Annotated in this window: 57 protein-coding genes, 4 tRNA genes and 1 pseudogene (1 of these 62 running past the window's edge); 38 read left to right on the top strand and 24 right to left on the bottom strand. The window is 36.9% G+C overall.

Features of this window, described 5'->3' with window-relative positions; all coding sequences use genetic code 11:
* The 4 genes from I2E21_RS06725 to I2E21_RS06710 all read right to left on the bottom strand — a co-directional run.
* Positions 1–660: the 5' portion of a hypothetical protein gene (locus I2E21_RS06725; RefSeq protein WP_195410792.1), read on the bottom strand. The gene continues 279 nt to the left of window position 1, outside the view; only the first 660 of its 939 coding nucleotides appear in the window; it begins with the start codon at positions 658–660; the stop codon falls past the left edge of the window.
* A gap of 86 nt (positions 661–746) precedes the next feature.
* The gene (locus I2E21_RS06720; RefSeq protein ID WP_195410791.1) at positions 747–1,172 is read right to left on the bottom strand and encodes a hypothetical protein; all 426 of its coding nucleotides are present in this window, start codon (positions 1,170–1,172) and stop codon (positions 747–749) included.
* A gap of 76 nt (positions 1,173–1,248) precedes the next feature.
* Positions 1,249–2,097, bottom strand: coding sequence for a hypothetical protein (locus tag I2E21_RS06715; RefSeq protein ID WP_195410790.1), 849 nt, complete (start codon positions 2,095–2,097; stop codon positions 1,249–1,251).
* Between the two features lie 315 nt (positions 2,098–2,412).
* Positions 2,413–2,940 (bottom strand): hypothetical protein, encoded by a 528-nt coding sequence (locus tag I2E21_RS06710; RefSeq protein WP_195410789.1) that lies wholly within the window; start codon positions 2,938–2,940, stop codon positions 2,413–2,415.
* A gap of 152 nt (positions 2,941–3,092) precedes the next feature.
* On the opposite strand from I2E21_RS06710, the gene I2E21_RS06705 reads away from it, so the two are divergent.
* Positions 3,093–3,755, top strand: a complete 663-nt coding sequence (locus I2E21_RS06705) for a hypothetical protein (RefSeq protein WP_195410788.1) — start codon at positions 3,093–3,095, stop codon at positions 3,753–3,755.
* A gap of 288 nt (positions 3,756–4,043) precedes the next feature.
* Here I2E21_RS06705 and I2E21_RS06700 read toward each other — a convergent pair whose 3' ends face one another.
* From I2E21_RS06700 to I2E21_RS06680, 5 genes are all read right to left on the bottom strand, one after another.
* On the bottom strand, positions 4,044–4,631 hold the full coding sequence (locus I2E21_RS06700) for a dockerin type I domain-containing protein (RefSeq protein WP_177379012.1): 588 nt from the start codon (positions 4,629–4,631) through the stop codon (positions 4,044–4,046).
* 85 nt (positions 4,632–4,716) lie between these two features.
* The gene (locus I2E21_RS06695; RefSeq protein WP_195410787.1) at positions 4,717–5,967 is read right to left on the bottom strand and encodes a ParB/RepB/Spo0J family partition protein; all 1,251 of its coding nucleotides are present in this window, start codon (positions 5,965–5,967) and stop codon (positions 4,717–4,719) included.
* Entirely contained in the window at positions 5,960–6,760 is an 801-nt protein-coding gene (locus I2E21_RS06690; protein WP_195410786.1) for a ParA family protein, read from the bottom strand. The genes I2E21_RS06695 and I2E21_RS06690 overlap by 8 nt, the downstream gene beginning before the upstream one ends.
* A gap of 103 nt (positions 6,761–6,863) precedes the next feature.
* Complete coding sequence (locus I2E21_RS06685) at positions 6,864–7,889, bottom strand: ArdC-like ssDNA-binding domain-containing protein (RefSeq protein ID WP_195410785.1); 1,026 nt, start codon at positions 7,887–7,889, stop codon at positions 6,864–6,866.
* Positions 7,890–7,901: 12 nt separating this feature from the next.
* Positions 7,902–8,123, bottom strand: a complete 222-nt coding sequence (locus tag I2E21_RS06680) for a hypothetical protein (protein WP_195410784.1) — start codon at positions 8,121–8,123, stop codon at positions 7,902–7,904.
* A gap of 115 nt (positions 8,124–8,238) precedes the next feature.
* Here I2E21_RS06680 and I2E21_RS06675 point away from each other — a divergent pair, with 115 nt between their 5' ends.
* From I2E21_RS06675 to I2E21_RS06665, 3 genes are all read left to right on the top strand, one after another.
* The gene (locus I2E21_RS06675; RefSeq protein ID WP_195410783.1) at positions 8,239–9,156 is read left to right on the top strand and encodes a tyrosine-type recombinase/integrase; all 918 of its coding nucleotides are present in this window, start codon (positions 8,239–8,241) and stop codon (positions 9,154–9,156) included.
* Positions 9,132–9,194: transfer RNA gene (locus tag I2E21_RS06670), tRNA-Ser, on the top strand. Before I2E21_RS06675 ends, I2E21_RS06670 begins: the two co-directional genes overlap by 25 nt.
* A gap of 129 nt (positions 9,195–9,323) precedes the next feature.
* Positions 9,324–9,398, top strand: a tRNA-Gln gene (locus I2E21_RS06665).
* Between the two features lie 463 nt (positions 9,399–9,861).
* Here I2E21_RS06665 and I2E21_RS06660 read toward each other — a convergent pair.
* From I2E21_RS06660 to I2E21_RS06650, 3 genes and pseudogenes are all read right to left on the bottom strand, one after another.
* Positions 9,862–10,458, bottom strand: a pseudogene (locus tag I2E21_RS06660) (IS256 family transposase); the annotation flags it as partial.
* Positions 10,459–10,723: 265 nt separating this feature from the next.
* Complete coding sequence (locus I2E21_RS06655) at positions 10,724–12,022, bottom strand: GHKL domain-containing protein (protein WP_195410782.1); 1,299 nt, start codon at positions 12,020–12,022, stop codon at positions 10,724–10,726.
* On the bottom strand, positions 12,019–12,738 hold the full coding sequence (locus I2E21_RS06650) for a LytTR family DNA-binding domain-containing protein (RefSeq protein WP_022234588.1): 720 nt from the start codon (positions 12,736–12,738) through the stop codon (positions 12,019–12,021). Before I2E21_RS06650 ends, I2E21_RS06655 begins: the two co-directional genes overlap by 4 nt.
* Before the next feature lie 296 nt (positions 12,739–13,034).
* Here I2E21_RS06650 and I2E21_RS06645 point away from each other — a divergent pair, with 296 nt between their 5' ends.
* Complete coding sequence (locus I2E21_RS06645; protein ID WP_195410781.1) at positions 13,035–13,583, top strand: T6SS immunity protein Tdi1 domain-containing protein; 549 nt, start codon at positions 13,035–13,037, stop codon at positions 13,581–13,583.
* A 755-nt stretch (positions 13,584–14,338) separates the two neighbouring features.
* On the opposite strand, the gene I2E21_RS06640 is transcribed toward I2E21_RS06645, so the two are convergent.
* Complete coding sequence (locus I2E21_RS06640) at positions 14,339–15,631, bottom strand: UDP-N-acetylglucosamine 1-carboxyvinyltransferase (RefSeq protein WP_186936338.1); 1,293 nt, start codon at positions 15,629–15,631, stop codon at positions 14,339–14,341.
* Between the two features lie 599 nt (positions 15,632–16,230).
* Between I2E21_RS06640 and I2E21_RS06635 the strand changes: the two genes are divergently transcribed.
* Entirely contained in the window at positions 16,231–16,548 is a 318-nt protein-coding gene (locus I2E21_RS06635) for a metalloregulator ArsR/SmtB family transcription factor (protein ID WP_022234585.1), read from the top strand.
* Positions 16,549–16,562: 14 nt separating this feature from the next.
* A complete protein-coding gene (locus I2E21_RS06630; protein WP_195410780.1) occupies positions 16,563–18,917 on the top strand; it encodes a heavy metal translocating P-type ATPase in 2,355 nt (784 codons plus the stop codon).
* Positions 18,918–19,150: 233 nt separating this feature from the next.
* On the opposite strand, the gene I2E21_RS06625 is transcribed toward I2E21_RS06630, so the two are convergent.
* From I2E21_RS06625 to I2E21_RS06615, 3 genes are read right to left on the bottom strand one after another with little or no spacing between them, the layout of a single operon-like run.
* The gene (locus I2E21_RS06625) at positions 19,151–19,795 is read right to left on the bottom strand and encodes a redox-sensing transcriptional repressor Rex (RefSeq protein WP_186936336.1); all 645 of its coding nucleotides are present in this window, start codon (positions 19,793–19,795) and stop codon (positions 19,151–19,153) included.
* Positions 19,796–19,834: 39 nt separating this feature from the next.
* Complete coding sequence (locus I2E21_RS06620) at positions 19,835–21,046, bottom strand: NADP-dependent isocitrate dehydrogenase (protein ID WP_186936335.1); 1,212 nt, start codon at positions 21,044–21,046, stop codon at positions 19,835–19,837.
* Positions 21,046–22,977: an aconitate hydratase gene (locus I2E21_RS06615; RefSeq protein WP_195410779.1), complete on the bottom strand. Its 1,932-nt coding sequence runs from the start codon at positions 22,975–22,977 to the stop codon at positions 21,046–21,048. The genes I2E21_RS06620 and I2E21_RS06615 overlap by 1 nt, the downstream gene beginning before the upstream one ends.
* A gap of 277 nt (positions 22,978–23,254) precedes the next feature.
* Here I2E21_RS06615 and typA point away from each other — a divergent pair, with 277 nt between their 5' ends.
* The 3 genes from typA (at position 23,255) to I2E21_RS06600 (ending at position 27,838) form a co-directional block, all read left to right on the top strand.
* Entirely contained in the window at positions 23,255–25,078 is a 1,824-nt protein-coding gene (gene typA, locus I2E21_RS06610) for a translational GTPase TypA (protein ID WP_195410778.1), read from the top strand.
* Complete coding sequence (locus I2E21_RS06605) at positions 25,078–25,956, top strand: 3'-5' exonuclease (protein ID WP_195410777.1); 879 nt, start codon at positions 25,078–25,080, stop codon at positions 25,954–25,956. Before typA ends, I2E21_RS06605 begins: the two co-directional genes overlap by 1 nt.
* Before the next feature lie 229 nt (positions 25,957–26,185).
* Complete coding sequence (locus I2E21_RS06600; protein WP_195410776.1) at positions 26,186–27,838, top strand: trypsin-like peptidase domain-containing protein; 1,653 nt, start codon at positions 26,186–26,188, stop codon at positions 27,836–27,838.
* A gap of 258 nt (positions 27,839–28,096) precedes the next feature.
* On the opposite strand, the gene I2E21_RS06595 is transcribed toward I2E21_RS06600, so the two are convergent.
* Positions 28,097–28,600 (bottom strand): hypothetical protein, encoded by a 504-nt coding sequence (locus I2E21_RS06595; RefSeq protein WP_195410775.1) that lies wholly within the window; start codon positions 28,598–28,600, stop codon positions 28,097–28,099.
* Positions 28,601–29,100: 500 nt separating this feature from the next.
* Positions 29,101–29,185 (bottom strand) — tRNA-Leu (locus I2E21_RS06590).
* Positions 29,186–29,397: 212 nt separating this feature from the next.
* On the opposite strand from I2E21_RS06590, the gene I2E21_RS06585 reads away from it, so the two are divergent.
* The 15 genes from I2E21_RS06585 (at position 29,398) to I2E21_RS06515 (ending at position 41,172) form a co-directional block, all read left to right on the top strand.
* The gene (locus I2E21_RS06585) at positions 29,398–30,144 is read left to right on the top strand and encodes a dockerin type I repeat-containing protein (RefSeq protein WP_195410774.1); all 747 of its coding nucleotides are present in this window, start codon (positions 29,398–29,400) and stop codon (positions 30,142–30,144) included.
* A gap of 151 nt (positions 30,145–30,295) precedes the next feature.
* A complete protein-coding gene (locus tag I2E21_RS06580) occupies positions 30,296–30,733 on the top strand; it encodes a LytTR family DNA-binding domain-containing protein (RefSeq protein WP_186936329.1) in 438 nt (145 codons plus the stop codon).
* Between the two features lie 13 nt (positions 30,734–30,746).
* Complete coding sequence (locus I2E21_RS06575) at positions 30,747–31,196, top strand: DUF3021 domain-containing protein (RefSeq protein ID WP_186936328.1); 450 nt, start codon at positions 30,747–30,749, stop codon at positions 31,194–31,196.
* Complete coding sequence (locus tag I2E21_RS06570) at positions 31,174–32,091, top strand: ATP-binding cassette domain-containing protein (protein WP_195410773.1); 918 nt, start codon at positions 31,174–31,176, stop codon at positions 32,089–32,091. The genes I2E21_RS06575 and I2E21_RS06570 overlap by 23 nt, the downstream gene beginning before the upstream one ends.
* The gene (locus tag I2E21_RS06565) at positions 32,091–32,960 is read left to right on the top strand and encodes an ABC transporter permease (protein ID WP_195410772.1); all 870 of its coding nucleotides are present in this window, start codon (positions 32,091–32,093) and stop codon (positions 32,958–32,960) included. Before I2E21_RS06570 ends, I2E21_RS06565 begins: the two co-directional genes overlap by 1 nt.
* Positions 32,961–33,110: 150 nt before the next feature.
* Positions 33,111–34,382, top strand: coding sequence for a pitrilysin family protein (locus tag I2E21_RS06560; protein WP_207735313.1), 1,272 nt, complete (start codon positions 33,111–33,113; stop codon positions 34,380–34,382).
* 22 nt (positions 34,383–34,404) lie between these two features.
* Positions 34,405–35,688 carry a pitrilysin family protein gene (locus tag I2E21_RS06555; protein ID WP_195410770.1) on the top strand — a complete coding sequence of 428 codons (1,284 nt, stop codon included), beginning with the start codon at positions 34,405–34,407 and terminating at the stop codon, positions 35,686–35,688.
* Complete coding sequence (lgt, locus tag I2E21_RS06550) at positions 35,688–36,554, top strand: prolipoprotein diacylglyceryl transferase (RefSeq protein ID WP_195410769.1); 867 nt, start codon at positions 35,688–35,690, stop codon at positions 36,552–36,554. Before I2E21_RS06555 ends, lgt begins: the two co-directional genes overlap by 1 nt.
* Positions 36,496–37,347 (top strand): bifunctional methylenetetrahydrofolate dehydrogenase/methenyltetrahydrofolate cyclohydrolase FolD, encoded by an 852-nt coding sequence (gene folD / locus I2E21_RS06545; protein WP_195410768.1) that lies wholly within the window; start codon positions 36,496–36,498, stop codon positions 37,345–37,347. Before lgt ends, folD begins: the two co-directional genes overlap by 59 nt.
* 119 nt (positions 37,348–37,466) lie before the next feature.
* Positions 37,467–37,775 (top strand): 50S ribosomal protein L21, encoded by a 309-nt coding sequence (gene rplU, locus I2E21_RS06540; RefSeq protein WP_186936322.1) that lies wholly within the window; start codon positions 37,467–37,469, stop codon positions 37,773–37,775.
* 2 nt (positions 37,776–37,777) lie between these two features.
* On the top strand, positions 37,778–38,095 hold the full coding sequence (locus I2E21_RS06535; protein ID WP_022234724.1) for a ribosomal-processing cysteine protease Prp: 318 nt from the start codon (positions 37,778–37,780) through the stop codon (positions 38,093–38,095).
* 4 nt (positions 38,096–38,099) lie between these two features.
* Positions 38,100–38,384, top strand: coding sequence for a 50S ribosomal protein L27 (gene rpmA, locus I2E21_RS06530; protein ID WP_022234725.1), 285 nt, complete (start codon positions 38,100–38,102; stop codon positions 38,382–38,384).
* A gap of 210 nt (positions 38,385–38,594) precedes the next feature.
* Complete coding sequence (obgE, locus tag I2E21_RS06525; RefSeq protein ID WP_195410767.1) at positions 38,595–39,866, top strand: GTPase ObgE; 1,272 nt, start codon at positions 38,595–38,597, stop codon at positions 39,864–39,866.
* Positions 39,867–39,878: 12 nt separating this feature from the next.
* The gene (locus tag I2E21_RS06520; protein ID WP_022234727.1) at positions 39,879–40,304 is read left to right on the top strand and encodes a ribonuclease III domain-containing protein; all 426 of its coding nucleotides are present in this window, start codon (positions 39,879–39,881) and stop codon (positions 40,302–40,304) included.
* Positions 40,294–41,172: a YitT family protein gene (locus I2E21_RS06515; RefSeq protein ID WP_249376447.1), complete on the top strand. Its 879-nt coding sequence runs from the start codon at positions 40,294–40,296 to the stop codon at positions 41,170–41,172. Before I2E21_RS06520 ends, I2E21_RS06515 begins: the two co-directional genes overlap by 11 nt.
* Before the next feature lie 39 nt (positions 41,173–41,211).
* On the opposite strand, the gene I2E21_RS06510 is transcribed toward I2E21_RS06515, so the two are convergent.
* Both I2E21_RS06510 and I2E21_RS06505 read right to left on the bottom strand, forming a co-directional pair.
* Complete coding sequence (locus I2E21_RS06510) at positions 41,212–41,367, bottom strand: hypothetical protein (RefSeq protein ID WP_195410766.1); 156 nt, start codon at positions 41,365–41,367, stop codon at positions 41,212–41,214.
* Between the two features lie 143 nt (positions 41,368–41,510).
* A tRNA-Leu gene (locus tag I2E21_RS06505) sits at positions 41,511–41,597 on the bottom strand.
* A 231-nt stretch (positions 41,598–41,828) separates the two neighbouring features.
* Between I2E21_RS06505 and purC the strand changes: the two genes are divergently transcribed.
* The 6 genes from purC to I2E21_RS06475 all read left to right on the top strand — a co-directional run bounded on the left by purC (position 41,829) and on the right by I2E21_RS06475 (position 49,034).
* Entirely contained in the window at positions 41,829–42,536 is a 708-nt protein-coding gene (gene purC, locus I2E21_RS06500; protein ID WP_186936318.1) for a phosphoribosylaminoimidazolesuccinocarboxamide synthase, read from the top strand.
* A gap of 75 nt (positions 42,537–42,611) precedes the next feature.
* A complete protein-coding gene (purF, locus tag I2E21_RS06495; RefSeq protein WP_195410765.1) occupies positions 42,612–44,069 on the top strand; it encodes an amidophosphoribosyltransferase in 1,458 nt (485 codons plus the stop codon).
* Positions 44,070–44,099: 30 nt separating this feature from the next.
* Positions 44,100–45,536, top strand: coding sequence for an adenylosuccinate lyase (gene purB, locus I2E21_RS06490; RefSeq protein ID WP_195410764.1), 1,437 nt, complete (start codon positions 44,100–44,102; stop codon positions 45,534–45,536).
* Positions 45,537–45,582: 46 nt separating this feature from the next.
* Positions 45,583–46,860, top strand: coding sequence for an adenylosuccinate synthase (locus I2E21_RS06485; protein ID WP_195410763.1), 1,278 nt, complete (start codon positions 45,583–45,585; stop codon positions 46,858–46,860).
* A gap of 18 nt (positions 46,861–46,878) precedes the next feature.
* Complete coding sequence (guaA, locus tag I2E21_RS06480; protein ID WP_195410762.1) at positions 46,879–48,426, top strand: glutamine-hydrolyzing GMP synthase; 1,548 nt, start codon at positions 46,879–46,881, stop codon at positions 48,424–48,426.
* 203 nt (positions 48,427–48,629) lie between these two features.
* Complete coding sequence (locus I2E21_RS06475) at positions 48,630–49,034, top strand: hypothetical protein (RefSeq protein WP_195410761.1); 405 nt, start codon at positions 48,630–48,632, stop codon at positions 49,032–49,034.
* Between the two features lie 63 nt (positions 49,035–49,097).
* On the opposite strand, the gene I2E21_RS06470 is transcribed toward I2E21_RS06475, so the two are convergent.
* The 3 genes from I2E21_RS06470 to I2E21_RS06460 are packed head-to-tail and all read right to left on the bottom strand — an operon-like array spanning position 49,098 to position 51,176.
* A complete protein-coding gene (locus I2E21_RS06470; protein ID WP_195410760.1) occupies positions 49,098–50,060 on the bottom strand; it encodes a TlpA disulfide reductase family protein in 963 nt (320 codons plus the stop codon).
* A gap of 5 nt (positions 50,061–50,065) precedes the next feature.
* Entirely contained in the window at positions 50,066–51,019 is a 954-nt protein-coding gene (locus tag I2E21_RS06465; RefSeq protein ID WP_195410759.1) for a 4Fe-4S binding protein, read from the bottom strand.
* Positions 51,012–51,176 (bottom strand): CD1871A family CXXC motif-containing protein, encoded by a 165-nt coding sequence (locus I2E21_RS06460; protein ID WP_195410758.1) that lies wholly within the window; start codon positions 51,174–51,176, stop codon positions 51,012–51,014. Before I2E21_RS06460 ends, I2E21_RS06465 begins: the two co-directional genes overlap by 8 nt.
* 141 nt (positions 51,177–51,317) lie before the next feature.
* On the opposite strand from I2E21_RS06460, the gene I2E21_RS06455 reads away from it, so the two are divergent.
* From I2E21_RS06455 to I2E21_RS06445, 3 genes are all read left to right on the top strand, one after another.
* Positions 51,318–51,992 (top strand): response regulator transcription factor, encoded by a 675-nt coding sequence (locus I2E21_RS06455; protein ID WP_195410757.1) that lies wholly within the window; start codon positions 51,318–51,320, stop codon positions 51,990–51,992.
* Complete coding sequence (locus tag I2E21_RS06450; RefSeq protein ID WP_022234049.1) at positions 51,989–53,128, top strand: HAMP domain-containing sensor histidine kinase; 1,140 nt, start codon at positions 51,989–51,991, stop codon at positions 53,126–53,128. Before I2E21_RS06455 ends, I2E21_RS06450 begins: the two co-directional genes overlap by 4 nt.
* A 132-nt stretch (positions 53,129–53,260) precedes the next feature.
* Positions 53,261–53,713 (top strand): DUF3795 domain-containing protein, encoded by a 453-nt coding sequence (locus tag I2E21_RS06445; RefSeq protein WP_195410756.1) that lies wholly within the window; start codon positions 53,261–53,263, stop codon positions 53,711–53,713.
* A 342-nt stretch (positions 53,714–54,055) separates the two neighbouring features.
* Here I2E21_RS06445 and I2E21_RS06440 read toward each other — a convergent pair whose 3' ends face one another.
* Positions 54,056–54,781 carry a DNA/RNA non-specific endonuclease gene (locus I2E21_RS06440; RefSeq protein ID WP_195410755.1) on the bottom strand — a complete coding sequence of 242 codons (726 nt, stop codon included), beginning with the start codon at positions 54,779–54,781 and terminating at the stop codon, positions 54,056–54,058.
* Between the two features lie 192 nt (positions 54,782–54,973).
* Here I2E21_RS06440 and I2E21_RS12455 point away from each other — a divergent pair, with 192 nt between their 5' ends.
* The 4 genes from I2E21_RS12455 to I2E21_RS06420 all read left to right on the top strand — a co-directional run bounded on the left by I2E21_RS12455 (position 54,974) and on the right by I2E21_RS06420 (position 57,582).
* The gene (locus I2E21_RS12455; protein ID WP_195410754.1) at positions 54,974–55,105 is read left to right on the top strand and encodes a helix-turn-helix transcriptional regulator; all 132 of its coding nucleotides are present in this window, start codon (positions 54,974–54,976) and stop codon (positions 55,103–55,105) included.
* A 3-nt stretch (positions 55,106–55,108) separates the two neighbouring features.
* On the top strand, positions 55,109–55,411 hold the full coding sequence (locus I2E21_RS06430) for a hypothetical protein (RefSeq protein ID WP_195410753.1): 303 nt from the start codon (positions 55,109–55,111) through the stop codon (positions 55,409–55,411).
* A gap of 15 nt (positions 55,412–55,426) precedes the next feature.
* Positions 55,427–56,098 carry a hypothetical protein gene (locus tag I2E21_RS06425; RefSeq protein WP_147329138.1) on the top strand — a complete coding sequence of 224 codons (672 nt, stop codon included), beginning with the start codon at positions 55,427–55,429 and terminating at the stop codon, positions 56,096–56,098.
* 278 nt (positions 56,099–56,376) lie between these two features.
* On the top strand, positions 56,377–57,582 hold the full coding sequence (locus I2E21_RS06420) for an ISL3 family transposase (protein WP_195410752.1): 1,206 nt from the start codon (positions 56,377–56,379) through the stop codon (positions 57,580–57,582).
* Positions 57,583–57,671 lie beyond the last annotated feature (89 nt).

The raw sequence follows: 57,671 nt of genomic DNA, 5'->3' as shown, positions 1-57,671 counted from the left end.
CTCTGCATCGTACCAAGTTTTTCCCTCGTGCGGGTCTTTTGTTGCAGGCTGTGTAGCCGGTGCAGGCTTACTTGAAGATGATGAGCCGGAGCCGCTTGACGGCTTGCTCTGACTTGAGTTGCTTGATGAACCGCCTGACGGTTTACTCTGACTTGATGAACCGCTTGAGCCTGAATTGCTTGCAGGCTTGTTTGTGCTGCCTGATGAGCCGTTGCTCTTGCTTGTCTGACCGTTGCCGCCATTGTTATTATTGTTGTTAGTCTGATTGCTGTTGCCGTTGCTGTTATTGTTGCTCTGACCGCCGTTGTTCTGCTTGTTGTCGGTCTTTGCTGCATTCTGTGCATTAACTTCCGTAGCTTTTTCCGACTTCTCCGCAGGCTGTGTCTGCTTAACCTCAACAACCTTAGTTGCTTCTTCAATATGTGTATTGCCCTGACTGTCCGTCACAACCTGTGTAACAGTCTGAACAGATGTAGCGATTACCTCATCAGCCGTTGCAACAGGCTGTTTATTTCCGCAAGCGGTCAGCATAGCAATAATGACCGCCGCCACCGTTACTGCCGCAACCGCAACAATACCAATAGCCTTTTTCTTATTCGTTTTTTTCTCTGCTGATTCATTCGTATTTGTAATGTTTGTGTTCATTTCCTGTGTAGTCATACTTCTGACCCCTTTCGTATATGTCTTTATATCTTAATTTTACAATTCACATTTTTGTTTGTCAATAATTTGTTTATTAATAATTTTTATCTATCTTTGTTTTCAATCCATAGCGTTCTTATTTGAATGGGGAGAGATACAAGTATTGCAACAAAAAATATTGGAATTGATTCACTTATAGATAAATACATAGCAAATGTCATCAATAACAGTGTTGGAAAAGTGTATGTTCCATCTTGTAATCTTTTAACACTATTATAAAATATCAAAAAGGCTGATAAAAATATAATAGATAACCATAAGTGCAAGTCTAAGTCCATCAGTATATAATAGAAGAATTGACATACGCAAGAGAAAGCAATAGTTTCCGAACTGATTTTTTTGTTTTTGTTTTTTACTGTAATCCATAAAATTTTGATAATACATATCACTATAATTAAATTTGCTATAATTAAAAGGTATGGAGCTACAGAACTAAAAAGTATTTTATATATTATTTCTCTTTCTTGCATATAGCTAATCTCCTTATTTCATATAATAAAAAAACAGTCAAGTTTTTATACTTAACTGCTTAAATGTGATATAAAATTATTTTGTTAAACGCAATCCTGAAATTTTAATATATCCAATTTCATCTGTTATATATCTGTCATCGGCAAATACGGTAAAACAAATTTCTTTTATTTCTTTCCATGAATCCCGGGAAGACATTTTTGCTAATGGTATAATGTGATGCTTGTTTTCAAGCGGAAAGTCGATAAATTGACTTTGCTGTACATTCTTTATTTGAAATTGCACTAATTTAATACTTTGAGAAGTATCAAGTGAAAATTCTAAATTATAATTTTCATCGTAGTAATTTTCTAAATTTATAAAAGGGGTAAAAGAAAGTAAAATCATTGCAAATTGGCATCCGGGCAATTGCTTTACTTTTTCGGGCATTGTAATCTTTGCTTTAATAACAGGGCCGTTACTTTCGTTTTCTATATTACAAATATCTCTTGTTACATCATACGATTTTACAATTTGTATTGGACAATATTCATTAAATCTATCGGTAAGATAAAATGTACTGTTATTTGTTTCTTTGGGCTTTTGTGAGTTATTATAATTATTAATAACATCACCTTCAATATTACCGAATACATTACCGTTTACAACACCTATATTTTGAGAAACAGTTGGCTTTATGTATTTAGCAAATTCTAATTCTTTTTGGATTTCTTCGTCAATATTAATATATTCTTTAAGTAATCCTTCGGATTTCAAATATACATCAGGTGTATTATTTATATATTTACATATTTTATCAAGTGATTTATCGTCCAGTATCCAATTTGATAATTTGTTTTTGAGAAAGTCTTTTGTAACAGAAGTTCCCTTCTTTATTAAATCCCAAACTGCACTGCTTACAATTCCGGAAGTTAGTTCATTCATAGTATCCCTCTTTTTATTAATGTGTTGTCATATTGACTTTTAAATTTTTATAATATATAATGTAGTTACAGAGGAAACCGTTTAAAGCGGTTAGCCGAAATTGTTTAATTAATTATAAAAATAATCGTTCAACAAGTTTTAGCGGGCTGTTGGGCGATTATTTTTTTATGTATTTAATGATCTCAAGAAGTTCTACTAACAAAATAATCAGTAATACTAACTCGGTCATACATATCACCCCCCTTATTCGGGAGTGCTAACCGCCTTATATCCTCTGCAACTACTCCATAAAGCCTTTAGGCTGAATGGCAGGTATTACATATGTTGTGTAAAATTATTGTTAAAATGTTGTGCTTGATTTAATTCTGACTGCAATTCAAGTATTTGTTTCTGTTGCTCAACAGATAGTGTTTGCAATCGTTCAACTTCTTTCATTAAGTTGTTGATAGATTCCACATAATTTTTTATGCTGCGTTGCTCATCAGTTAGATTTTCATATTTATATTTACTCCTTTCAATTTCTTTAATAAGCATTTTATCGACATTATTTAATAAACTGTAAATTTGGTTATCATTATTTTCTAATGATTTTTGTGCCTTTTCTATGTTTTGTTGTGTATCTTTATTTTCGCTACGAACTAAGTCCTTAACTTTTTCGTTGTCAGTACTTAAATCTTTTTGGCCTTCTTTTATTGATTTATGTTCATTAGATAACTCCTTGTTGCTTTTTACTGATTTAACTATATCAATGATAACTCCGGTTAAAAGTACAAGGCAACTGCAAAAAACAACCCAATCCATCATATTGCCCCAATTTATCGATTCATCTATATTAAAGTGCATATATTTCACCTCTATTCTACAATTAACATTTTTGTTTGTCAATCACATTATTTCTATTAAACAATGTGATTGACAAAGTTTTCTGACTTTTTTACATTAATAATTTGCATGTGATATAATATGTATATCAAAAAATTAAGGAGATGTTATTTTTGAAAATTAATGAATTAAACGAGTATGCTTATGAACATTTTTTCGAAATTGATGATTTAAAGAAATCTTATTATAAGTACACTCAGTTACACCAAGTAGTCGAAAGGTGCCAACATATTGAAAAAATCGACAAAAGGAAAATCAACAGATTAATTAAGGAGTTTAAATGTATATGCAAAAAATTAATTAAGCGTGATGAAAATTTTGATATTGAAGAGTACACATTATATATGCAGGCATTAGTTACCATTAATGTGAAAATTCAGAAAATATTATCCGATTGGAGATACCGAAAAAATAAAGAAATATCTGATATTGAAAAAGAATACAAAAAGGTTAATAATTACTTATCTTATGCTAATTCGTCTTTTGATGTTATTTTGAATAATCATACGACACTTTTTATTTTGCTTTCATTTGCTGCGTTTGTGTTTGGTGGATTAATTTTCTATATTGCAATTCGAAGCATTTTAGGAACACTATTAAATTTGTTGCTTTTAGTTATAGCGTTTCTGATATACTTTTTTTATAACAAAAGTATAATGCGTAGCTTTAATATCGACTATATAAATAGAACAATAAGTAAAAATACATATATAAAATCATCCAAAATAAAGAAAGCTAATAGAAACTTAAAATACATTTTAAATTTCAAGAAATAAAAATATCATACCTGTGATTTCAACTGCAAACCAGGTAACCGACATTAATATTCCGTATTTGTCTATATATTTTATTTTCCTGTAAATTTTAACAGTGTTGTAAAGTGAAATTGCTATAAAAATCGGTGAAATAATTATTATAATAAGTAATAGTATAATCATAAATTTCCTTTCATTTATATAATAAATTATGTTTAGTACAAACACTGCAGTTCCGCACTAACTGCAGTGTTTCTTCATTTTAATAAAAGGAGAAGGGGTATGTAAGGTGCGGTTTATTCTTTAATTTCACTTAAACTGAATTGACTTGAATTTTGGACAATTATAAAATGAATTGCTCCACTTGAGGTTTTTATTATAAGCATAAACAGTTGTAAGTTTGCTGCAATTATTGAAAGCTTTATCGTTAAGCTTTCCGATATTTTGAGGCAAAGTTACTGTTGCGATTTTTGAATTGTTTGAAAATGTATTAGAACCGATTTCGGTAACTACATAGTTGTATCCGGGGAGAAATCCCGGTACTGTTACATTTGTATCATTGCCAAAATATGATTGAGAAATCAACTTTGAATTACTGCTCATTTGAAATATAAAATCACCATACACAATGATTGATTTTGAAAGATACTGTTGCAATAAAGATATATCGTTAATGTCTAATTTTCCGTTGCGGTCAAAATCAGCATATGCCGAGTAAAATTTCATATCTTTATATCCTGCGAGATATTGCTGAATTAATGATACATCTACAATATTAATTATGCCGTCAAGGTTTACATCACCAATTTTCGGTGCTGCGTTTACCGGTGATGATAATAATGCTGTTGATAAGCTAAGTACTGCTAATGAAGCACAAATTATTCTTTTGATTTTCATATTTACCTCCTTGTGGGTGTTGGGCTGTTCCAAATGTTTTGAAACAGCCCTGTATTTCTATCATCGGGGAACGATGAGAAGAAAACTATGTATTTGATATAAGTTCAACGAGTTTTTCTTTTGGAAAGAATTTTCTTAAATATCTGCGTATAAACTCATCAAGTTCATTGTAAGCAACTGTATATTTATTATTGTTAAGATAAAATTCAAGCTGCTTTTTAAGAAACTTTAATTTGTATTCGCAATTTTGATATTCCTGATATGGAACATAATTTTGCGTATTACCGCTTGCAGAAAAATTCTTAAATCGTTGACTAAACATATTAACTGATTCGGCAGTGGTAGGAAATGCAGTTGCATAATATTTTAATACCGAGCTTGTACAGTTTAAAACTGTAGCCGATAAGGTCATAATCAGTTCGTTCGGTAACTGCTCTTTTTCCTTTAAGTGTCCCACCGTGGGACACTTGCGGTTGCTTGTTTCAGGATTAATTACCTTTTCAGATGAATTATTAACTTTTTCTTTCTCTGCTTCAAGAGGTTCAATTCCAATATTTTCTTCTTCAATATCAGCTTCTTCAAATAATACCGGCACATCAACTTTTGGATAAAAGATTTCTTGCAGATTGTCAGGTTCAAGTCTTATTCTTCTTGCAATGTCTTTATCAATCTTTTGGCAAACCGAGGCATTATTAAGAATAAAATTAAGCAATGAGATCTGTTGTTCCTCTGAAAGGAATGAAAGTTCATATCCTGCGCCTACTGTAATTGCTCCGCTGTCAACTTTGTTAAGTAAAGGTTTAATGAGATATGTAAGTCTGATGTGTCGATGAACAGCTTTTCTGTTTGTGTTGTTTTGCTCTGCTATAGCTGATACGGTAGATTTACTGCCAAGTTTTTTTAATAGTTCGGATTGTTCCGCATAACTGAAAGCAAGTTCGGAGGGAAGGTAGTCAGTGTTACGGTCATTATTAGTGGCCAATAAGATTAGTCTTTGCTTGTCCGGGTCGGTTTCGTTTTTTATTATTGCTTTAACAGATTTTTGCCCATTCAGTAGGCATGCTCTTTTTCTGTGTCTGCCTGCAAGTAAAACATATCTGCCTTCTTTTTTTGACTTCACAACAGTAACAGGGTCAATCTGTCCTATATGTTTCATACTTTCTGCTATGTTTTCAATTTTGTCTTGATGTATGCTTTGTGGCTGATCGTCTATTTCATCAATCAGAGATATGTCAATTTCTACAACTTGATTTTCCGTGCTTCCGCCGAGCAATTCAGAGTATGCCTGCTCCGGGGTTTTTAATATTTGCTTTTTGGGTTTAAAAAAATCAGGCATTTTCACATTCCTCCATAATCCTATGTGCAGCTTCTATATACTGAGCACCTACAACTGATTTGCAGTCTGAAACGCTGCTACGATGAAAACCTACTGAGTTTTTTGTTTCTGTTCTATATGATATATATGTATTAAAAACAAGATCGTTATAACTTTCTTTAAGTGCGTTGTAAATTGTAGCGGAATGTCTTGTATTAGTCTGATACATAGTAACAAGCATTCCAAGAAGATATTTACGAATATCGGTATCTTTCTTAATTCGCATAAAACTGTCAAGCATTTGTTCTACGCCCTCATAACTGAGTAAATCTGCCTGAACAGGAATAAGCAGCTTATCACAAGCGTTGAGAACATTTGTAACAAGCAAATCAAGAGCAGTTTGACAATCAAATATAATGTAATCGTAATTTTCGTTAAAGTAGTCATTTTCAAAAATTCTTGAAATTACAGTTGAACTGTTATCATCTGCAGCAATAATTCCAAGCATACCGGCAAGCAAGTTAATTGACGGTATAAAGTCAAAGTTTTCTTTTTCACAATAACGAATACAATTTTTAAAATTTACATTTTGTTTTGTAACTGTGCTGAAAATAATATCGGATGTTGTAGGCTTGCCATCGGCTTCCCAATTAAGCCAGTTTGATAAATGGTGCTGTGGGTCGCAATCAACAAGTAATACTCTGCGATCATTAACAGCAAGTGCTGCTCCGAGATTTAATACAGTTGTAGTTTTTCCTACTCCACCTTTTTGATTTGATACTGCAATTTTTATTGCTTTGTTATTTTCTTTCATTTTTCGTTCCCCCGATTAAATGATAAATTTTTTACTAAGTGTCCCACCGTGGGACACTTGTTTGTTTGAGTAATAAAAAAGACTGCCAAAAACGCAGTCATAATTACATCATCATAGCCATTCCCATATCGGGCATTGCTATTTGATTTGGTAAAATGGGTTGTGTCACCTGTGCAGCCTGAACATTTTTAATTGATTGTGTAAGTTCAGGTTTTAGACTATTGTTGATATTATCCGCAACTGATTTATATGCTCTGTGAGAGTGATCAAGTGATTTTGTAATGTCAGCCGAAGAGATATTTTTGTCTGCACACATTGTTTTGTATTGATCGGCAAGATGTCTTTGCCTGCTCTCAGGTATTTGCAAGCCAAAGTATGACTGCAACATTACCGATGTTGCGTCAGCTTCAAATTCCATTTGAGCTTCACTTTTAATTTGAGTTTTATCAAGCTCTTTATGTAAAATAGCGTGTGCGGTTTCGTGTGTAAGTACTGATAATTTTGTTGAATCGTCAAACATACCGCTAAGCGAAATTGAATTGCTTGCAGGATCAAAGAAGCCTCGCAGTGATACTGAATTAAATTGATTTTCGTGTACTTTACAATTCAACTCTTTTTCGCAATATGTTTTCATAAGTTCGTATAGCTGTTTATGCTGTTCTGATGTGTAACCAAGATCGAAATATTTAGGATAATCTTCTTTAGGACAATTTGTTTGTGCTATGTCAAAAACAGTACCGACTTTAAAATGTATTCGTTGCTCTGCCTCAATTCTATGTTGCTTGTAAGCCTCTTTCTGTTCTTTTGTAGCTTTACTGAGAGGAACAGGGCTGCCGTCAATATTAAGGTATGTCTTTATAGTTGGCACAAGTATTTTCATTCCGTGTTCGCCACGCTTAACCGAATAACCCATATCCTGATATGCTTTATAGCTGTTACAAAACATTGCACCCGGATTTTGCTGATAAATAAGCATTGTGTTTCTTGAACTGTAGTTATAAAAACGAGTTGAAAATTGCAAGTATTCAATCATATTCTGCGGATTATCTTTAAAGTTCTTAGCAAGTTCAATGACCTTTTGTTTCATTTCTTCTTTTGTCTGTTCTGATTTTGCCGGATCGTAAGCCAAATTCAACACCTCTCAATCTGCATATTGATTTATAATCCCTTTTTGTACATCATACGGCAATTCTGCAATACTTGTTAAATCTTTTGGAGAAATAGTTTCTCCTATTTCAATAAGATTTTCGGGTATTTCACAGAAAAATAATTTACCGTCCTCACGCTTGACAATAAGTTTATCTTCATAATATCCGACAACCTCGTTGTCTGTGTATGGTTCTTCAAAACTTAATATACTCATAGCTGCCTCCTGTTTTTTATATAAAAAAGACCTCATAAACAAAGTTGTTGAATATTGACCATATTATTACAATATGTTACAATATTGTTACCTGATTGCTTACGAGGTGTATTTTATGACTTTATGTGCTGCTTATCAGCAGTTCTTGAAAGAAAAAATTTCTGAAGGTGTAACTGAACAAACTTTAAAATATTATAAATATAATTTACCGAAGTTCATTGAATGGTGTGTAGATAACAAAATAGAAAATGTCGAAGATGTTTATACTCATTTATTTGAAGATTACAAACTCTATTTAATTGAAAATAAAAACGGTACTAAAAAAATATCACTGCAAACTTATACAAGAGCAGTGAAAACATTTTTATTATGGTTAAATGAAAATGAGTTCATTCAAAACGTGGGTAAGTTGAAACTTATTAAAGCTGAAATTGCCAATATAGTTCCTTTGTCAGATGTAGAAGTAAAAATACTTCTCAATAATTTTGATAACTCATACTTTGGTATTCGCAATAAATTAATGGTAATGTTTATGCTTGATTCAGGTCTGAGAAGAGGAGAAGTAGTAAGTCTTGAATCAAAAAACATATTTATGCATAACAACACTATGTTAGTGCAAGGTAAAGGAGAAAAAGAGCGATTAGTACCTTTTGGTGAAGAAACTAAGCGATATATTAATCGTTATTCACACATGAGAAACGAATATGAAAAACGCTTTTTCCAAAAAGAAGATGGTACACCGATTACCGATAATACAATCAAGATGTATTTTCAAGATTTAAAAGAAAGTACAGGAATTATCAGATTGCACCCTCACTTACTTCGCCACACTTTTGCGACTAACTATATCCTTTATGGCGGTGATGTTGAAGAACTGCGAATATTGCTCGGACACACAAGTTTACAAATGACAATGAAATATGTGCATTTAGCTACACAACAAAGAATACTAAATCAGCGTTATCATAGTCATATTGATAAATTATTTTGTCAATATGATAATAAATTGGCTCAATATAGTGGTAGCTTTTAATCAAGGTGTCCGGAGTTCGAATCTCCGATGGGTCACCATAAAGCCGCAAGGTACAATGCCTTTGCGGCTTTACTTATATAAATGTAAAAGACACTGTCGGTAATTTGCACAAACAACTTTTTTAAGCTCGCTAATCAGAATAAGCGTTTTACACAAAAATTATATATTGGGCTGTCGCCAAGCGGTAAGGCAACGGACTTTGACTCCGTCATGCGTGGGTTCGAATCCCGCCAGCCCAGCCAAAAGCACTGATTTTTTATAGTCAGTGCTTTTCTTTTTTGCTTGCCAAAAAGTCAAGGTGTCTAAGTCAAGGTGTCTAAATGGCTGTCAAATCTATTATTAACTAATTGCATTTGTGCAGCCAAATGAATATATATTTGAGTGATTGAGATAGAACTATGACCGAGTAGAACGCACTTTTGGCTTAGAATTAAAATAAACAGTAAAAGTATTGAGATAGAACTATGACCGAGTAGAACCCTGAGGACTTCAAGATTACCGCCCTGGATGAGCTTGTAAAATAAAGTGTGTAAGTTAAAAAATAGCTTGCACACTTTTTCAATTTCGGGAAAGTGTGTTACAATGAAAGAAAGGAAAAAGGAATGAACGAAATGGCAAAAAGAGAGAAAGCACACGGGGCGAGAACCTCGCAAAGCAAATTATGGGACATTATAATCCGAAAAGCGTTGCAGATATGCAGGACGCCTTGCCCCACTTGTCCTTGAACAAAATCAGGTTGTTCATAGCTTCTTCCTCGCTGATTGCTTGATATACTTTCTTGAGGTCAACCATCAGCTCCTTGATGTGTTTGTAGCTGACAAACCTTGTGCTTGAGCGTATCTGATGAATGATGCAACGCTGGATTTGTGCGTTCGGAAAAGCCGCTTCAATAGCTTGTCTGAAACCTGTCAGACCGTCAACGCAGAACAGAAATACATCTTTAATTCCACGGGTTTTGAGCTTGTTCAACACATTCAGCCAGAATTTACTGCTCTCATTTTCGCCAATCCATATGCCGAGAATATCTTTCTGGCCGTCGAGATTGATGCCTAAAACTACATATGCAGCCTTCGTGATATACTGATGATTTTCCTTGATTTTGTAATGAATTGCATCCATAAAAACGAACGGATATACTGCTTCAAGAGGTCGATTTTGTCATGCAGTCACATCGGGCATAATCTTCTCGCTGATTTTGCTGACAAGCTTGGGAGAGATTTCTACATCATACAGATTTTTGATTTGTTCGGAAATATCATACTGGCTCATTCCGCAGGCATAAAGTGAGAGAATTTTCTCATCATTTCTGCCGGTGCTTTTGCCATTAAAAAAACTTCCTTTCAAGCTTTAATTTTTCTATTTCCATTATTGCTTGAAAGGAAGCTTATTATTCACTTTTACACAAACTTTTCGGCGGTATCCAAACGAATCGGCTACGGTTACGTGATGATGATTTCTTCTTTACCTTGATTCGCTATCTTTCTATTCCTTCTGTCCGTTCACCATCCCGCAAAAAATCGTGATGAACCACTTTTTTTATCAGTCATCGCTTTTTTGTGTTATTGTTTTATTTAATTTTCAAAACAACTGCGAGAGTGAATTTCATATTTTCAGGGTCAAAATTATGACTTACATTACCATTGTATTGTTTTGCTATTCGTTCTATACTTTTTATTCCGTAGCCGTGAATAAATTTATTGCTTTTGGTTGTTTGCAATTTGCCGTCCTTAAGATTAGGAGCAGTTGTGCAGTAATTCCATATGTTGATTACAATATAGTTTGTATTCGTTTGCTTAACTGTAAGCTCAATTTTTTTGTTATCGGCATTTTGCGTTGCCTCGAGAGCGTTTTCAAGAATATTATCAAGTAATGATGTTATATCGTTATTTGAAATGCAAGAAAAATCTATATCTCGAATATCGCAGTAGAAGTCAATCTCTTTATCTTTGCAAGCACTGACATATCTGTTTATGATTGCATTTATAAGTTTGTTATCGCTGTATTTCTTTAAGTATTTAATCTGATAATCTTCATACAGACTGTCAATGTATTTATTTATGCTTTCAAAGTCTTTTTCGTTTGAAAGTTCTTTTATTGAAAGCAAGTGGCGTTTTATATCGTGAATTAAAATATTAGAATTTTCGTATTGATTTTGCAAAATAGAGTAATATTCGGTATCAATTTCTGATTTTTGCTTTTGCAGCTTTAGCGCCGTGTTTTCGTATTGAGTTTTCAATACGTCTTCGTGTACAAGAAAAACAACTATATTTGAATACATTAAAAGCAGAGCGCCTACCGCAAACAAAACATATGTAAATTCGTCAAGTTTATAGTTAAGCGAAATGTATGACATACCGCATATGATAAGTATTGACGCCATCGGCAGAAAGAAAAGCATATTTGTTTTATTTAGCTTCAAATTTTCTTTATTTTCTTTGACAGAAATTTTAGATACAAAGTATGCAATAAAAAAGAAAAATAACTGCGAGCTGCCGCTTAATAAGAAAAATATCATACCGTTCTCAGTGATTCCTTTAATATCAATATTAAAAGTTACCATTACAAGGAACAGCAGAGTCATTTTTGTTATGAGAGTTATAGATGTGAGAAGAATTGAAGTAAATATTGCTTGAAAAACATTTGTGTTAAAGCAAAAAATACACAGCAACAGATTGCAAGCTAAAAATGCTACAATATTTGAATATTCCACACCTATCGTATTTATTATAAATTGCAGTGCAGCAGACAATGAAAAACATAAAAATAAACCCATATTGCTCATTTTCTGAGCAAATTTGCCGGAAATAAATATGTAAGAAATGATTGCCTCAAATACCGTTACCATCGCATAGCTGAAAATTATCATACAATACCTCCCGCAAAATCAAAAAAGGCTTTTTTAAATTCTGCGTATTTTCTTTGCGAAATGCAATGCTCCATAAGATTCTCATTGGCCCCCTGAAATGTAATTGAACTTTTATCAAAGTTAATTACATTCTGTAAGTTTACGATATAGCTTTTATGCGATTGGACAAAGCAGTTAGGCTGATTGATTATTTCGTACCATTCGGCAGGTTTCTTATTGGTTTCGTATGATTTGTATTTAGTAACGATAAGTGAACCGTGTTTTCTGTTTTCAATATAGAGAATATCCCTTGTTTTTACGGTGAAAATTTCGTCATATTTTTCTATTATAATACTTTTACTGATTTTCTTGTAATAGTCAACGGCTTCAAGAAAATTTCTGTTAAACCTTTCAGTGTCAATCGGCTTTGAAAGATATCTGAAAACCTGAATTTTCATTGCACTGTCAAGGTAAGCCGGATATGAGGTAAGAATCATAATAATAATGTCGGGGTTTAATTGTTTTAATCTTTCCGATACCTCAAGTCCGTTTACGGCAGGCATTTGAACATCGACTATAGCGATGTCGTAAGAATGTTTTTCTTTAAATATAAAATCACCGCAGGTACGCATATCTATATTAAATTCAATTTTATAGTTTTTTTGAAGATTACTTATAAGTGACCGTACTTTTTCGAGTATTGATTTATCATCATCACAAAGCAGAATATTAAGCACCGAAATTCCCCCTTTAGAAGATATTATACAACATAATTTTTAATTTGTCATATAAAAAACATCACTTTTGACTTTTTTTAATGCGTTTTTGCCCAAACTGTAACAAATGAAAATCCTTGTGCTATAATAAAATCAGTAAATAAAGGAAAAACAAGTACATTTAGAAGTTTTGTATTTAGCAGTTTTGATTATGGCACTTCACAGCTACTTCATACATCTGCGATATGATGTGTGAAGTAAAGCGGTGCTGTGCAACGGTACGGAGGTTTGTATAAAATAAAAAGGGAGAAATACTCTTGAATACAGTTGCATTACAGGATTTTCAATCATATGCAAAAGTTAATGACAATGTTATTAACAAATTCAAGAATAAAATTCCTGAAAATTTGCTTAAAATTTGGCAAAATTACGGATTAGACACTTCTATGAACGGATATATTAAAGTGATTAATCCCGATGATTATCAAAGTATAATTGATAATACATACTTTCCGTATAAAGACGCAGTTCCCATTTTTGTAACTGCCTTTGGTGACATAATTACCTTGGAAAGCGGCGAGTATATAAGTATAATGTATCTTCGCTACGGAAAATGTGAACTGATGCTCAAAGATTTTGATTTCTTTTTAAAAAGACTTGCAGACAAGAGCTTTTTAAACGAATTTTTTTCTTTGAATCAGTATTATAAAGCTGTTAACGAACATGGAAATTTGTTGTATATAGAGTGTTTTGGTTATATGCCTTTATTAGCGCTCGGTGGGGACGAAGACACCGATAATCTGAAAAAATTTCAGATACTGGAGCACATAGCGTTGATAAATTCATATTTCCTCATACTGATGTAAATCCGTTCTGCCTGACATCTTGAGATTTATAAAAATTGAGTAATCGGCAATATTGATGTTTAAAGAGAGAGGGAACAAGATGTTAGGCAACGAGATTTAATTTTAAATTTGATAGTATCTTATATGTTTTAGTGGTATCTGCAGTTAATGAGGATACTGCTTTTTTTATTTATATTGTTATAAAATTTATAGGCTCTATGTCAATAGTTGGGGTAAATTATGGTTTAACGGTATGATTTACCAAACAATTATAAAAGTTTGGTCGACCTTTTCAAAGGTCGTGGGTGTGGGCAAAGCCCACAAATACTTTCCGCTTACGCAATCTAACAATAGCCAAACAGCTCGCTGTTCGGCGGCTTGAACACAACGGCGTTAGCCTTTAAAAATGCGATAGCAACAAGAAAAGAAATTCGTTATTTCATTAATAAAATATAGTTTTTTTAGTGGCTGTCGCCTGTTTTAACAAACTTGGTTTTAGCACGCAAACAGCGTGGCTGTTTGCGCCTGATAAATTGTTATATCGGAAGATTTTTATGGGCGCTGCCCAAACCCGCAATTTTTGAAAAAATTGAGTAAACTTTTTTGTTTTTGGGAGGATAATTTAGCTTTAGCTAAATTTCAATGCCCGACCGACACTCCGCTAAACCATAATTTACACAAACGATTAGTATTGAATTTTGATAAATAATCTAATTTATTATGAAAAAACCGCTTGAGCTATAAAACTCAAGCGGTTAAATCTTTATATTTAATTATTAAGCACGAAGTTCGTCTTCGTTATCGCCTGCATAATAAACTTTTTTGATGTCAGCACCCAATGCTCTGAATTTTTCAATTACATCTTCATAGCCACGCTCAATGTACTGGATACTTGAAATTTCAGTAACACCGTTAATTTCAAGTGCCGCAATAATCATTGCTGCACCGGCTCTTAGATCGGTAGCTTTTACAGGAGCTGCTGTAAGCGGAGATCCGCCCTCAATAATTGCAAGTCTGCCCTCAACAGAAATGTGTGCACCCATTCTAACAAGCTCACTTACATACTGATAACGATTATCCCATACATTTTCATTTATAATGCTTGTACCCGGTACACTTACAAGAAGTGCGGCAAATTGCGGCTGACAGTCAGTAGGGAAACCGGGATGTGGCATAGTCTTAATATTACAACGCTTTAAAGGATTCTTTGTAGCGTCAATTTTGATAGCCTCATCGTATTCGGTAATTACAACACCCATTTCACGGAGTTTAGCTGTAATTGATTCAAGGTGCTTTGGAGTAATGTTATTTACTGTAATGCAACCTCTTGTAGCAGCTGCCGCACACATATATGTGCCTGCCTCAATCTGATCCGGAATAATCGAATATGTTATGCCGTGGAGATATTTTACGCCACGGATTTTAATAACATCTGTACCTGCGCCTCTTACATCTGCGCCCATTGAATTAAGAAAGTTAGCGAGGTCAACAATATGCGGTTCTCTTGCGGCATTTTCAATGATAGTCATACCCTCGGCTTTAGATGCCGCAAGCATAATATTCATTGTAGCGCCTACAGATACTACATCAAGGTAAATATGCTCACCGTGAAGATTATCAGCATCTGCCTCAATAATTGCGCCGTCAACAAGCTGTGTTACTGCGCCCATAGCTTCAAAGCCTTTTAAATGCTGATCAATCGGACGAACACCGAAGTTACAACCACCAGGTAAAGCAACCTGAGCTTTACCGCATCTGCCAAGAAGAGCACCGAGAAGGTAATAAGATGCTCTCATACCTCTTACAAGTTCTGTTGTTGCAGAGTGAGTTGAAATATGAGTCGGGTCTATATAAAGTGATGATTTATTAATTCTTCTTACCTGTGCACCCATCTGCTGAAGAATTCTGCTTATAAGTGAAACATCGCTGATGTTAGGTATATTTTCAATCTGACAAGGCTCGTCACAAAGGATTACTGCCGGGATAATTGCTACTGCGGCGTTTTTTGCACCGCTTATATTTACTTCACCAAAAAGCGGCTTACCGCCGTTTACTACAAACTTTTCCAAACCGTTACACTCCAATTCCATATACTGTACATTCACAATAACGAATATGTGAGTTTACATAATCTAAATCTAAATAAAAGTGCGTGCCAAAAAACAGCAACATTGATTGCTGTAAAAATGAGTATCTGCCATATTACTCAACTGATAATAGTATATCCACAAATATATTACATTTTCTTAAAACACACATTTTGCAGCATTACAACAAGGTAACACTAACATTCCTATACAGAAAATGATACTACAAAATTGTAGTAAAGTCAACGCATATTTGGAATTGTAACATATTTTTATCTAAAATGTACTCAAATTAAATAAATGAAATCAAGTTTATTCTTATTATGACTAAGCAAGATTACATACTTGTAATTATTCTTATAAAAAATAATACTGCTGTCATAATTGCAATACGGAATTAAAATCTTGCAATATTTTTCAGGATATAATTGCATATATAATGTAGGAAATTCTGAAAAATATTTAAATATTTACCAAATAATTTTTTTAATTGTATTGACAATTACTTTTTTATGTGCTATACTCAAGTTAACATATGAACATATAAACATATGAACAGATTAATAAACGGAGATAGGAATATGGCAGAACTAAATGAAAAGAAAGAAAAAGAAATTCCTGATTTGGAAGTGCTGTTTGATTTAGCGGATCTTTTTAAAGTATTCGGCGATTCGACAAGAATCAGAATAATGTTTGCAATTTCCGATAATGAGATGTCGGTGCTTAGTATTGCAGAGGCTTTAAATATGGAGCAAAGCACTATTTCTCATCAGTTGAGAGTATTAAGACAAAACAAACTTGTTAGGGTCAGAAGAGAGGGGAAGCAAATTTATTATACTCTTGATGACGACCATGTTAAAAAAATTATTGAAATGGGACTTGATCATGTTCTCGAGTAAGGAGGGTGTTTTTTATGAAATATAATTTTACACTTGAAAATCTTAACTGTGCGCATTGTGCGGGAAAGATAGAGAATAAATTAGCCGAAACAGACGGTTATGAGAATGTAAATTTCAACTTTGCAAATAAAAAACTCGTACTTGAGTGTTCAGATGATGTAACAGCGCAAGACATACAGGCGGTTTGTGACAGCATCGAAGACGGTGTAGAAGTTATTGATAATACAAAGAGAAAGAATTTAAAGCAGTACACTTTCACACTTGAAAATCTCAACTGTGCGCACTGTGCAGGAAAGATAGAGAAGAAATTAGCCGAAACAGACGGCTATGAGAATGTTAATTTCAATTTTGCAAATAAAAAACTTGTGTTTGAGTCGGCAGAGGATGTAACGGCACAGGACATACAGGCAGTTTGTGACAGCATTGGAGACGGTGTAGAAGTTATTGATAACAATGTAAAAGAAAACACCGTAACTGCCGAAAAGGTAAATTCAGCCAAGAAAGATAAAAAGGTTGAAATAAAGAATGAACTTATTTCTATTATTACAGCGGCTGTGCTTGGTGTAGCGGCTTTCGGTCTTGAACTTACTGTATTTTCTGATGCTGAATTCGGTACTGTAGGTTGGTTTGTTCTACTCGGACTAAGCCTTGTTGCCACTGTTTTGTCAGGTTGGAGAACATTTATTAAAGGCGTAAAATCGGTGTTTAAATTAGAGATAGATGAAACTACATTGCTTACAATTGCTGTTATTGCGGCATTTGCGTTAGGCGAGTTTGTAGAGGCGGCTATGGTTACTATTCTCTTTGCAGTCGGCGAAATTGTAGAAGAGAAAGCAGTATCTGCATCGAGAAGTGATATTGCAAAACTTGCGCAGATTCGTCCCGATAATGCAACCGTACTTATAAACGGCAAGGAAGTTGTAAAAGCCGCCGAGGATGTTAAAATAGGCAGTACAATTGTAGTTAAACCACACGAAAGAGTACCGCTTGATGGTGTTATTACTAAAGGAAATACTACTCTTGATACTTCGGCGCTTACAGGTGAGAGTGTTCCTGTCGATGCAGAGGCAGGCAGTGAAGTTATGAGCGGTATGATTAACGGCAATTCTCTTATAGAAATAAAAACTACTAAGGAATTTGGCGACAGTACAGCGGCAAGAATTATTAAACTTGTTGAAGATGCAGCAGCTACAAAGGGACAGAGTGAAAAGCTTATCAGCCGTTTTGCAGCTGTTTACACACCGATTATTATACTTATTTCTATTGTAGTTGCTATTGTTCCTCCGCTTGTGGGGCTTGGCAGTTTCAGCACATGGATTTATCGTGCTTTGGTTTGTCTTGTTGCATCTTGCCCTTGTGCAATCGTAATTTCGGTTCCGCTTTCTTATTATTCGGGTCTTGGCGCATCATCAAAAATCAGCGTTCTTATTAAGGGCGGCAAGTATATCGAAGCTCTTGCAAAGGCTGACGCTTTTGTATTTGACAAGACAGGTACACTTACAACAGGCGAGCTTTCTGTAAACAAAGTTTTTGCTTACGGCAATCATACTTCATCTGAAATTATTGCACTTGCAGCCGCTTGTGAAAGATATTCTTCACATCCGATTGCTATGGCAATAAAAAATAAGGCAGAAAAGGAAAACTTACCTGAACTTTCAGATTACAGCGAAAAGGCAGGACAGGGAGTTACAGCTGTATATAACGGCAAAGCTCTTGTATGCGGCGGCACAAAGGTTTTAAGCGATAAACAAAAGGTAAATGCAGAAAAAACCGCATCTGTATATGTAATCTACGACGGTGAATTAATCGGTGCAATCTCTGTTAGCGATACATTAAGACCGGAGGCAAAGAGTGTAATTGCAGAGTTAAGAAAACTCGGTGTTAAAGACAGTGTAATGCTTACGGGTGATAAAAAAGAAAATGCAATGGATATTGCAAATGAACTTAAACTTGATTCTTATTCGGCAGAGCTTATGCCGTCAGATAAACTTGAAAAACTTATAGATATAAAGAAAACTCATAAGTCTGTATGCTTTATCGGTGACGGTATCAATGATGCCCCTGTTCTTACTGCAAGCGATTGCGGTTTTGCAATGGGATTCGGCAGTGAGGCTGCTATTGAGGCGGCAGATGCTGTGCTTGCGGCAGGTAATTTAAAACAGTTACCGTTGTCTGTCGGAATAGCAAAGAAAGTTGTTGCTACTGTAAAGACAAACATTACATTTGCACTTGGTGTAAAGACAATTGTAATTATCCTTGCAATACTCGGTATCGCTCCGATGTGGTTGTCTGTAATAGCAGATACAGGCGTAAGCGTACTTTGCGTACTTTATGCTGCAAGACTTCTTCATACAGTTGATAAAAAGTAATTTATAAATAGATAGATTTCCTCTCATAAAAACTACCGCATTCCGATTGGAGTGCGGTAGTTAATTGTTGCTTTTTTATTAAATTAATTGGAGTGAATTATTATTTTGCTTAACTCGTGCACTAAACCATAAATTACCCCAACTATTGACATTGAACCTTTTAACTTTGTGATAAACTAAGTTAAGCATAATTAAAAGGCTGTTCCGCAAGATAGGGAACAGCCTTTATTTAATTATAAGATTTTATCTCGGTTATTCATTTTGTAACATAAGGTCATAAGACTGTCACTTAGGTGTACATTTTCAACAAGGGTGTCGCTGTACTTTCTTGCAATGTCATAGTGACTGAAATTCCAATAGTTCTTTATGCCGTAGCCATAAAGTTTGTCAAGTACATTTTCTACACATACTCTCGGAATACACAAAAACGCTGTATTGATTTTGTTGTTTTGACAGAACTCGTCAAGCAGACTGTCGTGCATTATTGTAAGATTATTCAGCTTTTTGCCAACTTTTTCTTCGTTACAGTCAAAACAGGCGATAAGTTCAAAGCCGAGCTTTTCAAAGTTCATATGCTTGGCAACCGCTTTACCGAGGTTGCCGGCACCGATAAGTATAGCTTTATAATTATTGTTAAGACCAAGAATATTTTGTATTTCTTCCTTAAGCTGAGAAACACTGTAACCGTAGCCCTGTTGACCGAATCCACCAAAGCAGTTAAGATCCTGTCTTACCTGAGAAGCGGTTACATTCATAATTTCAGCCAGTTTTGTAGATGAAATTTTATCAATGTTTTGTTCGTTAAGCTCAGACAAGAAACGATAATATCTGGGCAGTCTTCTGATTACAGACATTGAAATGTTGTCATTTCTGGACATTGTACTTTAACCTTACTCCTTTAACCGAATTGTGTTTGCTTATGCAAGTGAAGCGGCAAGATGCTCGTTTATTGCAAGCAAGAAATCTTCTGAATTAACCTTTTTCTTGTTTTCAAGAGTTGAAATAGCATAAAGGTCGCCTGTCATAATGCCGTCTTCAATAGTGTCGATAGTAGCTTTCTCAAGCTTGTCCGCAAAGTTCATAAGTTCAGGAAGATTATCAAGCTCGCCACGCTTTCTGAGAGCGCCTGTCCAAGCAAAGAGAGTTGCAACAGAGTTTGTGGAAGTTTCCTCGCCCTTAAGATACTTATAATAATGGCGCTGAACTGTACCGTGTGCAGCTTCATACTCATAAACACCGTCAGGTGAAACAAGTACGCTTGTCATCATAGCAAGTGAGCCGAAAGCAGTAGCAATCATATCGCTCATTACATCGCCGTCATAGTTTTTGCAAGCCCACATATAGCCACCCTCACTTCTGATAACTCTTGCTACAGCGTCATCAATAAGTGTGTAGAAATATGTAATGCCTGCCTGCTCAAATTTCTCTTTGTATTCATTCTCAAAGATTTCAGCAAAAAGATCCTTAAATCTGTGGTCGTACTTCTTGCTGATTGTATCTTTTGTAGCAAACCATACATCAAGTTTCTGGTCGAGTGCATAGTTAAAACATGAACGGGCAAATGAAGAAATACTCTTGTCAAGGTTGTGCATACCCTGAATGATACCGTCTGTCTTGAAATCAAAGATTGTACTTCTTTCTTCTGTACCGTCAGGCTTGGTAACGCAAAGTTCAGCCTTGCTGCCCGCCTTAACAACCATTTCTGTATTTTTGTAAACATCACCGTAAGCGTGGCGGGCAATACAGATTGGCTTTTTCCATGTAGGAATGTATGGAGTGATACCCTTTACAAGGATAGGACTTCTGAATACTGTACCGTCAAGGATAGCACGGATTGTGCCATTTGGTGATTTCCACATCTGCTTGAGGTTGTACTCGTCCATTCTTGCAGCGTTTGGTGTGATTGTAGCACACTTTACGGCAACGCCGTATTTCTTTGTAGCCTCTGCACTGTCAACAGTAACCTGGTCATCTGTTTTGTTTCTGTTTTCAAGACCGAGGTCATAATACTCGCTCTTTAAATCAATGTATGGGTAAATAAGAATGTCTTTGATTTTCTGCCAAAGAACTCTTGTCATTTCGTCGCCATCCATCTCAACGATGGGGGTGGTCATTTTAATTTTATCCATTAGCTGTTCTCCTTTGTATAGTCAAGCAAACCGCCTGCAAGAATGATTGCTCTTGTTCTGTCTGAAAGCTCACAGTCGGCAATAACGGTTTCGCCTGTTGTTTTGTTTACAACCGTTACGGCAGAGCCGTCTGCAATTTCTTTCTTAACATTCGGAAGCTCAAGCATATCACCAAGTTTAATTTTATCGTAATCTGCAGGATTTTGGAAAGTAAGTGGAAGAATACCTGCGTTAATGAGGTTACTCTTATGAATTCTTGCAAAACTCTTTACAAGAACTGCCTTAACGCCGAGGAAGAGCGGAGCGAGTGCTGCGTGCTCTCTTGATGAACCCTGACCGTAGTTTTCGCCGCCTACGATAATGCTCTTGCCGAGAGTTTTTGCTCTTTCAGGAAATTCCTTATCACATACTGTAAAGCAGTGCTGTGAAATAGCCGGAATATTTGAACGGAGCGGAAGAATCTTTGCACCGGCAGGCATAATGTGATCGGTTGTAATGTTGTCGCCAACCTTAAGTGAGCAAGATGCCTCTATAGAATCTGTAAGAGGGCTTGTCTTAGGATATTCCTTAATGTTTGGTCCTCTTAAGATTTCAACATTGTCCATTTCCTCAACAGGAGCAGGAGCAATAACCATATTATCATTAATGAGGAACTTCTCGGGAAGTTCAATTTCTGCGGCAGGACCAAGTTTTCTTGGGTCTGTAAATACACCTGCAAGTGCCGAAACAGCAGCTGTTTCAGGAGATACGAGGTAAATCTGACCGTCAGCTGTACCGCTTCTGCCCTCAAAGTTACGGTTGAAAGTACGGAGTGAAATACCCTTGCTGTTAGGTGACTGTCCCATACCGATACATGGACCGCAGGCACTTTCAAGAATTCTTGCGCCGGCAGCAATCATATCGGCAAGTGCGCCGTTCATAGCAAGCATATTGAATACCTGCTTACTGCCCGGAGCAATAGCAAGTGAAACGCCGTCTGCAACTGTTTTGCCCTTTAAGATATGGGCAACTCTCATAAGGTCAAGATAACTTGAGTTTGTGCAAGAACCGATACATACCTGGTCAATCTTCTGACCCTCAAGCTCGCTGATCGGTTTAACATTATCAGGTGAATGTGGGCAAGCGGCGAGCGGTTCAAGCTCCGAAAGGTTAATTTCAATAACCTCATCGTAAACTGCGTCTGCGTCTGCGCTTAACTCTGTGTAATCTTCTTCTCTGCCTTGAGCTTTAAGGAATTCTCTTGTGATTTCATCAGAAGGGAATACGGATGTTGTAGCGCCGAGCTCAGCACCCATATTTGTAATTGTAGCACGCTCCGGAACTGTAAGTGTTTTGACACCTTCGCCGCCGTACTCAACAATTTTGCCGACGCCGCCCTTAACGCTCATAACTCTTAATACTGCAAGAATAATATCCTTTGCAGAAACCCATGGGCTGAGTTTACCCGTAAGATTAACTCTTACCATCTTAGGCATTGTGATGTAATATGCACCGCCGCCCATAGCAACAGCAACATCAAGACCGCCTGCACCGATAGCAAGCATTCCGATACCGCCGCCTGTAGGTGTGTGGCTGTCGGAACCGATTAATGTTTTGCCCGGCTTACCGAATCTTTCAAGGTGTACCTGGTGGCAAATACCGTTGCCCGGTCTTGAAAAATAAATGCCGTGCTTTTTACATACAGACTGAATAAATCTGTGGTCGTCGGCATTTTCAAAACCTGTCTGCAATGTATTGTGGTCTATATATGCAACGCTCTTTTCGGTTTTGACTCTCGGAATACCCATAGCCTCGTATTCTATGTAAGCCATTGTGCCTGTTGCGTCCTGTGTAAGAGTCTGGTCAATGCGTAAGCCGATGTCGTTGCCGACAACCATTTCGCCGCATACCAAATGCTCTTTAATAATTTTCTGTGCAATTGTGTAGCCCATTTGATTACCTCCGCAAAAAGTATTTTGTGGTATTTGCATTATTAAAAGCAATAACCCGTGTACATTAATTGCCCATTATAAGGCAATTATTAGTATCTATTATATAACATTTTTCTTCTTATGTAAAGTAAAAATGGATGTAAATACGAAAATTTGCGATTTTGGCACTATCTGTTGTTTATTTTTAAAAATAAATTGAATTTTCAACATTTAGGTGATATAATAAAAAAGTATGTGTAGGATATTTGAACTTAGATTTTTATAGGGGGATAATTTTATGGAAACAAGAGAAAATTTGAGAAATATAGCTATTATCGCTCATGTTGACCACGGTAAAACAACTCTCGTAGACCAGCTCTTAAAACAGAGCGGTGTTTTCAGAGCAAATGAGAATGTGGCTGAAAGAGTAATGGATTCTAACGACCTTGAAAGAGAGAGAGGCATTACAATCCTTTCTAAAAACACCGCTGTAATGTACAACGGCATTAAGATTAATATTGTTGACACCCCCGGTCATGCCGACTTTGGCGGTGAGGTTGAGCGTATACTTATGATGGTAGACGGCGTTGTACTTCTTGTAGACGCTTTCGAGGGTTGTATGCCGCAGACAAGATTCGTTCTTAAAAAGGCTTTGGGCCTTGGCAAAAAGCCTTTGGTTGTAGTCAATAAAATTGACCGTCCGGGTGCAAGACCCGAAGAAGTTGTTGACGAAGTTCTCGACCTATTTATCGAGCTTGGCGCTGACGAGGATCAGCTTGAATTCCCTGTAGTATATGCATCAGGCCGTGACGGCTATGCAAGCCTTGATCCGCATCAGCCCGGTACAGATATGAAACCGCTTTTTGAGGCTATTATAAATGAAATTCCTGCTCCGCAGGGAGATGCAGATGGCGGACTTCAGATTCTTATTTCAAACATTGACTCAGATCCGTTTGTGGGCAGAATAGGTGTAGGCAGAGTTGAGAGAGGCACTGTAAAAACAGGTCAGAGCGTTGCAATCTGTCATACAGACGGCAATGTAACAAAGAACGCAAGAATCGGTAAGATTTATCAGTATGAGGGACTTAAGAGAGTTGAGAGCGAAACTGCTGAAATGGGTGATCTTATCTGCGTAAGCGGTATTCAGGATATTAATATCGGTGAAACAATTTGCGACCCTGAAAATATTGAACAGCTCCCGTTTGTTAAGATTGACGAGCCTACCGTATCAATGAACTTTATTGTAAATAACTCTCCGTTTGCCGGCAGAGAGGGTAAGTATGTTACATCAAGAAATCTTCGTGACAGACTTTTCAAGGAAATTGAAACCAATGTTGCGTTAAGAGTAGAAGAAACAGACAGTGCGGATACATTTAAAGTATCGGGCAGAGGCGAGCTTCACCTTTCAATTCTTATTGAAACAATGCGCCGCCAGAATTATGAGTTCCAGGTATCTCGTCCACAGGTTATCACAAAGATGATTGACGGTAAGTTGAACGAGCCTATGGAAATGCTCATTATTGAAGTACCTGACGCTTATGTAGGTGCAGTTATGGAAAAACTCGGTTCAAGAAAAGCTGAACTTATTAATATGGGCACCCGTGAGGGCGGTTCTACTCACATTGAGTTCCGTATTCCGTCAAGAGGTCTTATGGGTTACCGTCCTGAATTCCTTACAGATACAAACGGTAACGGTATTATGAACCATGTGTTTGACGGATATGAGCCGTACAAGGGTGAAATCGTAACCCGTCATCAGGGTTCGCTTATCGCTTTTGAAACAGGCGAAACAGTAACTTACGGTTTGTATGCGGCACAGGAGAGAGGCAGACTCTTTGTCGGCCCGGGTGTTCCTGTATATGAGGGTATGATTGTAGGCGCAAGCCCTAAGTCAGAAGATATTACGGTTAATGTATGTAAGAAAAAGCACATCACAAATACCCGTGCTTCAGGTTCTGATGATGCACTTAAACTTACACCGCCGTCAATTCTTTCGCTTGAGCAGTGTCTTGAGTTTATTGCAGATGATGAGCTTGTAGAGGTTACTCCCGAAAATATCCGTATGCGTAAGCGTATTCTTTCTAAGGAACAGAGAATGAAACAGGCATTCCATAAAAAATAATGAGTTTTGTAGTATTAGACCTTGAATGGAACGGCTCATACAGCAGTAAAGAACACAGATTTGTAAATGAGATAATTGAGTTCGGGGCAGTTAAAACTGACGAAAATCTGAATATTATTGACAGATTTGAAATGCTTATTTCTCCGCAGATAGGCAAAAAACTTTGTTCAAAGGTTAAAAAGCTAACCAAAATCACAAACGAAGAATTAAGAGAAAACGGCTGTACATTTATGCACGCTGTTTCTGAATTTAAAAAATTCTGCGGCGATTGCGTTTTGGTGACATGGGGTACAAGCGACATTCTTGCATTGATTGAGAATTATATGTACTATGCTCACAGGCCTGAGCTGCCTTTTCTCACAAGCTATTGCAATGTGCAGGATTATTGTGAAAAATGTCTTTCCGTAAATGATAAATCTTCTCAACTCGGATTATCCGTATGCGCAGATATGCTTGCAATTAACTTTGATGTTGAAGAACAGCACCGTGCATATGCCGACGCAGAGCTTACATTAAAGTGTATGAAACATTTTGTCGAGGATTATCCGATAGACGATTTTATCAAAGATGCAACGGCTCACGAATTTTATGACAGACTGCTGTATAAAAATCATTTTATTACAGATATTAATAATCCGGAGATTGATAAACGCAGTATGCGCTTTAATTGCGATGCTTGCGGAAGGCAGGCTGCAAGACAGGCAAATTGGAAAGTAAAAAACAAAAGTTTTGTTGCTCCCTTTTTGTGTAAAAAGTGCGGAAGAAAGTTTACGGGTAAAGTTTCCTTTAAAAAGAAATATGACGGAGTTACCGTCAGAAAGCGTATAGTCGAGTATGTTGAAAAGCCTGTTGACGAAAACAGCGAAAATAAGGCTTAGTATAATAATACCTTCTATACATATATCAGCATATAGAAAAACCAATGCCGAACGGTCAGACTAAGACTGTTCGGCATTTTTAAGAATAAAATGTGAACTTGGTTTCATTGTTATTTCAATTTATTTCATATTTATTTCAAAACGAGTTCATATAGTTTTCACTTGGCAAAATTATTATATATACATCGTAAGAGATACGAAAGACACAGCATTTAAGGAGGACTAAAAAATGCTTGATAATAAAAATCCAAATGAATTCAATGATATTTATTCAGGTAATGCTGAAAATACACCTGAAAGCAACACAGACATTCCGCAGAAGAATGCAGAGGCTTCATATGAATGGAATTCCGATAAAAGCGACAACAAGTCAGACAGCACAGAATACCATTATTCATATGTAAACGGCAATAATAAAGACGCTTCGCATAATCCTAACAGATATAACGAGCCTACTCAATATTCTTCACAGAATACAAGTTCGGGATACAGCAATAATTATCAAAATCCAAATACAAACGCTTATGATAATTACCAATCAAACGGTTACACTGCACAGAACCAACAGTCACAGAATGTATATAATTCTCAACCGTACGGTACTGCTCCCAATCATTCGGCAAACGCAAAACCGCCTAAGGCTAAAAAGCCTAAAAAACAGAGAAAACCAATATCAAGAGGCGGTATTGCAATAGCACTTGCAGTTACAATGGTGTTCTCTTGCGGACTTGGCTTTGGCGGCGGTTATCTTGCAAATAAGGTAAATACCAGTACAAGCGGCAGTTTAAATATTACCAAAACAAGCAACAGCGGCACAACCACAACTGCTTCAAGTACATCTACGGCAAATTCAACCTCTGAAATTGTTAAAAAGACAGCCGACAGTGTTGTTGAAATTTCAACAGAAAGCGTTGTAACGGGTTCATTTGCTCAACAGTATGTTCAGCAGGGTGCGGGTTCAGGCGTTATTATTTCTCAAGACGGTTATATTCTTACAAATAACCATGTAATTAACGGAGCAAATTCTGTTAAGGTAAGACTTAGAGATTCTACAGAGTACGATGCAACAATCATAGGCAGTGATTCAGATAATGATATTGCTTTGTTAAAGGTTAGTGCAACAGGACTTTCGCCTGCAACTTTCGGTGACAGCAACAGTCTTGCGGTAGGTGACTATGTAGTTGCTATCGGCAACCCACTCGGTGAACTTGGCGGTACAGTTACAGACGGTATCATCAGTGCACTTGCAAGAAAGGTTACTATTGAAGATACACAAATGACACTTTTGCAGACAAATGCACAGGTAAACCCGGGTAATTCCGGCGGCGGACTTTTTAATGCAAACGGTGAACTTGTCGGTATCGTAAACGCAAAGCAGAGTGCAACCGAAGTTGAGGGTATTGCTTTTGCTATTCCGATTAACAATGTACTTGATATTTTAAGTGACCTTAAAGAATACGGTTATGTAACAGGTAAGGTTGATCTTGGTATTGACTTTACAGATATTACTTCTGACGAAACAGCTTTCTATTACGGTGTAAATCAGACAGGTTGCTATGTTCTTTCCGTTGATTCCGGTTCAAATGCCGAAAAAGCAGGAGTTACAAGAGGTGACCTTGTAACAAAGGTAAACGATACAGATGTTTCAACATCGGAAGATATTACAACCGCACTTGAAAAAGCAGAAGTAGGCGATACAGTTACATTTACTGTAAGCCGCAGAGGAACAAGTAAGACAATTTCATTTGTACTTGAAGAATATATACCTGCGGTAAGCAATTCTCAAATCACTAACGGCTCACAAAAGAGCACTACTCCGACATCAGACAGCGAAAATTCAACCGGTGACGACTCTATTTGGTCACAGATGTTTGGATGGTAATGCTGCTGTTTATATATAAATAATTCATTCTAATCTCTCCATACACAACAGCCGATGCGTTTTGCACCGGCTGTTGTGCTGTTTAGCGGTTTTGCAAAAAATAATAGGGCAGACAAAGCGTCAGCCCTATTATGGTTTAGTGCATTAAATTGCGGTAGCAAAAAGTATTTGTGGGCTTTGCCCACACTCACAACCTTTGAAAAGGTTGATCAAACTTTTATAAATGTTTTTCTAATGCATTATGCTAAATAATAAAATTTACTGTTTCGGAATAGGTTTTGCCAATTTCATAGCATCGTTTGTTCCAAAAGTACGACGAATAACAGTTTCAATGTATTTCTTAATAAGTGTTTCATCATCAACTATTGTAAAGAATCGTAAAACCTGTGTTTGATTAAACCATACTATTTTCATTGGTGCTTTTAAAGTTTTGCTTATTCCGGCAACAGAAAGACTTGCCGCTTCGTTTTTTAATTCTTCTGTTTCACTGCATTTGCAGTTGCTCTTTTTGTATAATTCTGTAATATCGGTATCTTCTGAGTCAATAAAACCGCTCGTTACTTGTGATATATTTTCCAAGTCAGCGGCTGCCATATAATCAGCCGAGCTAATCATATAATCCCATCCATAGCCCTGCGCTGCCAAAAGCACATCATATTGATGCCAAGGCCCTGATTGAATATGCTTTATATCTCTGATAAAGGTTACATCATCAATGTATTCTTCGTTATTTTTCTTTTTAAATTTATCAAACAGTCCCATATTGTTCTCCTTTATTACAGAAAAGATTTAGTAATAATATGTCTAAAAATTACCATACTTGTAAAACAAAAAACAGACTAATAAGAATGTTAATCCGTTTCTTATGGTGCGAGTGACTTAGTTAAAAAATAAGTAAACTTTCTGCCTCTTTTGATGCGGCTTGCAAAAATTATAAATATCATCAACGCTCTCCCTAAAAACAGTCCACAGGACTGTTTTCTTAACGGTCGCCTTGAAGTCCCGTTATCAATTTGCTTGTAAAACAAAAAAACAGACTAATAAGAAAGTTAATCTGTTTTTTATGGTGCGAGTGACTTAGTTAAAAAATAAGTAAACTTTCTGCCTCGTTTGATGCGGCTTGTTAAATTTATAAATATCATCAACGCTCTCCCTAAAAACAGTCCGCAGGACTGTTTTCTTAACGGTCGCCTTCAAGTCCCGTTATCAATTTGCTTGTAAAACAAAAAAACAGACTAATAAGAAAGTTAATCCGTTTCTTATGGTGCGAGTGACGGGACTTGAACCCGTACGTCGTGAAACACACGCCCCTCAAACGTGCCTGTCTGCCTATTCCAGCACACTCGCTAATATTAAGTTTTTGTATTGAGATTGTTTCCTCTCAATCAACGAGTGTTATTATACCACCGTAATTTACAAATGTCAACACTTTTTTTAAAAAAATACATTTCAGAAACAATAAATTTGCAATTTGTATTTTTATGTGTTATAATAAAAATGTTGTGATGTTGAAAAACATCAGTAAATAACAGAATAAAAGGTATTGTGAAGGAGAAAATATGAATAAAAAAATAAGTAAATTTGTTTCTTGTGTTCTTGCTGTAACTTTGTTTATGAGCCTTCTTACTGTTACCGCTTTTGCGGCAGAAAGTAATTATGATTTGAACGGCGACGGAAAGGTATCAGTATCTGATGTAACCGCTTTGCAGTTAAGAATTTCGGGGAACAGAAGTAATTGGACCGATGTATACGAAAAGCGTGCGGATATTAACGGTGACGGCAAAATTAATATTAATGATGTAACCGCTTTGCAAAATATTCTTATGAATGCGTCAAGCGGAGGTACAAGCAGCGGAGCAAGTGCAGCTAATTCATTTTTAATTAAATTACCGTCAAATAAAATTGACAGCAGTTATAAGGGAAGAACATATAAACTTTCCGATAAAGAAAGGGCTTACATAGAAAAAATTGTAATGGGTGAGTTCGGTACTTCTTATGCAGGTTCTGTATTTATTGCACAGTGTATAAGGGATGCTCTTGTTTACGGATATTGCAAAAATCCTATGGATTTAAGAAAATCATCTGCCAACGGCGGTATGGGGTATGACGGATACAGAGAAAATGTAAACGCAAACGCTAAAAATGCCGTGTCATATGTTTTTGATAATGGCGGTAACGCTGTTCAGCACCGTATACTTGTAATGTGTACAGATGAGTATTATAACGCTTATCCGAACAATTGGCATTCAACTCAAAATTACATAACAAAATACGAAAATGTACTGTTCTTTGACTATTGGAACTGATTTTTACCGCTGACCGAGAGGTTGGCGGTATTTTTTATGCAACTTAACCTTTGTATTCTGCATTTTACCTAAAAATACTTTAAATTGAATACAATTTCTGCTATTCTATAAATGTACTTAATAAATGAATTTAACTTCGCAGAGGGAATATATGAAGATAAAGATAATTAAAGACAGCACGGTTACCGAAACCGAGATTACGGTTAAATGTGCGGCTGTTGACGAGAATTTAAAAAGACTGCTTGACGAGCTTGAACATAACAATGCAAAGCTGACAGGCAGAATTGATGATAAAACATTTCTTATATCTGCTGAAATGATTTATTACATAGAAAGCGTTGATGAAAAGACATTTATTTATTCTCAAAATAAGGTGTATGAAACCGATTACAAACTCTATCAGACAGAACAGCTTTTACCGCAATCCGATTTTGTAAGGATAAGTAAAAATTGTATTCTTAATATAAGCAAACTTACGAGTGTAAAGCCATTGCTTAACGGAAAAATGGAAGTACATATGAATAACGGAGAAGTTCAGATTGTAAACAGACATTATTTAAAAGATTTTAAAAGTAAATTCGGACTGTAAAGGGGATAGAACAATGAATAAATTAAGTCAGTTTTTTTCTGTTTTTGTAAATTCATTCGCTTGGCAAACACTTATACTTGCTTTGCTCAATGTATTTTTAGGCAGCGGTTTTGTTTTTAATGCATACAGCGTGATTCAATGCTTTATTGTCGCATTGGTTATTTCTGTATTAATGTTTGTGACCGACATGATATTGTCAAAGGGTTTTAAACTCAAACTTAGTTTGTTGACTGTAAGCATAATAGATATTTTAGAAGTTTTTGCCGTGGTTATGGTAGTAGGCGGAGCAATATTCGGTTGGTTTGATTTTGTAATGTCAGACTTGCTGATTGCTGCAGGTGTAATTATTGCGGTATTTTTGATAGTGTTTACAATTCATATGTTGAGAATGAAAGCAGATTCAAATACGATTAATAAAATATTAAAGGAGAGAAACAGCAATGAAAAAAGCAATAGTAATTGAAAATTTAACAAAGACTTACGGCGATTTAAAGGCTGTTGACAATATTAGTTTTTATGTTGAAGAAGGCAGTCTGTTTGCATTTTTAGGACCGAACGGAGCGGGAAAGTCAACCACCATAAGTATATTGAATACTTTTTTAAAGCCTGACGGCGGCAGAGTTGAAATCGGCGGAAGAATACTCGGAAAAGAAGATTCAAAAATAAGAGCCGAAATCGGTGCGGTATTTCAGGAAAGTTTGCTTGACCCGCTGCTTACCGTAAAAGAAAACCTCTCAATACGAGGCAGTTTTTACGGTTTAAAAGGTAAAAGTTTGAAAAATGCAGTTGCCGATGCTATCGAAAAATCGGGTGCAACCGATTTTATGAACAGACCGTACGGTAAACTTTCGGGCGGTCAGCGCAGAAGAGCAGATATTGCAAGAGCATTGATTAATACACCTAAAATATTATTCCTTGACGAACCGACTACAGGACTTGACCCGCAAACAAGACTTTCGGTATGGGAAACCGTAAGTAATTTACGAAAAGAATACGGAATGACGGTTTTTCTTACCACTCATTATCTTGAAGAAGCAGAGAACGCAGGATATGTTGTAATTATGGATTCGGGTAAAATTGCGGCACAAGGAACTCCCGTTGAACTTAAAAGCAAATATGTTTCGGATATGCTTACAATATACCATAAAGGCAGTACAATGGCGGATATTGAAAGGATACTGAAGTCAAAGAATATGAAATACACATTTACGAAAGAAACCGTGAAAATTCCCGTTAAGTCAACTTTTGCAGCTTTGCCGATAGTCAATGAGCTAAAGAATTACATATTTGATTTTGAAGTTCAGAAGGGTAAAATGGATGATTTATTTGTAGCTGTTACAGGAAAGGAGATAAAGTAATGCTTGCTTTGGTAAAAAGAAATATTAAAATATATTTCAGAAATAAGGGCGCTTGGCTTGCGTCTTTGCTTACGGTGTTTATAATCATCGGCTTGTATGCGCTTTTTCTCGGAGATCAACTTTCAAAAGGTTTTGAGGGTATAGGACTTGACAGTCCAAGACTTCTTACAGACGGTTGGATAATGGCAGGTATTATTTCTATTATGCCGCTTTCAATATCTCTCGGTGCGGTATCAATAGTAAGCGACAGGTCAAAAGGACTTTTTAAAGACTTTTACTGTTCACCTGTAAGCCGCAGCAGAATAACTCTCGGATATATTTTAAGTTTTGCTTTGATTTCGTTTTTTATTACATTGATAGGTTTTATTCTCGGTGAAATATACATAGTTGTAAACGGCGGAGAATTATTAAGCCTTTTGAATATGCTTAAGGTTGTCGGCATAATTGCAATTGACGACCTTGCAACAACTTCTATTGTTATGTTTATTGCAATGTTTATAACAACCGAGGGTGCATATACCGCCGTATGTACAGTTATAGGTACAATTTCCGGATTTATTACAGGTATTTATATTCCTGTAGGTTCGTTGCCCGATTCGGTTGCAACTGCAGTAAAATGTTTTCCGATTTCTCATGCGGGCAGTATGCTAAGACAGATTTTTACAGAGAGTGCAATTACCGAATGTACCAAATCTGTACCTGCCGAATTAAAACCTGATGTAATTAATCAGATTAATTCCGAGATGGGTATAATCTATTCGTTCGGCGACCATACGGTTACTGATTTTGAAAGCATAATTGTTCTTGTTGCAACCGCAGCGGTTTTCTTTGTACTGACAGCTTTTGCGGCAAGAAGAAAAAAGAAGTAATTTATTTTAATAATATACATAATAGGGGCGTTGTTTACATACAATGCTCTTATTTTTTATATAAATGCTTTTATTTCTTTGAAAATTATGTTATACTAAACAATGTATATTAGATTGGAAAAACCAAATTATAGATTCGGAGATGATATGATGGATTCTATTGAAAGAAAAATTATTGCCGACGGTGTCGCTTTTAACAACATCAAGGTAAATAGATTTAAAACAATCAGAATGAGCATTAATCTGTATGTACCTTTAAATGTTGAGGATGCGGCACACAATGCTCTTTTGCGTGGATTGCTTACACGCTCATGCAAGGCTTACCCTGATTTTACTCAATTCAGCAAAAAGCTCAGCGCTCTTTACGGAACAGATATTGTATCAAGCGTAAAAAAGACAGGCGCTTATCAGGTGCTGACTTTTACAGCGGTTGGTATTGACGACAGATATGTGTTTACCGACGAAATCATTTCAGCGGAAATTTCAAAGCTTTTGTGTGAGGTTATCTTTAATCCTAACATTACCGACGGTAAATTTAATGATAATGATTTTGAGCAGGAACGCAGACAGTTGCTTGACGCTATTGACGCAGAGTTTAACGATAAGCGTGGCTATGCGATAAGCACAATGCTTTCAAATATGCTTAAAAACGAAACCTGCGGAATCAAGCGTTACGGCAGTGTTGAAGAAATCAAAAAGATTACTCCCGAAAGCCTTGTGGATGCGTGGAAAAAATTATTAAAAGACTCTGTTGTGGAAATTTTCTATATCGGTGACAGCGGTGCCGACAAAGCGGAAAAAGTATTTACAGACGCATACAGCAAGATTGACAGAACACCTTGCAAGGTTGATATGAGTTATGTCAAGAGTGCGGACGAAGTACAGCGTGTTGTTGAAGAAATGGATGTTTCACAGTCAAAGCTTGTACTCGGTTTCCGTTCGGGTGTCGGCTGTACAGATACCGAAAAAGAGTGGATTGCAGGCAGAATTATGTGCGCTGTTCTCGGAGGTACCGCCAACTCAAAACTTTTTAACAATGTAAGAGAAAAGCAGAGCCTTTGCTACTACTGTGCGGCAAGCTACAATTTTATTAATGGTCTTATGATTGTTGACAGCGGCGTACTCAATGAAAATATTGAAAAAACCGAGAAAGCAATTCTCAAAGAAGTTGAAGATATGAAAAACGGCAATATCACCGACTTTGAAATTGAGGCTACAAAGCGTGCAATAGTAAACGGATTCCGTACATCCAACGATACCACAGCCGGTATAGACAACTGGTATTCTTCACAGTTTATAAATGACGGTTTTAACAGCATTGAAGAACTTGCGGCAAAATATAATGCAGTTACAAAGGAAGAAATTGTAGAGGCAGCCAAAAAGCTCACACTTGATACTGTATATGTTCTTAAAAATAAATAAACTGCGAAAGGAAGTGTGTTAAATGGATATTAAAGAAATAAAATCTGAAAGAGTTGCAGAAAAATATTATAAAATAAATCATCCGTCGGGACTTACAATTTATGTATATCCAAAAGAGGGATACAATTCGGCTTATGCTATTTTCGGTACACGCTACGGCAGTATTAATACAAAGTTTTCCGTAGATGACGGCGAAACAATTACCGTACCTGACGGTATAGCGCATTATCTTGAGCATAAACTTTTTGAAAGCGAAGACGGCGACGCATTTGTTCGTTATGCACAAACAGGTGCAAATGCCAATGCTTATACAAGTTTTGAAAAGACCTGCTATCTTTTTTCTTGTACAGAAAAATTTGATGAAAGTCTTGAAATTTTACTTGATTTTGTTCAGTCACCGTATTTTACTGCGCAGACCGTAGCTAAGGAACAGGGTATTATCGGTCAGGAAATCAAAATGTATGATGATGCACCTGACTGGCGAGTAATGTTCAATATGCTTGAAAATATGTATCACAATCACCCTGTAAAGATTGATATTGCAGGTACGGTTGAAAGTATTGCTGAAATTACAGCCGAAAAATTATACGAAGTGTATAATGTGTTCTACAACCTTAACAATATGGTGCTTTGCGTTTCGGGCAATGTTACTGTCGACAAGGTTTTAAAAACAGCCGACAGACTTTTGAAACCGAGTGAAAAACATACTATTCACAATGTATTTGAAAACGAGCCTTACGAAATTGTTAAGCCGTATGTAGAACAGGAATTTTCTGTTTCTATGCCTATATTTAATCTAGGATTTAAGGAAAAAGCGGATTGCGTAAAAGGCGACGCACAGGCGGCTCATACAGATATTTTGCTATTCCTTTTAGCGTCTGAAACAAGTGAATTGTATCGTAAATTACTTGATGCAAACCTTATTAACAGCTCGTTCTCTTATGAACTGTTTGACGGCCCCGGTTACTGTTCGGTTATCTTTGGCGGTGAGTCAAGAGAACCGCAGAAAGCAGCGGAAATGATTAAGGATTATATTGTTAAACTTAAAGAAAACGGAATTGATAAGGAAGAGTTTGAAATTGCCAAAAAATCAATTTACGGCGATACAGTTGCATCTCTCAATTCTGTAGATACAATTTCAAATATTCTTGCCGACTACCATTTCAAAGGCAATAATATGTTTGACTATATTGATGAAATTGCAAACGCTACAATAGAAGATGTTACAAAGCGACTTGATTGTATGCTTGATGTAAATAACTGTACTTTGTCGGTTGTAAAGCCAATTCAGGACGGTGAAAAGTAATGGACTATAATGTTTCGTTTCCGGGACTTGGTCTTGAATTTACCGTAAATCCTGTTGCTTTTACCATTGGTAATTACCCGGTTTATTGGTACGGTATAATTATTGCGTCGGGACTTCTGCTTGCAGTGCTTTATGCCTATGTCAGTTCCAAACGATACAATGTTGACGGCAATAAGCTGATTAATTGTATTCTTGTGGGAATCATAACGGGTATTATTGGCGCAAGACTTTACTATTGCTTTTTTGAATGGGATTATTACAGCAAAAATCCGATTGAAATTCTCTATATAAACAACGGCGGTCTTGCAATTTACGGCGGCATTATCGGTGCGCTTTTAGGCGGTCTTACGGTTGCAAAAATTCAAAAAATGAAAGTTATGCCGATTCTCGATATTACTATGATGGGCTTTTTGCTCGGACAGGGAATAGGCAGATGGGGCAATTTTATGAATCAGGAGGCATTCGGCGCATCTACCGATTTACCGTGGGGAATGGTAAGTCAGGGTACAGACAATGTTGCGGTTCACCCGTGCTTTTTCTATGAATCGGTATGGTGTCTGCTCGGATTTGTGATTTTGCATTTCTATGGTAAATACAGACAAAGATATGCAGGACAAATTTTCTTCAGCTATCTTGTGTGGTACGGCTTTGAAAGAATGATAGTAGAGGGACTCAGAACAGACAGCCTTTACCTGCATTTTGAAATTTTCGGCAATGCGGTAAAAGTATCGCAGCTTTTATCGGCAGTTATATTTGTTGCGGGTATTGTAATGCTTTTAATAAACATAAAGAGAAAGGACAGTTTTTATGCAGATTATAGACGGAAAAAAGGTATCGGCTCAGGTAAAGCAAGAAGTAAAAAATGAAACCGAGCTTTTAAAGAAAGAATATTCGATTACACCGGGACTTGCCGTTGTAATCGTAGGTGACGACCCTGCCTCAAGGGTATATGTAAACAATAAAAAGAAAGCCTGCGAGCTTGTGGGATTTCATTCTGAGGAATATGCTTTGCCTGCCGAAACCACACAGGAGGAGCTTTTAGACCTCGTAAAAACACTTAACGAGAAAAAGGACATTAACGGTATCCTCGTTCAGCTCCCACTTCCAAAGCATCTTGATGATAAGGCAGTAATCGAGGCAATAAATCCGCTCAAAGATGTTGATGCGTTCCATGCTGTAAATGTAGGTAAAATTATGCTCGGCGAGTATGATTTTCTCCCTTGCACACCTGCCGGCGTAATGGAAATGCTCCATTATTACAATATTGAAGTCAGCGGCAAAAATTGTGTTGTAATCGGCAGAAGCAATATTGTAGGCAAACCTATGGGAATGCTTTTACTTCACGAAAACGGCACTGTAACAATTTGCCACAGCCGCACAAAGAATCTTGCAGAGGTTTGCAGCAGGGCAGATATTCTTGTTGCAGCGGTAGGCAAACCGAAGTTTGTTACGGCAGATATGGTAAAAGAGGGCGCTGTGGTAATTGATGTAGGTATGGACAGAGATGAAAGCGGCAAACTTTGCGGTGATGTTGATTTTGAGAATGTAAAGGACAAATGTTCATACATAACACCTGTTCCGGGCGGTGTTGGTCCTATGACAATTGCAACACTTATGAAAAACACTGTAAAGGCTGCAAAAATTCAGAATAACCTGTAAAAATAAGGTTGACAACAAATTATATTTGTGTTATGCTATATAAGCCGCATATTGTGGGTTGTTAAATGAGTTATTCTCTACCTGCAGATAGCGAGACATATGTAAAGGTGGGTACTAAAATGTACGCAGTTATTCAGACAGGCGGTAAGCAGTACAAGGTAACAAACGATCAGGTTATCTTCGTTGAAAAGCTTAACGCAGAGGCAAACGATACAGTAACATTTGATGTTATTGCTGTTGGCACAGATGACGGCATTAAGGTTGGCACTCCTGTTGTTGAGGGTGCAAAGGTTACTGCAGAGGTATTAAAGAACGGTAAAGGCAAGAAAATCAGAGTTGCTACTTACAAGCCAAAGAAAGGCGAGAAGAGAGCAATGGGTCACAGACAGCCTTACACACAGGTTAAGATTACTTCAATCGAGATCTGAGAATGATTACGGTAACATTTTTTAAATCGGCTGATTATTTTAAAGGCTTTAAAATTTCGGGACATGCTGATTTTAATACCAGTGGGCCTGATATAGTGTGTGCAGGCGTAAGCTCTGCGGCAATTATGACAGCCAATACAATCACCGAGGTTCTGCATACGGATGCAGAGGTTACCGACAGCGACGGCTTTATTAATTTAAGCCTTAGCAGTGCAGAGGCAAAAGAAGCGTCTCATTTAATTGAGGGCTTATGGCTTCACTTATCTGCTTTACAAAAGCAGTACAAAAAGTATATTAAAGTTATTATTTCGGAGGTGTAAGGTAATGATTAAGGTAAATCTTCAGCTTTTCGCTCATAAAAAAGGTATGGGTTCTACAAAGAACGGCCGTGACAGTGAATCAAAGCGTCTTGGTGTAAAGCGTGCAGACGGACAGAAGGTTCTCGCAGGCAACATCCTTGTTAAGCAGAGAGGTACTCACATTCATCCAGGTAACAACGTAGGTATCGGTTCAGACGACACATTATTCGCAAAGATCGACGGCGTTGTAAAGTTTGAGCGTGTAGGCAAGGACAGAAAGCGTGCAAGCGTTTATCCTGTTGAGCAGTAATTTGCGCATTATCTTAGGGTGGATATTTATTATCCACCCTTTTTTGTTAGGTATTGATTTTTATTGTACTTTGAGGGTATAATAAAAATGGGTTTACAATTCATAATACTTAATTTTAAATCGTGATTTTCGGCAAATTTTGATAATGAATTAATCACGCATTATAAATTATGAATTAGAAATAAATTCGTCATTTGGAGGTTAGCAGAGATGTTTGTAGATACAGCGAAAATTTATATAAAAGCCGGTGACGGCGGTGACGGTGCGGTATCGTTTCACCGAGAAAAATATGTTGCGGCAGGCGGCCCCGATGGCGGTGACGGCGGCAGAGGCGGAAATGTAGTGTTTGTTGCAGACACTAATCTTTCAACTCTTGCCGATTTCAGATATAAACGCAAATACCTTGCAAAAAAAGGCGAAAACGGTCGAGGCGGTCGCTGTAAGGGCAAAAATGCCGAAGACCTTATTATTCGTGTGCCGCTTGGCACTCTTGTTAAGGAAGAAGAAACAGGCAGAGTTTTGGCGGATGTATCGTCTGCCGAGCCATATGTTGTGGCAAAAGGCGGTAAAGGCGGTTGGGGTAATCCGCATTTTGCTACTCCTGTTCGCCAGGTTCCTCGTTTTGCAAAACCCGGTTTGCCGGGAGAAGAGTTTAATGTTACTCTTGAACTTAAACTTTTGGCGGACGTCGGACTTGTAGGATTTCCTAATGTGGGCAAAAGTACACTTGTATCCGTAGTTTCACAGGCAAAGCCGCTTATTGCAAACTACCATTTCACAACCATTACACCTGTACTTGGTGTTGTATCAATGGGTGAGGGTTCTTCTTTTGTAATGGCTGATATTCCCGGACTTATTGAGGGTGCATGGCAGGGAACAGGTCTTGGACATCAGTTTTTACGCCATATTGAGCGCTGCAGAATGCTCGTTCATATTGTTGATGTTTCAGGTTCGGAGGGAAGAGATCCGAAAGAAGATTTTGAAACCATTAACAATGAGCTTAAAAAGTTTAATCCCGAGCTTGCGGAAAGACCTATGATTGTTGCGGGAAACAAATGCGATATGGCAACTGATGAACAGATAGCGGATTTCAAGGCTTATGTTGAGGCACAAGGTTATGATTTCTTCCCGATTATGGCGGCAATTCGTTATGATGTTGATCCTATGTTAAATAAAATCAGAGAAATGCTCTCAAAACTTCCTCCGATTACTCATTATGAGGCAGAACCTGCTCCGATTGTGACAGCAGAGGATTTTGAAGATCATTCGGTTACCGTAAAGAATGTTAATGGTATCTATACTGTTGAGGCGGACTGGCTGTTACAGGTTATGAAAGGCATTAATTTTGATGATTACGAAAGCCTTAACTATTTCCAAAAAGTTCTAATTGATAACGGTGTAATTGACGCACTTCGAGCAAAAGGCTGCGGCGAGGGCGACACGGTTTCAATATATGAGCTTGAATTTGATTTTGTTGACTAACAGGGTGTTTGTATGGAAAATGAGAATATAATTGAGCATACCTATGCAGACGAGGTTTCTCCGCTTACGCTTGCGTTTGTAGGCGACGGTGTGTACGATTTGCTTGTTCGTGCATATCTTGTACGACAGAGCAACCGTCCTGTAGGTGAGCTTAACAAAATAAAGGTTGGCTTTGTTAATTGCAAAAGTCAGGCAGAGTATGCCAAAGTTTTAATACCGCATCTTTCAGAAAAAGAATTATCGGTATATAAAAGAGGAAGAAATGCCGCCCCTAAATGTACTCCGAAAAACGGCACTGTGGCAGATTACCATAGTGCTACGGGACTTGAGAGCCTTTTCGGATACTTATATTTAAAAAATGAAAAAGAAAGAATTTCTGAGTTGTTTGATATTATTTTACATATTTCGCTAAATGGAAGTGGTAATTGTGAAAAATAAGCTTGATATTAAGACTGCGGTTGCCGACTATGCAATAATGCTTGCAGGAGCAGCTGTTTATGCAACTTCTGTTGTGGTTTTTACGGCTCCTAACGATATTGCACCGGGCGGACTTACAGGTGTGGCTACAATGCTTAATCATATGTTCGGTTTGCCTATAGGTACTATGGTGTTAGTTATGAACATTCCTTTGTTTATATGGGGCGCTGTTGAAAACGGCATTTCATTTCTTACAAAAACAATAGCAGGCACGGTATTCGCTTCAATACTTATAGATGTATTTACACCGATTATGACTGCCTATACGGGCGACAGAATTTTGGTTGCGATATTTGGCGGAATACTTAACGGTGTTGGACTTGAAATGATATTTATGCGTGGCGGTTCGACAGGCGGCACGGATATTGTTGCTCTGAATTTGCACAAACATTTCCCGTATTTTTCAACAGGAAATCTTATTTTTGCAGCAGACGCACTTGTGCTTATTATGGTATTCTTTGTATATAACAGTATTGAAAGTGTTTTGTATGCTGTGGTTACAATATTTTTCAGTATTAAAGTTATTGACACCATTTCATACGGTGTTGCGAGAGATAACGGTAAACTTATGTTTATTATTACGGATAAATACGCAGAAATTTGCAGTATGATTATGACTGAAAATGACAGAGGAATAACTTTGCTTAACGGTGAGGGCGCATACAGCGGCAAGCCGAAAAGAGTTATTATGTGTGCAGTAAGACCGCATCAGGTTTACAAAATTACCAATACAGTAAAAAGTGTGGATAAAAGAGCTTTTATTATAGTAACTACAGCCGGCTCTATAAAGGGCAAAGGCTTTATAACAAAAACCGGCATCGGCTCTTAAGCTGATGTCGGTTTTCGACTTTACATAAAGAAAATAATTTTAATTTCCGCCCGGTCCGTCTTGTCTTTCTCGTTTGTCATCAAGCGGCTTGTGCCCTGTAGTTACCCATTGATTATCGGTAGCACTCTTTTTATTTTCACCGTTTACAGTGGGCAAAGGCTTTATATTATTGCTGCCGTTCGTTCTGTGACACATAAAATCACCCCTTGATTTATTTTGCGATAAATCAAGGGGTTTATGAATTTGCATTTAAATTTTCCGTTCGTAAGTCAAACATCTTATTTTGGTATTTTGCTTTAGTAAAAAGGTCTATCGTCTTACGACAATAGACCTTTTCATGGTGCCGGTGACCGGACTTGAACCGGTACGGTATCGCTACCGGCGGATTTTGAGTCCGCTACGTCTGCCAATTCCATCACACCGGCAAATACAAATCAATTATACAGTATATATTATAAAAAATCAAGTATAAATTTTAAATCTTTTTAAAATTTAATAAATATTCTAATATCGAATATAAAATAGCATAAAAACAGAAAATTCTACATTTTTTTAATTTTTAATATCATTTTAGTTGCTTATTTAAAAAAATTATATTATAATATATCTGTATTTTTATTAGCAGTCAAGGCTGCAATTTATGGAGGAATGTCAAAATGGATAAAAAAGAGCTTCTTTATGAAGGTAAAGCAAAAAAAGTATTTTCTACAGAGAATCCTGACTACTGTATAGTTTCTTACAAAGATGACGCTACTGCTTTTAACGGTGAGAAAAAGGGCACAATCATCGGTAAGGGCGTTGTAAACAACCGTATGAGCAACTTTATGTTTAAGCTTCTTGAGGAAAAGGGTATTCCTACTGATTTCGTTGAAGAGCTCAATGACAGAGATACTGTTCTTAAAAAAGTTGAAATTGTACCTCTCGAAGTTATTGTAAGAAATAAGGCAGCAGGCAGCCTTTCAAAAAGACTTGGTCTTCCTGAAGGCACACCTATGAAAACTCCTGTTCTTGAGTTCTGCTATAAGGATGATGCACTCGGCGATCCTATGGTAAATGAATATCATATTCTTGCAGCCGGTTTTGCAACAAAAGAAGAGATTGATATTATTTCAAAGTATGCTCTCAAGATTAACGAGATTATGATTGACTTCTTTAAGGAGTGTAAGGTTGACCTTATCGACTTTAAGATTGAGTTCGGCAGATATAAGGGTCAGATTCTTCTTGCTGATGAGATTTCACCTGATACATGCCGTTTCTGGGATATGGATACTCAGGAAAAACTTGATAAAGACCGTTTCCGTCGTGATTTGGGCGGTGTTGAAGAGGCTTATGCCGAGATGATGAAGCGTATCGGCTTAGCATAATAATCTGTTTAAATATACATTTACAAATCCCGTTTTCGGGCATTAGTTTGATATTTTTACGGATGGTGGCGCTTTTTGAAAAATTCTTTCGATAATTACGCAAAAGAAGGACTGCACGAGGAATGCGGTGTTTTCGGAATATTTAGTGACGGCACAATTAACCCTGCCTATGCTTGCTACAACGGCTTGCTTGCTTTGCAGCATCGTGGTCAGGAAAGCTGTGGTATTGCCGTTACCGATGACGGTGTAATAGATTATCATAAGGATATGGGACTTGTTACCGAGGTTTTTAATAACCGTATTCTTGACTCTTTGCAAGGTCAGATGGGGATTGCTCATGTCCGTTATTCGACTGCCGGTGGCTCTGTGCTTGAAAATTCACAACCTCTCGTTATGCGTTATGTTAAGGGTACGCTTGCTGTGGCTCACAACGGCAACCTTACCAACGCCCTCGAAATACGCAGTCAGCTTGAACAGACAGGTGCTATTTTTCAGACAACTATCGACTCTGAAGCTATCTGTTATGTTATTGCAAGGGAAAGACTGAAATGTCATTCTGTTGAAGAGGCGGTTGCCCGTACTATGAGGGTTATTAAGGGTGCATATTCTCTGCTTGTTATGAGTCCGAGAAAACTTATTGCCGCCCGTGACCCGCACGGCTTCCGTCCGCTTTGTATGGGTAAGTATAATGATTCCGTGGTATTTGCAAGTGAGAGCGCAGCTCTTGACGCATGCGGAGCAAAATTTATCCGAGATATTGAACCCGGTGAAATTGTGGTTGTTGACAATAAAGAAATCCGCAGTATTAAACCGGATTTCGGAGAAGAAAAGAAGCAGTCACTTTGTGTTTTTGAATATATTTATTTTGCCCGCTCGGACTCCTTTATTGACGGTATCAGCGTCTATGAGGCAAGAAAACAGGCAGGCAGAATTTTGGCAAGGGAGTTTCCGGTAGAGGCGGATATGGTAGTCGGCGTACCTGAATCGGGTATTGACGCCGCCATAGGCTACAGCGAAGAATCCGGAATTCCTTATGAAAAAGCTATTGTAAAAAACAGCTATATAGGCAGAACTTTCATTAAACCCAGTCAGAAAGAGCGTATGAAGAGTGTGCGCATAAAACTTAACCCTATTGCAGATAAAATAAAGGGTAAGCGTGTGGTCATTATTGATGACAGCATCGTGCGTGGTACTACTGTTGACAGAATTGTCACTATGCTCCGTGAAGCAGGTGCCAAAGAAGTTCATATGCGTATAAGTTCACCGCCGTTTATGTGGCCTTGCTACTACGGTACGGATATTCCGTCAAGGGGAGAGCTTATTGCCTGCAACCATACGGTTGAAGAAATCCGTCAGCTAAGCGGTGCGGATTCACTCGGTTATCTTCCCGCAGACAGCCTGCGTGAAATGTTGCACAATGCTCCGATAGGCTTTTGTGATGCTTGTTTCAGCGGTAATTATCCTGCTGAAACCACAAAAAAGACCTTTAAGGGCAAAGAGCGCGGCGGTATGAATTTTGATAAAAAATGCTGATAAACCTACATTCTGAAAGGATTTACTAATATGATTAAGGATACCTATGAGTCACCCTTGTCTGCAAGATATGCAAGCAAGGAAATGAAATATATTTTTTCTCCTGATATGAAATTCCGTACCTGGAGAAAACTTTGGATTGCTCTTGCTGAGGCAGAGATGGAGCTTGGTCTTCCTATCACTCAAGAGCAGATCGACGAACTTAAGGAACACGCTGACGATATCAACTATGAAGTCGCTCAAGAGAGAGAAAAACTTGTTCGTCATGATGTAATGTCACATGTTTATGCTTACGGTGTACAGTGCCCTAATGCAAAAGGCATTATCCACCTTGGAGCAACATCATGTTATGTCGGAGATAATACAGATATTATCATTATGACAGAGGGCTTAAAGCTTATCAGAAATAAGCTTATTACCGTAATTCGCAATCTTTCAAAGTTTGCGGATGAGTACAAGGCTCTTCCTACACTTGCATTCACACATTTTCAGCCTGCACAGCCGACTACAGTCGGTAAGAGAGCTACTCTTTGGCTGCAGGAATTACTTATGGACCTTGAAGATGTTGAGTATCAGCTTTCAAAAGCTAAACTTCTCGGTTCAAAGGGTACAACAGGTACACAGGCAAGCTTTTTAGAACTTTTTGAGGGCGATCACGAAAAATGTAAGGCACTTGACAAGAAAATTGCTCAAAAAATGGGTTATAATTCTTGCTTTGCAGTATCGGGTCAAACTTACTCAAGAAAACTTGATTCGCAGTTTCTCAATGTTCTTGCCGGAATTGCACAGAGTGCGTCTAAGTTCTCAAATGATATTCGCCTTTTACAGCATCTTAAAGAGGTTGAAGAACCGTTTGAAAAGAATCAGATCGGTTCATCTGCAATGGCCTATAAGCGCAACCCAATGCGTTCGGAGCGTATAGGTTCACTTTCCCGTTATGTAATGTGTGATGTATTAAACGGTTATTTCACAACTGCGACACAGTGGTTTGAAAGAACTCTCGATGACTCTGCTAACAAGCGTTTGAGTATTCCGGAGGCATTCCTTGCCGTTGACGGTATTCTTTCACTTTATGCAAATGTTGCAGACGGTCTTGTAGTATATCCAAAGGTTATTGAGCAGCGTTTAAGAAAAGAACTTCCGTTTATGGCTACAGAGAATATTATGATGGACGCAGTTAAGTACAGAGGTGCTGACAGACAGCAGCTCCATGAGAAAATTCGTGTTCATTCAATGGCTGCATCTAAGGTTATCAAAGAAGAGGGCGGCGAAAACGACCTTCTCGAAAGAATTGCTAGCGATGAGGCTTTCGGCGTAACTTTAGAGGATCTCGAAAAGATTTTACAGCCGGAGAAATATACAGGCAGAGCAAAAGAGCAGACAGAGGACTTCCTCGCAGAGTTGGTTCAGCCTGTTCTTGACAAGTATGCTGACATTGAATCAGATAAGCCTGAAATCAATGTATAAAATTTATATACACTTGTATTTATATATTTAAGGAGTTTTACAAATTATGGTTAAAGCAATAGTAGGTGCAAACTGGGGAGATGAAGGTAAGGGCAAAATTACCGATGTTCTCGCAAATGACAGTGACATTGTAATTCGCTTTCAGGGCGGTGCAAATGCAGGTCATACTATCGTAAACGAATATGGCAAATTTGCTTTGCATCAGCTTCCATCCGGTGTATTTCATCAGAATATTACTAATATTATTGGCAACGGCGTAGCTTTCAGCGTTGAAAATTTCGTAAAAGAAATCGCAGACCTTGAGAGCAGAGGCGTGCCGAAGCCAAAGATTATTATTTCAGACAGAGCGCAGATAGTTATGCCTTATCATGTTGCTTTTGACTGTTACGAGGAGGAGCGCCTCGGTAAAAATTCCTTTGGCTCAACAAAGAGCGGTATTGCTCCATTCTATTCAGATAAATACTCAAAAATCGGTTTCCAGATTAACGAGCTTTACGATGACCCTGATTCATTAAGAGAAAAAATCAAACACGCACTTGGCATTAAAAATGCTATTCTTAAGAATCTCTACAATAAGCCTGAGATTACAGAGGAAGAAGTATTTGATAAACTTATGGAGTACAAAGAGGCTCTTGCTCCTTATGTAGGAGATACTTTTGAGTTTATTCATAATGCACTTAAAGATGGTAAGAATATTCTTTTAGAGGGTCAACTTGGCTCACTTAAAGATACCGACTTCGGTATTTATCCTATGGTTACATCTTCAAACACAATTGCAGGTTACGGCGCAGTAGGTGCGGGTATTCCGCCTTATGAAATTAAAGAAGTTATCACTGTTGTTAAGGCTTATTCAAGCGCAGTAGGTGCAGGTGAATTTGTTTCTGAAATCTTTGGTGAAGAGGCAGACGAGCTTAGAAGAAGAGGCGGCGACGGCGGCGAATTCGGTGCTACAACAGGCAGACCTCGCAGAATGGGTTGGCTTGACCTTGTTGCTACCCGTTACGGCTGTAAAGTACAGGGCGCAACACAGGTTGCATTCACCGTTCTTGATGTTCTCGGCTATCTTGACGAGATTCCTGTATGTGTTGGTTATGAGCTTGACGGCAAAGTTATCGATTACTTCCCATCAACAACAAAACTTAAGAGATGTAAGCCTATTCTTAAGAAATTAAAGGGTTGGAAATGTTCAATTTCCGGCATTAAAGAGTATGACAAACTTCCTAAGGAATGTCGTGACTACATTGAATTTGCAGAAGAGCAGATTGGTGTGCCGATTAAGATTGTATCTAACGGCCCATCAAGAGATGATATTATTTACAGATAAACAAAGGCCGGTAATGTAATGGAAAACAAAGAAAGAGTAATTGTCCTCGACTTTGGCGGACAGTATAATCAGCTTATTGCAAGGCGTGTTCGTGAGTGTAATGTATATTGCGAAATACTGCCGTACACAGTCAGCCTTGATAAAATTAAAGAATTAAATCCGACCGGTATTATTTTTACCGGCGGTCCTAACAGCGTGTATGATGAAAGCTCACCGCATATTTCAAAAGAAATTTTCGAGCTTAATATTCCTATTCTCGGTATTTGCTATGGTTGTCAGCTTATGGCATATACCCTTGGCGGTGTAGTAACTCCTGCTACAGATAATTCATCTTGTGAGTACGGCAAGACGATGACCAACTATAATAAAGACGATATTATCTTTACAAATGCTTGTGAACACGGCGTTTCTTGGATGAGTCACCGTGACTATATAAGCACAGTGCCGGACGGATTTACCGTAACTGCCACGACAGCGGTTTGTCCTGTTGCTGCTATGAGTTGCCCTGAAAGAAAACTTTACGGTGTACAGTTCCATCCGGAAGTTAATCACACAGAAAACGGTAAAGATATGCTCCGTTCATTCCTTTATGATGTTTGCGGTTGTAAAGGTGAATGGCAGATGGATAGCTTTATTGACACCACTGTTGCTAAACTTAAAGAGCAGATTGGCGATAAGGGTGTTGTGCTTGGCCTTTCGGGCGGTGTTGATTCATCAGTAGCAGCCGCACTTTTAAGTAAGGCGGTTGGCAAGCAGCTTACATGCGTTTTTGTAGATCAGGGACTTATGCGTAAAGACGAAGGCGACTTTGTTGAGCAGACATTTACAAAACTTTTTGATATGAATTTTGTTCGTATTAATTGCCAAGAGGAATTTCTCTCAAAACTTAAGGGCGTATCAGAGCCGGAAGCAAAGAGAAAGATAATTGGCACAGAGTTTTATAATGTGTTTTGGAATAAAATTCGTGAGAACTACGGCAGTGGTTACTTTGCTCAAGGCACTATTTATCCTGACAGAATTGAAAGCGGTAAAGGTGATGCAGCAAAGATTAAAACTCACCACAATCAGGTAGAAGTACCGCAGGATATTACTTTTGAGGGAATTATTGAGCCTTTGCAGGATTTATTTAAGGACGAAGTGCGTGTAGTTGGCGAAAAACTCGGACTTCCGCACGAGCTTGTATGGCGTCAGCCGTTCCCGGGTCCCGGACTCGGTGTTCGAGTAATCGGCGAAGTTACAGCTGATAAGGTAAAAATTTTGCAGGAGGCAGATGCAATCCTAAGAGAAGAAATGGATAAGTGCGGCTATGCATCACAGATGAGCCAGTTCTTTGCAGTCCTTCCGGGTGTAAAGACAGTAGGTGTAATGGGCGATTCCCGTACCTATGATGAACTTGTGGCAATCAGAGCCGTAACAACAGACGACTTTATGACAGCCGATTGGGCAAAAATCCCATATGATATTCTCGGCAGAGTTTCAAGCCGTATCATAAATGAAGTAGACCATGTAAACAGAGTTGTTTACGATATAACCTCCAAACCACCCGGAACCGTGGAGTGGGAATGATTAACAAAACCCCGAAAAGTCTGATTAATACTGACTTTTCGGGATTGATTTTATATGCTATGTTACTGTTATGGACTTAATTTGGACTTATATTTCTTCCTCATCACGGGAAAATGTGGGATAATCAAAAATAAATATTGAAAAAGAGCATAGGAAGCTCCGAATTTGTAGTTGACAAGACAAACAATGGAGGAGAGAAACCTATGCTCTTTTTAGATGACATCAAAGTTGAATTTGAAAGTCAAGGATTTAAAGGAACACATATAGTAATCAGCCATGATAAAGATAAAAGCGTACTGTTTCTGGAGAGCGTAAGGTCAACGCAGACAGTCCGGTGTCCTTATTGCGGAGGCAGTGTATATATTTATGAAAACGGCCAAGTCAAACTCAAAGATATTCCAATACAGAGAGGTACTACACACATATGGAACTTCTTTATCCATAGATATCAATGCAACTGTTGTCACGAAACATTTACAGAAGAAATACCTTTCAAATATCCCGGAACACGGATAACATACCGAGCAGCAAACTGGATCAAGGGCTTTTTGCAGCAAAAAATCGTGATGAACCAATATAAACGAATAAACCCCAAAACACACGATTAAATGTGCCTTGGGATTTATTTCTTTATATGGTTTTAATAAGATTTAGAGAGATATTTAAAATCTTTATTTTTTACTGTTTTCAATTGCTTCATCAATAAGTTTATTAAGTTGCTGTGCTTGTGATGATGAAGTTATTGCACCAACAATTGGTTGACCTACAATATTTCCGTTTTTATCAACTACATATGTTGTTGGATATGAATAAAGACCTGAAGCAAATTTACCGGCCTCACTGTTTGAATCAAACCAAATATTCTTGTAGGTAATACCTTTTTTAGTCAAAACATCCTTAGCCTCAGATATAGCAGTCTTGTCACCGTCAAGAGTAAATGAGTTAATACCTATAACGGTACCACCTTTTTCTGCAAGTTCTTTATTAAGCTTTTCCAAATCGCCAAGTTCACCTACACAAGGATTACAAGTGGTAAACCAAAAGTTAATAACAGTTACGTTGTTAGATGAGAAGATGTCATCACTGTTAACATCATTTCCGTCAAGGTCCTTACCCTTAAAGCTTGGAAACTTAGTAAGTTCGCTATTGTCACTTACCATACCTGCACTTTCAGCGTCAATACTGTCACCCTCGCTCGGCTTATTGCCACAGCCCGGATATTTTTGTTCTAAAATTGTGAGTTTACCCTCAATTTCTTTAATTTGATTTGCACCGTCTTTAAGAAATTTCAACTCATCTGCAGTAAAGTTATCTTTACCGTTTTCAATAGTATTGAGCAAAAAGTCGCCATAATTTGTTCCGTCTTCAATCATAGGAGTATCCTTATTTGCTGACATAAACACTTTTTCCCAAAGCTTTGAATTACTTGTTAAAATTTCATTTTCCTTTTGCATAAGCTTTTGATAAAGTGCAGTTGCGTCATCTAAATCGCTTGGTTCACTTTCCATTAAATTTGAAATATCAGCAGTATTATTTGACTGAGATTTGTCGTTATTTTTAGTTGTTGAACAAGCAACAAGGCTAAACATAAGCACTAAAACCATAAGTATAGTTAATATTTTTGATTTTTTCATAATTATTATTCCTCCGTTGTTATATCTTTGTTGTTATTTGTTTTAATATCTGTTTTATTATTTTCTTTTACAGTGTTGCAAAGATTTTTATCAGGCATACCAAATCCGTAGTGAAAGCTTATTGCATCAGTAGGACAAGCAGTTATACACTTACCACAACGAATACACTCAGTGCTGTTTGGTGTTTTTACTACATCAACATCCATTTTACACGCTCTTGCACATTTGCCACAAGACACGCATTTATGCTTATCAACCTTTATTCCAAGCAACGACACCTTGTTCATCAATGCATAAAAAGCACCGAGTGGACAAATCCACTTGCAAAACGGACGATAGAAAACCACACTCAGTACAACTACAATAATCAAAATAATAAGCTTTTGAATAAATTTATTTCCTAAAGCCGAGCGTATACCCTCATCAATAGCAGACAATGGAATTGCACCCTCAAGCACACCCTGTGGGCATATATATTTACAAAAGAACGGGTCGCCCATTCCAACATCATTAACCACAAGTACAGGTAGCAATATAACCGTCACCAGCAAGATGATATATTTTAAATATGTTAAAGGCTTTAGTTTTTTTGTTGAAAGCTTTTTACACGGTATTTTATTAAGCAAATCTTGAAGCCAACCAAACGGACACAAAAAGCCACAAATAAATCGACCAAGCAACACGCCAAGCAAAATTAAAAATCCTGTTACATAATAGGAAAACTTAAATTTTGATGAGCCTACAACAGCCTGAAACGAGCCGATTGGACACGCACCTGACGCAGCAGGACAAGAGTAGCAATTTAGCCCCGGTACGCACACAGCCTTGCCATTGCCCTGATATATTCCGCCTTTAAAAAAATTAGGTAAATGAATATTTGTCAAAAGCGTTGCACCTGCCTGAATACAAGTACGAAAACGGCTTAAAAGCTTTGAAACATTCTTTTTTCTTTTATCCAATTCCAATACACTCCAAGCATAATCTTATTGCTTTGCTAAGCACGGTGTCTGCCTCACCACGCATTGCTCCATAGCACAGCATAACCACTCCGGCAACAAGGAAACCGATTTGAAATATTGCTTTTTTTACTTTGAACAATTTAACCACTCCCTTCATCTTTAGCCTTATTATATCACGAACGATATAAAATCCTTGTTAAGAAAGAAATTTAACAAAGATTTTATTTTTTTGTGTTATAATGTGTTATAATCTATAATAAAGATATTTTACCAATAATACAAGTGTTAGGAGATAATTATGCATATTTTAGTTGTTGAAGACGAGGTTGCTCTTTGTGACACAATCGTAAGAAGTCTTAAGCGTCTTGCTTACAGTGTTGATTATTGCTATGACGGTCAAAAGGCATTAGATATGCTTAGTGTTGAAAGTTTCGACCTTGTTGTGCTCGATTTAAACCTACCTAATGTTGACGGAATGACAGTATTGAAAACTCTGAGGCAAACAGACATTGACACAAAGGTTTTAATTTTATCGGCCCGTTGTGAGGTTGCAGACAAGGTTTTAGGATTAGATGAAGGTGCAAATGATTATTTAACAAAACCATTTCACTTAGATGAGCTTTCGGCAAGAATACGAAACCTTACCCTTAGAAAGTTCACTCAAAACGATATTGTTTTAAAATGTTCAAATCTTTCATTTAACACAAAAACACGCAAAGCAGATGTAAATGATGAAGAATTATCTTTAACTCGCAAGGAAACAGGAATACTTGAATATCTAATGTTAAATCAAGGCAGACCTGTAAGTCAAGAGGAGTTGATTGAACACGTATGGGACAGCAGTGTTGACAATTTCAGCAACTCAATAAGAGTGCACATTTCATCATTAAGGAAAAAGCTTCGTAATGCATTAGACTATGACCCTATTCACAACCGTATAGGCGAGGGCTATGTAATGGAGGAGAAAAAATGAAAAAACTTTCTTTACAATGGCGAATAACCTTAATGACCACAGTTTTAATTTGCATAACTTGTGTGCTAATGAATTGTTTAATCGGTTATTCAGGCAAACGATATATGGATTCAATAGGCAACGGAATATCAGCATATAGTGAAATTGATAAAGGAAAACCGAGTTCATTTAATCCGGAAAATGAAAATCCCGACAGTGAGCTTACCATTATTATCAGTGGTGCACAAGATTCATTCAATACTACTAATTGGTACATAACAATTGCCGTAAGCGTACTTGGTGGTATACTTGCATATTTTGTCAGTGGTCGTGCTTTAAAGCCGCTAAAAAGTTTTGCCTCTCAAGTAGAGAATGTACAGCCCAACAATTTGGCAGATATGAAAATAAGCGACGATGTTTTGCCGGAATTTAAACAGTTTTGTCAATCATTTAACAATATGCTTGACCGACTCGACAACGGTTTTGCTGCTCAACGGCAATTCACAGGAAATGCAGCGCACGAGTTAAGAACACCACTTGCCTTAATTCAAGCACAAATTGAACTTTTTTCTGTTGAGCACCCAAATATGAGCAACGATACAGCAGAATTTCTTGCACTGCTACAAGAGCAAAATGAAAGAATGTCACAAATGACAAAAACTTTGCTTGAAATGAGTGAGCTTCGTACAGTTGAGTGCAAAGATACAATAGAAATTGCCCCTATGATTGAAGAAATATTTACCGACCTTGCTCCCCTTGCAGAAAAAAAGAATATTCGCCTTGAATACAACGGCAATGGTATGATGATAGGCAGTGACACCTTAATTTATCGTTTATTATTTAATTTAACTGAAAACGCAATACGCTACAACAGAGAAAATGCTTCTGTAATTATAACTGTTGACGAAAAGAATAATCAGCTTTATATACGAGTTAAAGATAACGGTTATGGTATACCCGAGCAGTACAGAGAAAGTATCTTTCAACCATTTTTCCGTGTTGATAAATCTCGTAGCAGAGCATACGGCGGTGTAGGTCTTGGACTATCACTTGTATGGGAAATTGTACTTTTGCACAACGGTACGGTAAAAGCTGAAAAAAGCGACAAAAATGGAACAGTAATGCTTGTAACACTTCCCCAAAAAACAAACAAATAATTGATTATTAAGTTTTATATAAATGTTTTAGATAAATTTGATATAAATATTTATATTTTTTAAACTGTTGACATTAATGTTATATTGCATTATAATAATTATCCAAATTTTCAAAATAATTGGAGGATAAATATGAAATCATTATGTGGGGCGGATTGTGATAACTGTGGCTATGGCAAAAGCAAAAATTGCAAAGGCTGCAATGAAACTAAAGGTTGTCCGTTTGGAAAGCAATGTTTTATTTATCAATGTATTGATATGGGAGGAATGAACAACTATATTGTGCTGAAAAATCAGTTGATTGACGAGTTTAATTCTCTTAATATTCCGGGAATGCCTGCTATAAATGAGTTATATGCAATGAATGGGGTATATGTAAATTTGTCTTATCGTATGCCGAACGGTAAAAATTTAAAATTGCTTGATGATAACAGTATATACTTGTGTAATCAAGTTGAATGTGAATTTAATGACGGATCTATTACAAGATGTTTTGGTTTGGTTGCCGGATTGGATTTTATTCTTGTAAGTGAGTACGGTGAAAATTGTTCAAATCCTGAAATTGTCATATATAAAAGAAGATAAATATTTTTAAAAAGCAAAATATGTAAAGATATTCACTGTTCTGTTAATTACGGTTATGTACTCGATGTAATTGCACCGGATGGTGAGGAGCAGAACTCTTATATTTTAGGCTTGAATTATCCGCTTAAATCTTTTAAAAGAAAAGTAATTGTGATTGTTCATCGTAATGATGATATAGAAGAAAAATGGATTGTTACACCTGAAAACATTTCTTTTACTAAAGAAAAAATTATGCGGCAGATTAAATTTCAAGAAAAATATTTTGACAGCTATATAAATTATGTAAAAGATCGTAATACGAAAAATTCCCGTAATGCAGATTAATGCATTGCGGGAATTTGTTTAGTATTCATTTTCGTTATATTCACTTTTACCTGTCTTATAGTTGATAGTTACATTTGGCTGAACATTGTAGCAGTATACGCACAATGTTACACCCTCGCCTTTATCTTCAACGGATTTTGCCTCAATTAATACTCCTTTGGCAACAAGGTCGTCATTTTCAAAAACAGGAGTTACACGGTAAAGTGCGTGATTACCGGTTGTTTTTACATAATTTGCAACCATCTTTTCAAAGGGTAGCATACCCGTTACATTTAGGTATCTTGTTCCTGTTATCAAATTCTTTTCATTTGCATTTTCGCCCGTAAGCTGATAGGCGATAAGGTGACAGCGATTGTACAGATATTTTCCGTCAATAAAGTCATATTTTACGGTTTGCCAGCCTGACGGTTTAATTTTGCCTATCTGACCTCTCTCTTCTGTCGGCATTATATCTGTACCAACGCAGGCATAGGCTGTGCCGCATCTTCCTAATTCGTCTAAATCCGCATAGTATTCAAATGATGATGTTGTGTAATCGTCATCACTGAAATACGGTTCGTTGCCGTTTATTTCTATAAAAGCAGAACCTGAATAATCGGGAATATCTTTAAGGGAGATAATTTCGTCTTTTGCAGTATTTTCTGTCGGCTGATTGTTTATAATTAAAATCACCGCAAAACAGCATATCAAAGCAAGTGCGGTAGGTACAGTGATTTTTGTGGTTTTTCGTTTTTTAGTTTTCATAATTACCTCAATTATAATGTTATGTAATTATTATAATTGAGGTAATTGCATTTTTCAAGTTTTCAGTTTATAAAATAATTCAAATATTACTTTTTGCATAAACCGCTCTATTCTGTTGTTTACCAAACCTTGCAAATGCCATTTGCTTGTGATAATATAAAAACAGAAAATCAACTGAGGGTTTAAAAATGAGTGTTATCGGCAAGCAAATTAAAAAAATATTGTACTAAAAAAGGACTTACGCAAGAACAGCTCGGTCAGTTGTTAGGTGTTACAACGCAAGCTGTGTCAAAGTGGGAGAGAGGCGGCACGCCTGATGCCTAATTATTGCCTGACATATCGCAGGCACTTGGTGTAAGTATTGATGCTTTGTTTGGTCGTGAAGAACAAAGATTAACAGCGTCGCTTGCACGACAGATTTGTCAGATGAAAAATGAGGACGCATATCGTTATGCTTTTAGCATTTGCTGGGCGATAGAAATCGGATTTATGCAAGATATTTCTGCACTTGATGATTTTTTAAATAAATTTATTGAACATTCAGCTATAACTACCGATAAAACGGATTATTTTGCAAAAATGATGCAGGACGGCGGTGTAGCAACCGCTATGGTAATAATAAAGAATTAAAAAAGGGGAAACACTATGCCAATTGTTAATGATTTAAATAACTATGCCAAAGAAGAGCTTGAGTATTTTGGTGTAAGGCGGCAAAATGAAGAAAATGCCGCCATTGAAAAAGCCGTTTTTAATACGAAATTTGATTTGAACTATGATTTTAACGCATTTTTCGTTATTATACCAATTATAGTTATCGGCTTGATTCCTGTAGCAAAAATTTTGATACAGGAGGCGATTACTTCTTCCGTTAATCATACGCCTTTTACTTTAAGTACTGTTCAAATTCTGATAATAAGCATATTGAGCACTGCAATATTTTTTGCTATAGCTTTACTTATATGTTTAAAACTAAAAAAATGCCCGAGTGTACAGACGAGCTATCTTTATTATAAAGATGAACCATATCATTATGATCAGATTAATTACATAAAGGTGAGCAGGATTAAAACCGCTAAAATTTATGTCAACGGCAAAAAACTTGTAGGTGTTTCTAATTGGTGTGATAATTACAATTCACTGATTGTATGGGCAAAGAAATGTCACATTCCGGTGCTTGCCCCCAATAAAAAGTCTAATTCGTCTAACAGTTTGGATTTAAACGCATTGAGTAATAATATTTCAATGATAGTTGCGGTTGTTGTATTCGCAATTATGATGATCGGTGCGGCAGTTGTTTTTATTAATTCTATTTCTTGATTTTTATTAAAAGTACGGGGATAAATCTATGCTGTTTAATAGTCTTTTGTGCAAGTAAAAGGTTGATACTTTTTATTAAGGTCTTAAATATTAAGTATATTACGTATTATAAAAGGGTGCTGTCCGTATGGAAAGCACCCTTAAATTTATTTAGGCTCTATAATAAATGTTGGGGTAACAAATAGATCCTACAAAAATAATTTTAAAAAAAGTAGAGCATATTTGTCTAAAATCCGTTAAAATAGAATTGACTAGAAACCAGAAACGGAGGAACAAATATGCTCTACAAATATTTTACCGAAAAACTCTTAGGATTGCAAGATGTTGATATAGAAAAAATTGAAGAAATTGATAATTCAATCCATATTAACTGCCGGTTAAAACGAAAACCTCACAAATGTCCTTGCTGTGGCAATTTAACTGATAAGGTTCACGATTATCGTGAACAGCCTATAAAGGATATTCCTGCCTTTGGCAAGCACATCTTTATTCATCTTTATAAGCGTCGATATCGTTGCTCCTGTGGCAAGCGTTTCCCTGAAAATGTCGATTTCCTCCCTCGTTATCATCGTATGACTAACAGATTGTCTTTGTATATCATTGACAAATTGAGAAATGAAGTTTCTTTTTCAAGCGTTGCAAGAGAGGTTAACCTCTCTGTAAGCTCCGTAATCAGGGTTTTTGATTTAGTTTCCTACGCTCCTAAAAAGCTCCCATCTGCTATTTCTATTGATGAATTTAAAGGCAATACGAACAGTGAAAAGTATCAATGTATTCTCACCGATCCTGTCAACAAGGTTGTTTTGGACATTCTTCCAAAAAGATATGCGCATTTCCTAACTGAGTATTTTAACCATTTTGATAAGTCACAGCGTGACAAGGTTCAGTTTTTTGTCAGTGATATGTGGAAACCCTACTCTAATATTTCTTCTGTGTGGTTTAAAAACGCTACACAGATTGTTGATAAATACCATTGGATACGGCAAGTTATCTGGGCTTTTGAGGCTGTTCGTAAGCAGGAACAAAAGAAATTCAGCAAATCTCATCGCAGATACTTCAAGCAATCAAGAAAGCTTTTACTAAAAAGATTTGACCTCCTTTCTGACGAACAAAAACAACAGGTAAATGTTATGCTTTTTACTTCTCCAACTCTTTCTACTGCTCATTTTTACAAAGAGGATTTCCTTAAAATCCTTGATTGCAAAGACCGACAGTCTGCAAAAACAGCTTTTTCTGATTGGATAAATTCTGCTTTAGACTGTGGTATTGCACAATTTGTAAAATGTGCTAACTCTATGCTCAATTGGCTTCCGGGTATTCTGAATTCTTTTTCTTCTGCTATCACCAACGGTTTTACCGAAGGCTGCAACAACAAGATTAAGGTACTTAAGCGTAATGCTTATGGTTACAGAAATTTTAAGCGTTTCCGTAACCGTATTTTACATATGTTTTCTCACCAAATGCAAAAACAAGCGATAGCTTGATTTTGAAATGCTCCCCTTTTGTTAGACAATGAGGTATAATATAAATATACCGTAATTAAAACTAACGAAAGGGGGCATTTTTATGCCAA

It is taken from the genome of Ruminococcus sp. BSD2780120874_150323_B10 (assembly GCF_015553695.1).
GTDB classification, from domain to species: domain Bacteria; phylum Bacillota; class Clostridia; order Oscillospirales; family Acutalibacteraceae; genus Ruminococcoides; species Ruminococcoides intestinale_A.
The sequence above is the reverse complement of the archived record's forward strand: the minus strand, read 5'-3'. Positions and strand labels throughout refer to the sequence as shown.

Coding starts and splice junctions, on each gene's coding strand:
- I2E21_RS06720 (WP_195410791.1), bottom strand. CDS start 1,172: ATGCAAGAAAGAGAAATAATATATAAAATACTTTTTAGTTCTGTAGCT.
- I2E21_RS06715 (WP_195410790.1), bottom strand. CDS start 2,097: ATGAATGAACTAACTTCCGGAATTGTAAGCAGTGCAGTTTGGGATTTA.
- I2E21_RS06710 (WP_195410789.1), bottom strand. CDS start 2,940: ATGCACTTTAATATAGATGAATCGATAAATTGGGGCAATATGATGGAT.
- I2E21_RS06700 (WP_177379012.1), bottom strand. CDS start 4,631: ATGAAAATCAAAAGAATAATTTGTGCTTCATTAGCAGTACTTAGCTTA.
- I2E21_RS06695 (WP_195410787.1), bottom strand. CDS start 5,967: ATGCCTGATTTTTTTAAACCCAAAAAGCAAATATTAAAAACCCCGGAG.
- I2E21_RS06690 (WP_195410786.1), bottom strand. CDS start 6,760: ATGAAAGAAAATAACAAAGCAATAAAAATTGCAGTATCAAATCAAAAA.
- I2E21_RS06680 (WP_195410784.1), bottom strand. CDS start 8,123: ATGAGTATATTAAGTTTTGAAGAACCATACACAGACAACGAGGTTGTC.
- I2E21_RS06675 (WP_195410783.1), top strand. CDS start 8,239: ATGACTTTATGTGCTGCTTATCAGCAGTTCTTGAAAGAAAAAATTTCT.
- I2E21_RS06655 (WP_195410782.1), bottom strand. CDS start 12,022: ATGATAATTTTCAGCTATGCGATGGTAACGGTATTTGAGGCAATCATT.
- I2E21_RS06635 (WP_022234585.1), top strand. CDS start 16,231: ATGGCAGAACTAAATGAAAAGAAAGAAAAAGAAATTCCTGATTTGGAA.
- I2E21_RS06630 (WP_195410780.1), top strand. CDS start 16,563: ATGAAATATAATTTTACACTTGAAAATCTTAACTGTGCGCATTGTGCG.
- I2E21_RS06625 (WP_186936336.1), bottom strand. CDS start 19,795: ATGTCCAGAAATGACAACATTTCAATGTCTGTAATCAGAAGACTGCCC.
- I2E21_RS06620 (WP_186936335.1), bottom strand. CDS start 21,046: ATGGATAAAATTAAAATGACCACCCCCATCGTTGAGATGGATGGCGAC.
- I2E21_RS06615 (WP_195410779.1), bottom strand. CDS start 22,977: ATGGGCTACACAATTGCACAGAAAATTATTAAAGAGCATTTGGTATGC.
- typA (WP_195410778.1), top strand. CDS start 23,255: ATGGAAACAAGAGAAAATTTGAGAAATATAGCTATTATCGCTCATGTT.
- I2E21_RS06605 (WP_195410777.1), top strand. CDS start 25,078: ATGAGTTTTGTAGTATTAGACCTTGAATGGAACGGCTCATACAGCAGT.
- I2E21_RS06600 (WP_195410776.1), top strand. CDS start 26,186: ATGCTTGATAATAAAAATCCAAATGAATTCAATGATATTTATTCAGGT.
- I2E21_RS06595 (WP_195410775.1), bottom strand. CDS start 28,600: ATGGGACTGTTTGATAAATTTAAAAAGAAAAATAACGAAGAATACATT.
- I2E21_RS06585 (WP_195410774.1), top strand. CDS start 29,398: ATGAATAAAAAAATAAGTAAATTTGTTTCTTGTGTTCTTGCTGTAACT.
- I2E21_RS06580 (WP_186936329.1), top strand. CDS start 30,296: ATGAAGATAAAGATAATTAAAGACAGCACGGTTACCGAAACCGAGATT.
- I2E21_RS06575 (WP_186936328.1), top strand. CDS start 30,747: ATGAATAAATTAAGTCAGTTTTTTTCTGTTTTTGTAAATTCATTCGCT.
- I2E21_RS06570 (WP_195410773.1), top strand. CDS start 31,174: ATGAAAAAAGCAATAGTAATTGAAAATTTAACAAAGACTTACGGCGAT.
- I2E21_RS06565 (WP_195410772.1), top strand. CDS start 32,091: ATGCTTGCTTTGGTAAAAAGAAATATTAAAATATATTTCAGAAATAAG.
- I2E21_RS06560 (WP_207735313.1), top strand. CDS start 33,111: ATGGATTCTATTGAAAGAAAAATTATTGCCGACGGTGTCGCTTTTAAC.
- I2E21_RS06555 (WP_195410770.1), top strand. CDS start 34,405: ATGGATATTAAAGAAATAAAATCTGAAAGAGTTGCAGAAAAATATTAT.
- lgt (WP_195410769.1), top strand. CDS start 35,688: ATGGACTATAATGTTTCGTTTCCGGGACTTGGTCTTGAATTTACCGTA.
- folD (WP_195410768.1), top strand. CDS start 36,496: ATGCAGATTATAGACGGAAAAAAGGTATCGGCTCAGGTAAAGCAAGAA.
- rplU (WP_186936322.1), top strand. CDS start 37,467: ATGTACGCAGTTATTCAGACAGGCGGTAAGCAGTACAAGGTAACAAAC.
- I2E21_RS06535 (WP_022234724.1), top strand. CDS start 37,778: ATGATTACGGTAACATTTTTTAAATCGGCTGATTATTTTAAAGGCTTT.
- rpmA (WP_022234725.1), top strand. CDS start 38,100: ATGATTAAGGTAAATCTTCAGCTTTTCGCTCATAAAAAAGGTATGGGT.
- obgE (WP_195410767.1), top strand. CDS start 38,595: ATGTTTGTAGATACAGCGAAAATTTATATAAAAGCCGGTGACGGCGGT.
- I2E21_RS06520 (WP_022234727.1), top strand. CDS start 39,879: ATGGAAAATGAGAATATAATTGAGCATACCTATGCAGACGAGGTTTCT.
- I2E21_RS06510 (WP_195410766.1), bottom strand. CDS start 41,367: ATGTGTCACAGAACGAACGGCAGCAATAATATAAAGCCTTTGCCCACT.
- purC (WP_186936318.1), top strand. CDS start 41,829: ATGGATAAAAAAGAGCTTCTTTATGAAGGTAAAGCAAAAAAAGTATTT.
- purB (WP_195410764.1), top strand. CDS start 44,100: ATGATTAAGGATACCTATGAGTCACCCTTGTCTGCAAGATATGCAAGC.
- I2E21_RS06485 (WP_195410763.1), top strand. CDS start 45,583: ATGGTTAAAGCAATAGTAGGTGCAAACTGGGGAGATGAAGGTAAGGGC.
- guaA (WP_195410762.1), top strand. CDS start 46,879: ATGGAAAACAAAGAAAGAGTAATTGTCCTCGACTTTGGCGGACAGTAT.
- I2E21_RS06475 (WP_195410761.1), top strand. CDS start 48,630: ATGCTCTTTTTAGATGACATCAAAGTTGAATTTGAAAGTCAAGGATTT.
- I2E21_RS06470 (WP_195410760.1), bottom strand. CDS start 50,060: ATGAAAAAATCAAAAATATTAACTATACTTATGGTTTTAGTGCTTATG.
- I2E21_RS06460 (WP_195410758.1), bottom strand. CDS start 51,176: ATGAAGGGAGTGGTTAAATTGTTCAAAGTAAAAAAAGCAATATTTCAA.
- I2E21_RS06455 (WP_195410757.1), top strand. CDS start 51,318: ATGCATATTTTAGTTGTTGAAGACGAGGTTGCTCTTTGTGACACAATC.
- I2E21_RS06450 (WP_022234049.1), top strand. CDS start 51,989: ATGAAAAAACTTTCTTTACAATGGCGAATAACCTTAATGACCACAGTT.
- I2E21_RS06445 (WP_195410756.1), top strand. CDS start 53,261: ATGAAATCATTATGTGGGGCGGATTGTGATAACTGTGGCTATGGCAAA.
- I2E21_RS06440 (WP_195410755.1), bottom strand. CDS start 54,781: ATGAAAACTAAAAAACGAAAAACCACAAAAATCACTGTACCTACCGCA.
- I2E21_RS06425 (WP_147329138.1), top strand. CDS start 55,427: ATGCCAATTGTTAATGATTTAAATAACTATGCCAAAGAAGAGCTTGAG.
- I2E21_RS06420 (WP_195410752.1), top strand. CDS start 56,377: ATGCTCTACAAATATTTTACCGAAAAACTCTTAGGATTGCAAGATGTT.